At 71.3% G+C, this 44,509-nt stretch carries 43 protein-coding genes; 20 read left to right on the forward strand and 23 right to left on the reverse strand.

Annotation, left to right across the window (positions count from 1 at the left end):
- Positions 1-150: sigma-70 family RNA polymerase sigma factor (locus tag ACWEFB_RS34925; protein ID WP_452292445.1), on the forward strand; the 150-nt coding region annotated here is incomplete at its 5' end.
- A gap of 112 nt (positions 151-262) precedes the next feature.
- Here ACWEFB_RS34925 and ACWEFB_RS34930 read toward each other — a convergent pair.
- The 3 genes from ACWEFB_RS34930 to ACWEFB_RS34940 form a co-directional block, all read right to left on the reverse strand.
- The gene (locus ACWEFB_RS34930; RefSeq protein ID WP_452292370.1) at positions 263-853 is read right to left on the reverse strand and encodes a GNAT family N-acetyltransferase; all 591 of its coding nucleotides are present in this window, start codon (positions 851-853) and stop codon (positions 263-265) included.
- Positions 850-2,373 carry an APC family permease gene (locus ACWEFB_RS34935; protein WP_452292372.1) on the reverse strand — a complete coding sequence of 508 codons (1,524 nt, stop codon included), beginning with the start codon at positions 2,371-2,373 and terminating at the stop codon, positions 850-852. The genes ACWEFB_RS34930 and ACWEFB_RS34935 overlap by 4 nt, the downstream gene beginning before the upstream one ends.
- Before the next feature lie 124 nt (positions 2,374-2,497).
- Entirely contained in the window at positions 2,498-3,124 is a 627-nt protein-coding gene (locus tag ACWEFB_RS34940; RefSeq protein WP_452292374.1) for a GOLPH3/VPS74 family protein, read from the reverse strand.
- Between the two features lie 172 nt (positions 3,125-3,296).
- Here ACWEFB_RS34940 and ACWEFB_RS34945 point away from each other — a divergent pair, with 172 nt between their 5' ends.
- The 3 genes from ACWEFB_RS34945 to hrpB are packed head-to-tail and all read left to right on the forward strand — an operon-like array spanning position 3,297 to position 7,018.
- Entirely contained in the window at positions 3,297-4,139 is an 843-nt protein-coding gene (locus ACWEFB_RS34945; protein ID WP_452292376.1) for a helix-turn-helix domain-containing protein, read from the forward strand.
- Between the two features lie 40 nt (positions 4,140-4,179).
- A complete protein-coding gene (locus ACWEFB_RS34950; RefSeq protein WP_452292378.1) occupies positions 4,180-4,383 on the forward strand; it encodes a DUF397 domain-containing protein in 204 nt (67 codons plus the stop codon).
- A 46-nt stretch (positions 4,384-4,429) separates the two neighbouring features.
- A complete protein-coding gene (gene hrpB, locus ACWEFB_RS34955) occupies positions 4,430-7,018 on the forward strand; it encodes an ATP-dependent helicase HrpB (protein WP_452292380.1) in 2,589 nt (862 codons plus the stop codon).
- Positions 7,019-7,042: 24 nt separating this feature from the next.
- Here hrpB and ACWEFB_RS34960 read toward each other — a convergent pair whose 3' ends face one another.
- The 3 genes from ACWEFB_RS34960 to ACWEFB_RS34970 all read right to left on the reverse strand — a co-directional run bounded on the left by ACWEFB_RS34960 (position 7,043) and on the right by ACWEFB_RS34970 (position 9,928).
- Positions 7,043-7,777, reverse strand: a complete 735-nt coding sequence (locus tag ACWEFB_RS34960; RefSeq protein ID WP_452292382.1) for a PP2C family protein-serine/threonine phosphatase — start codon at positions 7,775-7,777, stop codon at positions 7,043-7,045.
- A gap of 88 nt (positions 7,778-7,865) precedes the next feature.
- Complete coding sequence (locus tag ACWEFB_RS34965; RefSeq protein ID WP_452292384.1) at positions 7,866-8,978, reverse strand: hypothetical protein; 1,113 nt, start codon at positions 8,976-8,978, stop codon at positions 7,866-7,868.
- Positions 8,921-9,928, reverse strand: coding sequence for a transporter substrate-binding domain-containing protein (locus ACWEFB_RS34970; RefSeq protein ID WP_326559637.1), 1,008 nt, complete (start codon positions 9,926-9,928; stop codon positions 8,921-8,923). Before ACWEFB_RS34970 ends, ACWEFB_RS34965 begins: the two co-directional genes overlap by 58 nt.
- A 317-nt stretch (positions 9,929-10,245) precedes the next feature.
- Here ACWEFB_RS34970 and ACWEFB_RS34975 point away from each other — a divergent pair, with 317 nt between their 5' ends.
- From ACWEFB_RS34975 to ACWEFB_RS34985, 3 genes are all read left to right on the forward strand, one after another.
- Positions 10,246-13,308, forward strand: coding sequence for a glycoside hydrolase family 9 protein (locus tag ACWEFB_RS34975; RefSeq protein WP_452292387.1), 3,063 nt, complete (start codon positions 10,246-10,248; stop codon positions 13,306-13,308).
- A 352-nt stretch (positions 13,309-13,660) separates the two neighbouring features.
- Positions 13,661-14,599: a zinc metalloprotease gene (locus ACWEFB_RS34980; RefSeq protein WP_452292389.1), complete on the forward strand. Its 939-nt coding sequence runs from the start codon at positions 13,661-13,663 to the stop codon at positions 14,597-14,599.
- Complete coding sequence (locus tag ACWEFB_RS34985) at positions 14,596-14,934, forward strand: hypothetical protein (protein WP_452292391.1); 339 nt, start codon at positions 14,596-14,598, stop codon at positions 14,932-14,934. Before ACWEFB_RS34980 ends, ACWEFB_RS34985 begins: the two co-directional genes overlap by 4 nt.
- A gap of 36 nt (positions 14,935-14,970) precedes the next feature.
- Here ACWEFB_RS34985 and ACWEFB_RS34990 read toward each other — a convergent pair whose 3' ends face one another.
- Genes ACWEFB_RS34990 through ACWEFB_RS35005 form a run of 4 tightly spaced genes read right to left on the reverse strand, consistent with a single transcriptional unit; the run spans position 14,971 to position 18,511 of the window.
- Positions 14,971-15,228 (reverse strand): UBP-type zinc finger domain-containing protein, encoded by a 258-nt coding sequence (locus ACWEFB_RS34990; RefSeq protein ID WP_452292393.1) that lies wholly within the window; start codon positions 15,226-15,228, stop codon positions 14,971-14,973.
- Positions 15,225-16,796, reverse strand: a complete 1,572-nt coding sequence (locus tag ACWEFB_RS34995; protein ID WP_452292395.1) for a Na+/H+ antiporter — start codon at positions 16,794-16,796, stop codon at positions 15,225-15,227. Before ACWEFB_RS34995 ends, ACWEFB_RS34990 begins: the two co-directional genes overlap by 4 nt.
- 19 nt (positions 16,797-16,815) lie before the next feature.
- Positions 16,816-18,228 (reverse strand): NADP-dependent succinic semialdehyde dehydrogenase, encoded by a 1,413-nt coding sequence (locus ACWEFB_RS35000; protein ID WP_452292397.1) that lies wholly within the window; start codon positions 18,226-18,228, stop codon positions 16,816-16,818.
- 13 nt (positions 18,229-18,241) lie between these two features.
- Entirely contained in the window at positions 18,242-18,511 is a 270-nt protein-coding gene (locus ACWEFB_RS35005) for a DUF6343 family protein (RefSeq protein ID WP_452292399.1), read from the reverse strand.
- 101 nt (positions 18,512-18,612) lie between these two features.
- On the opposite strand from ACWEFB_RS35005, the gene ACWEFB_RS35010 reads away from it, so the two are divergent.
- Positions 18,613-19,035 carry a PPOX class F420-dependent oxidoreductase gene (locus tag ACWEFB_RS35010; RefSeq protein ID WP_452292401.1) on the forward strand — a complete coding sequence of 141 codons (423 nt, stop codon included), beginning with the start codon at positions 18,613-18,615 and terminating at the stop codon, positions 19,033-19,035.
- 106 nt (positions 19,036-19,141) lie between these two features.
- Positions 19,142-20,014, forward strand: coding sequence for a GDSL-type esterase/lipase family protein (locus ACWEFB_RS35015; RefSeq protein WP_452292403.1), 873 nt, complete (start codon positions 19,142-19,144; stop codon positions 20,012-20,014).
- 23 nt (positions 20,015-20,037) lie between these two features.
- On the opposite strand, the gene ACWEFB_RS35020 is transcribed toward ACWEFB_RS35015, so the two are convergent.
- Positions 20,038-20,751 carry an EcsC family protein gene (locus ACWEFB_RS35020; protein WP_452292405.1) on the reverse strand — a complete coding sequence of 238 codons (714 nt, stop codon included), beginning with the start codon at positions 20,749-20,751 and terminating at the stop codon, positions 20,038-20,040.
- A gap of 65 nt (positions 20,752-20,816) precedes the next feature.
- Entirely contained in the window at positions 20,817-20,966 is a 150-nt protein-coding gene (locus ACWEFB_RS35025) for a hypothetical protein (protein WP_326559647.1), read from the reverse strand.
- 266 nt (positions 20,967-21,232) lie between these two features.
- Between ACWEFB_RS35025 and ACWEFB_RS35030 the strand changes: the two genes are divergently transcribed.
- Positions 21,233-22,138 carry a hypothetical protein gene (locus tag ACWEFB_RS35030; protein WP_452292407.1) on the forward strand — a complete coding sequence of 302 codons (906 nt, stop codon included), beginning with the start codon at positions 21,233-21,235 and terminating at the stop codon, positions 22,136-22,138.
- Here the strand turns inward: ACWEFB_RS35030 and ACWEFB_RS35035 are convergent.
- Positions 22,119-23,138: a peptidase M23 gene (locus tag ACWEFB_RS35035; protein ID WP_452292409.1), complete on the reverse strand. Its 1,020-nt coding sequence runs from the start codon at positions 23,136-23,138 to the stop codon at positions 22,119-22,121. The genes ACWEFB_RS35030 and ACWEFB_RS35035 overlap by 20 nt on opposite strands.
- Before the next feature lie 504 nt (positions 23,139-23,642).
- On the opposite strand from ACWEFB_RS35035, the gene ACWEFB_RS35040 reads away from it, so the two are divergent.
- The 3 genes from ACWEFB_RS35040 (at position 23,643) to ACWEFB_RS35050 (ending at position 25,993) form a co-directional block, all read left to right on the forward strand.
- Positions 23,643-24,569: a proteasome assembly chaperone family protein gene (locus ACWEFB_RS35040; protein ID WP_452292411.1), complete on the forward strand. Its 927-nt coding sequence runs from the start codon at positions 23,643-23,645 to the stop codon at positions 24,567-24,569.
- A 190-nt stretch (positions 24,570-24,759) separates the two neighbouring features.
- The gene (locus ACWEFB_RS35045) at positions 24,760-25,569 is read left to right on the forward strand and encodes an exodeoxyribonuclease III (RefSeq protein WP_452292413.1); all 810 of its coding nucleotides are present in this window, start codon (positions 24,760-24,762) and stop codon (positions 25,567-25,569) included.
- Between the two features lie 94 nt (positions 25,570-25,663).
- Positions 25,664-25,993, forward strand: a complete 330-nt coding sequence (locus ACWEFB_RS35050) for an antibiotic biosynthesis monooxygenase family protein (RefSeq protein ID WP_452292415.1) — start codon at positions 25,664-25,666, stop codon at positions 25,991-25,993.
- A gap of 132 nt (positions 25,994-26,125) precedes the next feature.
- Here the strand turns inward: ACWEFB_RS35050 and ACWEFB_RS35055 are convergent, their stop codons facing one another.
- From ACWEFB_RS35055 to ACWEFB_RS35065, 3 genes are all read right to left on the reverse strand, one after another.
- On the reverse strand, positions 26,126-26,923 hold the full coding sequence (locus ACWEFB_RS35055; RefSeq protein WP_452292417.1) for a hypothetical protein: 798 nt from the start codon (positions 26,921-26,923) through the stop codon (positions 26,126-26,128).
- 129 nt (positions 26,924-27,052) lie between these two features.
- Positions 27,053-27,931, reverse strand: coding sequence for a class F sortase (locus tag ACWEFB_RS35060; protein WP_326559654.1), 879 nt, complete (start codon positions 27,929-27,931; stop codon positions 27,053-27,055).
- A gap of 11 nt (positions 27,932-27,942) precedes the next feature.
- Positions 27,943-28,464 carry a hypothetical protein gene (locus tag ACWEFB_RS35065; protein WP_326559655.1) on the reverse strand — a complete coding sequence of 174 codons (522 nt, stop codon included), beginning with the start codon at positions 28,462-28,464 and terminating at the stop codon, positions 27,943-27,945.
- Between the two features lie 129 nt (positions 28,465-28,593).
- Here ACWEFB_RS35065 and trmB point away from each other — a divergent pair, with 129 nt between their 5' ends.
- The 3 genes from trmB (at position 28,594) to ACWEFB_RS35080 (ending at position 32,769) form a co-directional block, all read left to right on the forward strand.
- Positions 28,594-29,310, forward strand: coding sequence for a tRNA (guanosine(46)-N7)-methyltransferase TrmB (gene trmB / locus ACWEFB_RS35070; RefSeq protein ID WP_452292420.1), 717 nt, complete (start codon positions 28,594-28,596; stop codon positions 29,308-29,310).
- A 102-nt stretch (positions 29,311-29,412) separates the two neighbouring features.
- Positions 29,413-31,914, forward strand: a complete 2,502-nt coding sequence (locus ACWEFB_RS35075; RefSeq protein WP_452292422.1) for a DEAD/DEAH box helicase — start codon at positions 29,413-29,415, stop codon at positions 31,912-31,914.
- Between the two features lie 162 nt (positions 31,915-32,076).
- A complete protein-coding gene (locus ACWEFB_RS35080) occupies positions 32,077-32,769 on the forward strand; it encodes a hypothetical protein (RefSeq protein WP_326559660.1) in 693 nt (230 codons plus the stop codon).
- Between the two features lie 95 nt (positions 32,770-32,864).
- Here ACWEFB_RS35080 and ACWEFB_RS35085 read toward each other — a convergent pair whose 3' ends face one another.
- From ACWEFB_RS35085 to ACWEFB_RS35105, 5 genes are all read right to left on the reverse strand, one after another.
- Positions 32,865-33,731 carry an endonuclease domain-containing protein gene (locus tag ACWEFB_RS35085; RefSeq protein ID WP_452292424.1) on the reverse strand — a complete coding sequence of 289 codons (867 nt, stop codon included), beginning with the start codon at positions 33,729-33,731 and terminating at the stop codon, positions 32,865-32,867.
- 199 nt (positions 33,732-33,930) lie between these two features.
- Complete coding sequence (locus ACWEFB_RS35090; RefSeq protein ID WP_452292426.1) at positions 33,931-34,878, reverse strand: ABC transporter substrate-binding protein; 948 nt, start codon at positions 34,876-34,878, stop codon at positions 33,931-33,933.
- Between the two features lie 95 nt (positions 34,879-34,973).
- Positions 34,974-35,786 (reverse strand): ABC transporter ATP-binding protein, encoded by an 813-nt coding sequence (locus tag ACWEFB_RS35095; protein WP_452292428.1) that lies wholly within the window; start codon positions 35,784-35,786, stop codon positions 34,974-34,976.
- Entirely contained in the window at positions 35,786-36,850 is a 1,065-nt protein-coding gene (locus ACWEFB_RS35100; RefSeq protein ID WP_452292430.1) for a FecCD family ABC transporter permease, read from the reverse strand. The genes ACWEFB_RS35095 and ACWEFB_RS35100 overlap by 1 nt, the downstream gene beginning before the upstream one ends.
- Entirely contained in the window at positions 36,847-37,893 is a 1,047-nt protein-coding gene (locus ACWEFB_RS35105; protein WP_452292432.1) for a FecCD family ABC transporter permease, read from the reverse strand. The genes ACWEFB_RS35100 and ACWEFB_RS35105 overlap by 4 nt, the downstream gene beginning before the upstream one ends.
- Before the next feature lie 115 nt (positions 37,894-38,008).
- Between ACWEFB_RS35105 and ACWEFB_RS35110 the strand changes: the two genes are divergently transcribed.
- From ACWEFB_RS35110 to ACWEFB_RS35125, 4 genes are all read left to right on the forward strand, one after another.
- Positions 38,009-38,371: a YciI family protein gene (locus ACWEFB_RS35110; RefSeq protein WP_452292434.1), complete on the forward strand. Its 363-nt coding sequence runs from the start codon at positions 38,009-38,011 to the stop codon at positions 38,369-38,371.
- Between the two features lie 89 nt (positions 38,372-38,460).
- Complete coding sequence (locus ACWEFB_RS35115) at positions 38,461-39,033, forward strand: histidine phosphatase family protein (RefSeq protein WP_452292436.1); 573 nt, start codon at positions 38,461-38,463, stop codon at positions 39,031-39,033.
- Positions 39,034-39,076: 43 nt separating this feature from the next.
- Positions 39,077-43,249, forward strand: a complete 4,173-nt coding sequence (hrpA, locus tag ACWEFB_RS35120; RefSeq protein ID WP_452292438.1) for an ATP-dependent RNA helicase HrpA — start codon at positions 39,077-39,079, stop codon at positions 43,247-43,249.
- Positions 43,250-43,323: 74 nt separating this feature from the next.
- Positions 43,324-43,920, forward strand: coding sequence for a hypothetical protein (locus tag ACWEFB_RS35125; protein ID WP_452292440.1), 597 nt, complete (start codon positions 43,324-43,326; stop codon positions 43,918-43,920).
- Here ACWEFB_RS35125 and ACWEFB_RS35130 read toward each other — a convergent pair.
- Together ACWEFB_RS35130 and ACWEFB_RS35135 are read right to left on the reverse strand one after the other, a co-directional pair.
- Positions 43,907-44,197 (reverse strand): DUF1540 domain-containing protein, encoded by a 291-nt coding sequence (locus ACWEFB_RS35130; RefSeq protein WP_363603190.1) that lies wholly within the window; start codon positions 44,195-44,197, stop codon positions 43,907-43,909. The two genes, ACWEFB_RS35125 and ACWEFB_RS35130, sit on opposite strands and share 14 nt — an antisense overlap.
- A 99-nt stretch (positions 44,198-44,296) precedes the next feature.
- On the reverse strand, positions 44,297-44,509 hold a 213-nt coding region (locus ACWEFB_RS35135; protein WP_452292443.1), incomplete at its 5' end, for a substrate-binding domain-containing protein.

Here is a 44,509-nt window from a genome sequence, read left to right on the forward strand (position 1 = left end):
CGGGAACAGAAAATCCTCACCCTCCGCTTCTACGGCAACCTCACCCAATCCCAGATCGCCGACCAGATCGGCGTCTCCCAGATGCACGTCTCCCGACTGCTCACCCGCGCACTCACCAAGCTGCGCGGACAGCTCAGCGAGACGTACTGATTCTTTGGGGGAGGTACCGGCGTTGCGCCGGACGGCAGGGGCCGGGCCAGTACTGGCCCGGCCCCTGCCGCGTCACCGATCGGTCATCCCGCCGAGTTGACCGATTGGGAGTTCACCCTCCCGCCGGCCGCCACATGGGCCAGAACGGGGTGCCGTCGGGCAGCCGGAACGGCTCGGCGACCTTGTAGCCGTGCCGGGCGTAGAGATCCCGGCTGTCGGTGCTGCTCGCGTCTAGGTACGCCGGTAGCCCCTGCTCGTCCAGCCAGGCGTGCCGGTGCCGGAGCAAAGCCGACCCGATCCCCTGCCTCTGCCGGTCCGGTGCGACGGCGAGAAAGGCCAGGTGGTGGTGCGGATCGTGCGGGTGGTTCGCCTCGAACAGGTCGTCGAGCAGCCGGAACCGGTCGGTCAGCTCGCCGCAGGCGGCGGCCAGACGCTTGTCGTAGTCGGCCGGTGGGGGCAGCGGATCACCGACCGCCGGCAGCCATACCGCGGCCGCGCGACGGTCCTCGGTGGTCTCCACGAGACCCCACTCGATCGCGTGCTCGACCAGGATGTGGAAGTCGTCCGTCAGGATCTTCGGACGGACCGCCGGATCGGGCACCAGCCAGGCGGTGGCGGCCAGCGGGTGGAACGCCTCGGCGATCAGCTCGGCCAACGCGCGGGACTCGGCCGGTTCGGCCCGCTCGATCACCGGGGCGGTCACGGCCGCGCCTCCACCGGCCGCCGCTCGGCGGCACCCGCCGGGACCGGCCCGCCGGTCGCGCTCTCCGGGCCGAGGCCGATGGTGGCGTACACCTCCGGACGGCGGGCCCGCAGGACGAGCGCCCAGATCACGCCGAGCACCGCGGCGACCGGGTAGACCGCCGGGAGCGCCCAGCGCAGCACCGAGTCGGGCGCCACACCGAGCAGGATGGCGAAGTTGTCCAGCGCGATGAACACGATGGCAGCCAGGGCCACGGTGGCCAGACCGGGGGCGATCATGCGGTGCCAGCCGCTCTCCCCGGACGGGTTACGGGCGAAGAAGGCGATGACCGCGATCGAGGTGGCGGTGATCAGCAGCAGTACGCCGAACCCGCCGCCGGTGCCGCCCCAGTAGAAGAGCTGGACCAGCGGATCCCAGCCGGCGATCGCGTACACGGCGATGACCACCAGCCCGAGTACGCTCTGCGCGATCGACGCCGCCCGTGGTGCGCCCGTACGGGGTGCGGTGCGGCCGAAGAGCGCGGGCAGGACCCGCTCCCGGCCGAGCGCGAAGGTGTACCGGGCGGTGGTGTTGTGGAACGAGATCATCGCGGCCAGGACCGAGGTCAGGAAGAGCACCTGTCCGATGCTGACGAAGGTGCCGCCGAGGTTGCCGTCGGCGAGTACGAAGATGAGCCCGACCCCCTCCGCCTGTGACGACTCGACGATCTTGTCCGGGCCGGTGGCGACCGTCATCGCCCAGGCGCTGAGCGCGTACAGGCCGGCGATGATGGCGACGGAGAGGTACGTGGCGACCGGGACGGTCCGCTTCGGATCCTTGCTCTCCTCGCTGAACACGACCGCTGATTCGAAGCCGGTGAAGCCGGTCGCCGCCAGCACCAGGATCGCCCCGACGCCGGGCACGAACAGGTTCGACGGGGCGAGCGTCTCCAGGCTGACGCTGCCTCCGGCCGGGCTGAGCAGGTCGGCCAGGTCGAAGGCGATGATGATGGCGATCTCGGTGAGCAGCAGTACGGCCAGCACCATGCCGTTGATGTCGACCCGCAGTACGCCGAGCCCGGCCACCACCGCCCAGGCGATCAGGGCGATCACCCACCACCTCGGCTCGTCGATGCCGAACATCTGGTCGAGTACGGGCGCCGCCGCCGCACCGACCGCGCCGTAGAGCCCCACCTGCAACGCGTTGTACGCGATCAGCGCCACCCAGGCCGCGCCCACCCCGGCCGGCCGGCCGAGCCCACGGGTGACGTACGCGTAGAACGCCCCGGCGTTGGCGGTGTGCCGGGCCATCGCGACGTAACCGACCGAGAAGAGGGCCAGCACCGCGCCGATCAGCAGGAAGGCCAGCGGAATGCCGGTCACACCGGTCACCGCGAACCCGGTGGTGACCACACCGGCCACCACGGTCAGCGGTGCGGCTGCCGACAGCACGAAGAAGACCACGGACGGGATGCCGAGCCGGCCACTGGCCAGCGCGGAGGAGACGTTGCTCGGTCGGGAGGTCGCTAACGGAGGGGCCATCGAATCTGCTCCGGGGGTGAGGAGGGGAGAGTGGCCGGACCGGGATTACCCGGGCGGTCAGGGTCGACCGTCGGCTCCGGCCGATCGGTCCCGCCGGTCGGAGCGGCCGGTCAGCTTCGACCGGTCAGAGGCGACCGGACAGCACGGCGGCCCCCACAGCCGCCTCGGTGTGCCGGGCCAGGTCGCCGAGGGGTGGCGGCAGCCCGTCTATCAGCTGGTTGAGCCGGTACTGCGCACCGGGTTCGGTGCCCCACAGCACCTCGCGCAGCAGGTTTGTCGCGGCCAGCAGGGCGAGCAGCAGCACGTCCGCCACCGGCAGTGGTTCGCCGCGACTGAGCGACGCCCGCAGCCGGGTGACCGGCCAGGCGGCGGCGTTCATGTCGGCGGGCTGGTAGACAACAGTGGTACGCAGCAGGCGCCGGGTCTCCACCCGCCGTACCGTGCCGGCGCGGGCGAGCCGCTCGCCGACCGACTCGGTCGCGCTGTTGCCCAGAAACCCCAACCAGGTACGCACCAGCCGGTGCTCCGGCTCCCCCACCAACTGGTCGAGCACGGTGTGCGCCAGGGCGTCGTCCGGTGGTCGACGGTCGACGACGGTGACCGTGCCCGCGGAGATGACGATGCGCCGGGCGAGCAGGAGTTCGCCGAGCAGCCCGGCCGCGAGCCCGAGCCCGGTGGCGGACGGGTGCAGTCGGGGTTTGCCCTTGGCGTCGTCATGGGCGATCAGGAAGAACTCGTCCGCGAGAAGCAAGACTCTCCCCTTCGTCCGGCGCGTGTGGACTGTCCACACGGGAGGGACATGCTGTTGATCGACGCCGGAGAAAAGGATGCACCGGGGGACGGATGCAATGCAACTCCCGGATTCAATCGGTTTCAAGACCGGACGCCGGGCCCACGGGTCCGGTCGTGGGAAACTCGGCGCCGTGACCGCCAGCCCAACCGTCCGCCGCCGCCGCATCGCCCGTGAGCTCCGTCAGCTACGTGAGCGGGGCGGGATGACACTCGACCAGGCCGCCCGCCAACTGGACATGTCCAAGAGCAACCTGTCCCGGATCGAGAACGCGCAGATCGGCATCAAGCCCCGCGACGTACGCGCCGCGCTCGCCCTCTACCAGGTGACCGGGGAGGAGGCCGAAGCCCTGATCGAGGTCGCCCGGGGCGCCCAGGAGCGCGGCTGGTGGCAGAGCTACAGCGACGTACTGCCCGACTGGTTCGAGTTTTACGTCGGTCTGGAGGCGGAGGCCGCCAACCTGCGGACGTACGAGGCCGAATCGGTACCGGGGTTGTTGCAGACGGAGGAGTACGCCCGCGCGATCTACCTACTCACCGCGGGCGACAGCGGTGTGGAGCGGAAGGTCGCCGCCCGGTTGCAACGCCAGGCGGTGCTGCACCGCGATCCGTCGGTGCAGTTGTCGGTCGTACTCAACGAGGCGGTCCTCCTCCGGGCGGTCGGCGGGGCGCACGTGATGGCCCGCCAACTGGAACACATGATCAAGGTCGCGAAGTTACCCAACGTTACAATCCAGGTACTTCCCTTCGCGGCCGGCGGACACCCGGCGATGACCACGCCGTACGTCATCCTGGGCTTCGCCGAGGCCGCCGACGGGTCCGTGGTTTACCTGGAAAACCTCACGATGGGGCTGGCTCTGGAGGAAGCCGATCATGTGCTCGGGTATACCCTGCTGCACGAGAAGCTGTGCCGGATGGCGCTGACTCCGGCGGAGTCGATGACCCTGATTCGGGAGGCTTCTCTTAACTATCCGTGATCATTCCGGTGGCTCATCGGGCGGAAGACAAGAGGTACCAATGACGGGGATCGACCTGGCCCGGGCCGACTGGCGTACGAGCCGCCGCAGCAGTGGCAACGGCAACTGCGTGGAGGTGGCCCTCCTCGACGCCACGGTGGCGGTACGGGACAGCAAGGACCGGCCGGGGCCCGTACTGCTGTTCGGCCGCGAGGGGTGGACGGCCTTCGTCAACGGCACCCGCGCGCTGCCCGACACCGACTGACCCGGCGCGCCGACGCCCGTACCGGCCCCGGTGCGACACTGGCCCGGTGCTACCCGAGACGATCACCGAGGACCTGCCCGTCCGCCACGTCCTGCCGGAGCTGCTCGCCGCGCTCCGGGGCGAGGGCGCGGCGGTGCTGGTCGCGCCGCCCGGCACCGGCAAGACCACGCTGGTGCCGCTGGCGCTGATCGACGAGGTCGAGGGCCGGATCGTGGTCGCCCAACCCCGACGGATCGCCGCCCGGGCGGCTGCCCGCCGAATGTCGGCGCTCCTCGGCGAGCAGGTCGGCGGCACGGTCGGCTACGCCGTACGCGGTGAGCGGCGCGTCGGTGCGCGTACCCGGATCGAGGTGGTCACCACCGGTCTGCTGGTGCAGCGCCTCCAGCACGACCCGGAACTGGCCGGCGTCGGCGCGGTGCTGCTCGACGAGGCACACGAGCGGCACCTCGACTCCGATCTCGCGCTCGCCTTCGCGGTCGAGGTACGCGCCACCCTCCGCCCCGAACTGCGGCTGCTGGCGATGTCGGCGACCGCCGAGGCGGAACGGCTGGCCGGCGTGCTCGGCAGCACCGGTGAGGGGCCGGTCCCGGTGGTCGAGACCCCGGCGGCGCTGCACCCGGTCGAGGTGGTGTGGGCGCCGCCGCTGCGCCCGGTGGATCCGCCGCACGGGCTGCGGGTGGATCCGCGGATGCTGGACCACGTGGCGGCCACGGTGCGCCGGGCCCTGCACGAGGCCGACGGCGACCTGCTGGTCTTCCTGCCCGGCGCGGGCGAGATCGGCGGGGTCAGCAACCGCCTGTCCGGCGTACGGGGCGAGGTCGACGTGGTGCCGCTGCACGGCCGGCAGTCGGGGCGGGACCAGGACGCCGCGTTGCGCCCCGGCACCCGTCGCCGGGTGGTGCTCGCCACCAACGTGGCCGAGACCAGCCTGACCGTGCCCGGCGTACGGGTGGTCGTCGACGCCGGGCTGAGCCGGGTGGCCCGTACGGACCTGGCTCGCGGGCTGGGTGCCCTGGTCACGGTGGCGGTGTCCCGGTCGGCGGCCACCCAGCGGGCGGGCCGGGCCGGGCGTGAGGCACCGGGGTGGGTCTACCGGTGCTGGTCGGAGGCGAGCCACGACCGGCTCCCGGCCCAACCGGAACCGGAGATCGCCACCGCCGACCTGACCGCGTTCGCACTGCAACTGTCCTGCTGGGGCCAACCCGACGGCACCGACCTGGCCCTGCCCGACCCGCCGCCGGCCGCGGCCATGCAGGTCGCCCGGACCACACTCGTCGCACTCGGCGCGGTGGAGGGCGACGGGCGGGTGACCACGCGGGGCCGGGCCATCGCGGCGGTCGGCGCGCACCCGCGTCTGGCCCGCGCGCTGCTGGACGGCACCGAGACCCTCGGCGCGCAGCGGGCCGCGGAGGTGGTGGCGCTGCTCTCCGAGGACTCGGTGGCCGGTCGCGACGACGATCTGGCCGTGGTGTGGCGGCGGTTGCGCGGCAACACCGACCAGGCCGCCACCGCCCGCTGGCGGGCCGAGGTCACCAGGCTGCGCGGTTCCGCAGACTCCCAGTCCGCCGACGACGGTTCCGGCCCCGAGAACGGGACCGGCAACCGGAGCGGAAATGCCGCCGGAGCCGGGAGCGGCACCGCTGGTGGGAAGCGGCTGCCCGATGACCTGGCCGCCGGGCTGCTGGTCGGGCTCGCGTACCCCGAACGGCTGGCCCGGGTCCGCAAGTCGGGCGGGATGACGTACCTGATGGCCGGCGGAACCGCCGCGGACCTGGCGGCGGGCTCGGCGCTGACCGGGTCGGCGTGGCTGGCGATCGCGGTCGCGGACCGCGCGCCGGGCCGGCGGGGCGCGCAGATCCGGCTGGCCGCCGTGATCGACGAGGCGACCGCCCGGGAGGCGGGTGGCCCGCTGCTCGTGCAGGAGCGGGAGGTGGTCTGGGCCGGCAACGACGTCCAGGCCCGGGACGTACGCCGGCTCGGGGCGCTGGTGCTGGCCGAGCAACCGCTCAAGCCGGACCAGGCGGAACTGACCAACGCCCTGCTCGACGGCGTACGCAAGGTCGGGCTCGCCCTGCTGAACTGGACCCCCGAGGCGGAGTCGACCCGGCTGCGGCTGGCCTTCTGCCGGGAGGCGTTCGGCGATTCGTGGCCGGCGGTGGACGACGAATCGCTGCTGGCCGCGATGCCGCAGTGGCTCGCCCCGGAGCTGGCCGGTGCGCGGCGGCGGGCCGACCTGCACCGGATCAACGTCTCCTCGGCGTTGCGCCGGCTCGTCCCCTGGGCGCAGGCCGCCCGACTGGACGAGCTGGCCCCGGAACGGCTGACCGTGCCGAGCGGTTCGCGGATCAGGGTGGACTACACCGACCCGACCGCGCCGGTACTGGCGGTCAAGTTGCAGGAGACCTTCGGCTGGGCGGACGTGCCCCGGCTCGCCGACGGACGGGTGCCGGTACGGCTGAGCATGCTCTCCCCGGCCGGTCGGCCGGTCGCCGTCACCAGCGACCTGGCCTCGTTCTGGGAGACCGGCTATCCACGCGTACGCAGCGAGTTGCGCGGGCGCTACCCCCGCCACCCGTGGCCGGACGACCCGAGCAGGGCAAAGCCGAGCGGGCGGGTCAAGCCCCCTCGGCAGTGACGGCGGCGCCCGGAGCGGGCCGGGTCACGCGCCCGAATCGTCGACGATGTCGGCGATCACCACGGTGATGTTGTCCGGCCCACCGGCCCGCAGGGCCAGGTCGATCAGCCGACGCGCGCAGGCGTCCCGGTCCGGAAACGACCGCAGGACATCGGCGAGCGAGTCGGAGCGGACCACGTTGGACAGCCCGTCGGAGCAGAGCAGCCACCGATCGCCCTCGCGCGGCGGCTGGGTGGAGTACGCCGGATTGGCCGGCTCACCCTGCAACGCCTGGGTGACCACCGCCCGACGCGGGTGGCTGCGCGCCTGCTCGGCGTCGATCACGCCCTCATCAACCAGCAACTGCACGAAGGTGTCGTCCCTGGTGACCTGGGTGAACACGTCGTCGCGCAGCAGGTACGCCCGCGAGTCGCCGATGTGGGCCAGCGCGAGGGTGGTGCCGGTCGCGGAGAAGAGCAGGGCGGTGAGGGTGGTGCCCATGCCGTGCCGGGTCGGCTCCTCCTCCACGGCGGCGCGGATCCGGAGGCTGGCCTCGCCGAGCACACCCCGTAGCACCGCCACCAGGTCCTCGTCCGGGGTCGGCCGGTCCACCGGTGCGATCGCCTCGATGGCGATCCGGCTGGCCAGGTCACCGGCGGCCATGCCGCCCATCCCGTCGGCGACGGCGATGAGCCAGTCGCCCGTGTGCACGGAATCCTGGTTGCCGCTACGGATCAGGCCACGATCGGTCACTGCGGCGGCGCGCAGCTTGAGGGTCATGGCAGGCAGCCTGCCAGGAGAGGGGCCACAATGTCTCTAGTAGATCACCGGAGCCGGCCCACAAAAGCGGTGATTTAACTTTAGGTAGTCATCGCGTCACGGGAATCGCCGTATCGGGAGCGTCGTCGAACGGTCGACCGGAGCAGCGCGGGTCGGGGTCGGCGGGTGGGCGGCGCGGGATCGCCCACTCCAGTGCCGTCTCCTCCGCGTGCCAGCCGTGCACCCGTACGGTGCTGTAGGGGACCTGTTCGAGTTCGGGACAGAGCGTCTGCGACCGTACCCTGTCGTTGCGGACGAAACGCACCGAACCCAGTTCGTCGAGCAGGGTGGTCGTCCGGTCGTCCACGGCGATCACCCGACCGATCAGCACCTCCACCGGCTCGGTTGACGACCCGGCGGCCGGTGGTTCGGGTGCCACCGGCAAGGGCGTCGAGATGATCTCGACCGCCACCATCGGCAGGATCGGCACCCGCAGGAAGATCGCCCCCAGCAGGAACGGCGCGATGAGGGCCGCCACGACCAGCACCCACCGGATGAGCACGGGCGCGACCGGACGCGGGATCGGACCGGTCAGGAAGACGGTCAGCAGTGGCGGCAGGGTCAGCAGGGACACCGTCACCCACTCCTGCGCCCGTACGGCCGCCAGCGCCGCCGGTGCCACCCATGCCCCGGCGAGCACCGCCGCGACCAGCGGGAGCACCAGGCAGAACAGGTACCGGCGGAGGCGGTCCTCGCGATGCCGTTGCCGGGTGCGCAGGCCGAGGATGGCCAGGGCCAGCATCAGCAGGCTGGGCAGGAACCGGAACTGCCAGGTGAGCAGGGCCAGCAGCACGGCCGCCATGATCACCCAACCGGGCAGCCGGGCGGTGGCGCGGGCCAGCAGGGAACGCTCGGGGTCGAACCGGTCCGGGGCGCTGACCCAGAGCAGGGTGCCCAGCGCGGCCACCACCAGCACCACCAGCGGCAGCACCCAGATCAGGGTGATCAGCAGCGCGCTGACCAGGCCGAGCGGGCTGACGTACTGGACCAGGACCAGCATGGTCGACAGGTCCTGCCGGCTCAGGTGCCAGAGCCGCAGCACGAGCAGGAGCAGCGGGAACGCCGGGACCACGGTGAGCACCCAGTGCTGGGCCTGGCGGGCGCTTACCGTACGGTCGCCGGCACCGCCCTCGGTCGGATCGCCGCCGTCTCCCAGGGCCACCGCCGTACCTCCACCTCTTCCACGTCCGGCTGCTGTGCGACCGCGACCGGTTGGGGCAGGTTCACCGGCTGCTCGGGGCGCAGGTGCCGGTCGAACGCGTCCTCCCACCGGCGGTCCCGCGGATCGGTCAACGAGTCGTGGAGCGAGAGGTTCACCAGGTCCCGCAGCGCCTCGTTGGCACCGGTGTTGACGCCGTACATCTCCGACGGGTCGAGTCCGATGTCGTGGTGGCGCAACTGTTCCGGGTACCTGGCGACGAAGCCGGCCAGGATCGCGGCGTCGGTGGTGACGGCCTCCACCTGTTTGGCGAGCAGCGCGTCGACGCACTCGCTGACCCGCTTCTTGCTGATCAGCTCGACCCCGGCCTTCGCGGCCGACGACTCGGAGGTGGCGGTGGAGAGGCTGCACACCTTCTTGCCGCGCAGGTCGATCAGGGTGTCGACGGGACCGGCGTAGTCCAACCGGGTGATCACGGACTGCTCGGTGGCCAGGTACGGCGCGGAGAACGTGACCCCGTTGAGCCGTTCCCGTTCCTCGGTGATGCTGTACGAGGCGATCACCAGGTCGACGATGACAAACTGGCCGTCGTCCGTACGCGCCTGCATCTTGGCCCGGTCCTCGCTCTCGATGGCGAGGAACCGTACGGCACTGGGCCGGAACCCGAGGTCGGCCGCGATCATCCAGGCGATGTCGATGTCGAAGCCGGAGTAGGCACCGGTCTTCGGGTCGACCTGGGCGATGCCCGGCTGGTCGTCCTTGACCCCGATCAGCAGTTCACGTTTGCCGATCACCCCGGCCTCGCGGAGCAGGTCCTGTTCGGCCGGCGGGCCGGTGAGCAGCACGGTGGTGATGACGGCCGCCACCGCCACCACGAGACTCAGGAGCACCGCCACCAGCCGTACGCCACGGGTCACCGACCCACGACGGGAACCCTTGTCCTCCTGGGTCACCCTGCTCCCCCGATCGCCCCGGCCCGAACCATCCATTTTGGCCTATCCGCTACGTTCCCGACAGTCGTGGCGTCGCGCGCCCACTGTCGGCTAACCGATCGTGTTTGACAAGGTCGAGCCGTCGGTACGGGCCGGACCGAAAGCCGGTCCATCCAGGGTCACCAATTGACAGTCCAGAAACGGCCTGGCAACATCGCTGTTGTCTGGGAGCGCTCCCAGTCATAGCTTTCGATACGTTCGCCGCGGGACCGGCCGAGTCAGCGGGATCGACCGGGTCGGCGTCACCGCGGGCACGCACCCCACCGGAAGGAAGCTCCGTGACCCGACCCCGACGCCTGCGGCGGGCCGTCGCGCTCCTCGCCGCGACCGCCCTCGCCGTCACCGGCACCGGCCTGACCGGCGGCGCAGCCCACGCCGCCCCCACCGAGCACATCGTCAACGGCACCTTCGACAGCGGCACCGCCCCGTGGTGGGCGACCGACAACCTCACTCTCGCCGTGGTCGACGGCCGGCTCTGCGCACAGGTGCCGGGCGGCCTGGCCAACCCGTGGGACGCCAGCCTCGGGCACAACAGCATTCCGCTGGTCGACGGGGCCGCGTACGCGCTGTCGCTGCACGCCACCGCCAGCGCCCCGACCACCGTCAAGGCGAACGTGCAGCTCAACGAGGCGCCGTACACCACGGTGCTGGCCCGGGACCTGGCGCTCACCCCGGCCGGACAGACCTTCGGGTACGACTTCACCGGCACCCTCGACTCCACCAACGGCACCCTCACCTTCCAACTCGGCGGCAGCGCCCAGCCGTACACGTTCTGCCTCGACGACGTGTCGCTGAGCAGCGAGGCGGGCACCGATCCGCCGGACGACCCGGCCGGGCCGGAGCAGCTCACCAACGGCGACTTCGCCAACGGCAGCGACGGCTGGTACTCGTACGGAACCACCAGCACCGGGGTGCAGGACGGGAAGCTCTGCTCGGCGGTGCCCGGCGGGCTAACCAACCCCTGGGACGGCGGGGTCGGGCAGAACGACGTGCCGCTGGTCGCCGGGGCGGAGTACACCCTCGCCTTCGACGCCTCCGCGACACCCGGCGCCACGGTCCGCGCGGCGGTGCAGCTCGGCGCGGAACCGTACACCTCGTTCTTCGCCGCGGACCTGCCGCTGACCGCGACCCCGCAGCGGATCACGCGGACCTTCACCGCCACCATGGACACCGAGCTGGGCCAGGTCGCGTTCCAGGTCGGCGGCAACGCCGCCGGCTACACCCTCTGCCTGGACAACGTCTCACTGCGCGGCGGTGAAGAAGAGCCGCCGTACGTGCCGGAGACCGGCCCACGGGTACGCGTGAACCAGGTCGGTTACCTGCCCGGCGGCCCAAAGAACGCCACCGTGGTCAGTACGGCCACCGAACCCCTGCCCTGGCAGCTCAAGTCCGCCGCCGGAGCGGTGGTCGCCCAGGGGCTGGCCACCCCGCGCGGGTTGGACGCCGCCTCCGGCCAGCAGGTGCAGACGATCGACTTCTCCGCCCACCGGACCGCCGGCACCGGTTACACGCTCACCGCCGACGGCGAGACCAGCCACCCGTTCGACATCACCGGCGACCTCTACCGGCAGCTCCGCTCCGACTCGCTCCAGTTCTTCTACATCCAGCGCAGCGGGATCGCGATCGACGGTGACCTGGTCGGCGACGAGTACGCCCGCCCCGCCGGTCACCTCGGCGTGGCCCCGAACCGGGGTGACACCGACGTGCCCTGCCAGCCCGGCGCCTGCGACTACCGCCTCGACGGCCGGGGCGGCTGGTACGACGCCGGCGACCACGGCAAGTACGTGGTCAACGGCGGCATCGCCACCTACCAGCTCCTGAACGCGTTCGAACGGACCAAGACCGCACCCACCGGGGGCGCCGGTGCCGGGCTCGGCGACAGCACGCTGCGGGTTCCCGAGCGCGACAACGGGGTGCCGGACATCCTCGACGAGGCGCGCTGGGAGCTGGAGTTCCTGCTCCGGATGCAGGTCCCGGCCGGCAAGCCGAAGGCGGGCATGGCCCACCACAAGCTGCACGACCAGAACTGGACCGGGCTGCCGCTGGCCCCCGAGGCCGACCCGCAGTTGCGCGAACTGCACCCGCCGTCGACCGCCGCGACGCTCAACCTGGCCGCGACCGCAGCCCAGTGCGCCCGGCTCTACGTCACCTACGACGCGGCGTTCGCGGCCAGGTGCGCCACCGCCGCCCAGACCGCCTACGCGGCGGCCAAGGCCAATCCCGCCGTGTACGCCAGCCCGACCGACGGCAACGGCGGCGGCACCTACAGCGACAACGACGTCAGCGACGAGTTCTACTGGGCCGCCGCGGAGCTGTACCTGAGCACCGGCGCGGCGAACTACCTCGCCGACCTCACCGCGTCCCCGCACCACACCGGCAACGTCTTCGACGCCAACGGTTTCGGCTGGGGCAGCACGGCGGCACTCGGCCGGCTCGACCTGGCCACCGTGCCGAGCGGGCTGGCACCGCAGGAACGCGACCGGATCCGGGCCTCGGTGCTCACCGCCGCCGACGGCTACCTCACCACCCTCGCCGGCCAGGCGTACGGGCTGCCGATGCCGGGTGGGCCGGGCAGCTACTTCTGGGGCGCGAACAGCAACATCATCAACAACGCCGTGGTGCTCGCGACGGCCTACGACCTGAGCCGGGACGTGCGCTACCGCGACGGCGCGGTGCAGGGGATGGACTACATCTTCGGCCGCAACGCGCTGAACCAGTCGTACGTGACCGGCTGGGGCGAGCAGGCGTCCCGCAACCAGCACAGCCGGATCTTCGGCAACCAGTACGACCCGTCCCTGCCGAACCCGCCCGCCGGCTCGATCGCCGGTGGTGCGAACGCCAGCCTGGACGACCCGTTCGCGGAGAAGCTCCTGGCCGGCTGCGCCCCGATGTTCTGCTACGTGGACGACATCGCCTCGTACGCGACCAACGAGGTGGCGATCAACTGGAACTCGGCCCTGGCCTGGATCGCCTCGTTCCTGGCCGACCAGGGCGCCGCCGCCGCACCCCCGGCGGCGAACTGCCGGGTCGGCTACGTCAACTACGGCGCCTGGCAGGGCGGTGGCGGCTTCACCGCCCAGGTGACCATCACCAACACCGGCACCACCCCGATCAACGGCTGGACCGCGAACTTCGCCTTCACCGGTGACCAGCGGCTACGCGAGGCGTGGATGACCCGGGCGACCCAGTCCGGGGCCACCGTCACCGCACAGAACGAGACCTACAACGGTCGCATCGCCCCCGGCGGTACGGCCACCTTCGGTCTGAACGCCACCACCCCGACCGCCGGCCCCAACCCACCCCCCGGCCTCTTCACCCTCAACGGCGTCGCCTGCACCTAGTCCACGCCCCGACCGTGGCCGACCGCCATCCCCGGCAAGATGGCGGTCGGCCCCTCGTGCGGCCCGACCCAATCGACCAGATCACGGCTGCCAGTCGGCGGCTCGGGTGCGGTGACATACCGAGGGAACGCGGTTGCGTCGCCTGGGCGGACACTCTCGTTTAGGACGTACATCGTCTTTGATGTGAGTACATCGAAGATGATGTACGAGTTCGCCGAGTCATACGTCCCAGACGGAGGGACATGGACGTCGGTCGCCCTGGCTCGCGCCGCGCCGAGCGGGCGACGTGATCGTTCGGGGGAAAGTGCGGGGATCTTGGAGTCAGGGCGCCGTACGGGTCCACAATCGGGGGATGACGGAGGTGACGGGCGGGGCGGTGGTGCGGAGTCGGTGCGCGACGATGCCGATGCACCGGCGGCTGCTGGACACCCGCGAGGGGTACGCGACCGCCGCCGCCGAGATCGAGAACTTCACCTTCCACGAGTGCCGGCGCGGACGCTCCCGCCTCGACCAGGTGGTACGGATCCCGGTGGTGGCACACGTGGTGTGGCACGACGAGGCGCAGAACGTCAGCGACGAGCAGGTACGCAGCCAGCTCGACGTACTCAACGCGGACTTCCGGCAGCGCAACGAGGACTGGACCGGCGTACCCGAGGTGTGGCGGTCGGCGGTGGCGGACGCCCGGGTGGAGTTCTTCCTCGCCGAGACCGATCCGACCGGCGCGCCGACCACCGGCATCACCCGTACCCGGACCGGGGTGACCGGGTTCGCGCCGGAGGACGACGCGGTGAAGTCGGTGACCACCGGCGGTGTCGACGCCTGGCCGGCCGACCGCTACCTGAACCTGTGGATCTGCCAACTGGTCGGCGGGGTGCTCGGTTACGCCCAGTTTCCCGGCGGCCCGGCGGAGACCGACGGGGTGGTGCTGCTGCACTCCGCCACCGGCACCACCGGCACCGTCGTGGCACCGTTCGACCGGGGCAGGACCTGCACGCACGAGGTCGGACACTGGCTCAACCTGCGGCACATCTGGGGTGACGACGGGGACGGGTGCGGGGGCGACGACTTCGTTCCGGACACGCCCAACCAGGCCGGGCCGAACTACGGCCGGCCGAGTTTCCCTAGGGTGACCTGCGACAACGGCCCGGACGGGGACATGTTCATGAACTTCATGGACTACACCGACGATGGTGCGATGGTGATGTTCACCGCCGGGCAGGTCGCCCGGATGGCCGCGACCCTGGCCGGACCCCGCGCCACGCTGGCCGCCGGTGCCACACTGACAGGATGACCGAGCAACCGCCGGAGGCACTGTTCCGCCGCTGGGTGCACGTCCGCGAGGAGGACGACGCGGACGTACGCGTCTACCGTCCCGCCGACCGTCCGCTCCCGCCCGCGCGGGGCCGGGACGGGATCGAGTTCCGCCCGGACGGCACGTTCATCGACTACCTGCCGGGGCCGACCGACGCGCCGACCCGCGCACCCGGACAGTGGCGTACGGACGCCGACGACCGGCTGCGCCTGACCGGTCCCGCCGGCCGGGGCAGTACGGTCTTCCACCTGGTCGCGGTCGACGACAACACCCTGCGCCTGCGCCCGCTCGGCGGCGAACAACCGCCGAGCTGAGCGCGCGGGCGCCGGCTCAGGCGAACGGCCGTCCGGTCAGCCGACCTGGTCGTCGGCGTAGCACCAGCGCCACGACTCGCCGGGCTGGAACGACTGGATCACCGGGTGCTCGGTGGCGTGGAAGTGGGCGGTGGCGTGCCGGCGCGGCGACGAGTCGCAGCAGCTCACCCGGCCGCAGGTCAGGCAGAGGCGCAGGTGCACCCAGTCGGACCAGCCGTTCTCCAGGCAGTCCTGGCAGCCGTCGGTGCTCTGCGGTTCCGGTTTGGCCGCCTCGGCCAGATGTGCGCAGCTCATCGCTCACCCTTCCGTCGCAGCAGCGACTCTTCCAGATCCAGATCGCGGTACGCGCGCACGAGCACCTCTTCCGTGATCCGCCCCTGGTCGCGGGCGGTCCGGAACACCTCGCGCTCCGCGTCGATCATCTCCTGCCGCAGCCGACCGTACGCCTGCGAGGGCGTTTCCCGTCCGTCGCCCCCCAGCCGCTCCCAGGCGCTGTTGCTGCGATACTCGACCATCGCCCGGAGGCGCTCGACGACCGCCGGTGGCGAGCCCTCGGCCGCCGCCTCCAGTCGTTCCTTCGCCGCCCTGCCGGCCTGCTGCTGGACCGCGGCCTCGGCGAGGGCGTCCTTGGCCGGGTCGTCGGCCGGGAGCCGCAGCCGGCGGGCGACCATCGGCAGGGTGGCCCCCTGGACCCCGAGGGTCACCACGATCACCGCGAACGCGAGCCAGACGAACAGGTCCCTCGGGTAGGCCAGCTCGTCGCTGGGCAGCGGCAGGGCGAGCGCCGCACCGAGGGTGACCACCCCGCGCATCCCGGCCCAGGACAGGACGGCCGATATCCGGGCCGGCAGCGCGGTCCCGTTGCGGCGTACCTGCGGCACCAGCCGGACCAGCAGGCTGGCCGGGAAGATCCAGAGGAACCGGGTGAGGAAGACCGTGCCCAGCACGGCGACGGTGACCAGCACCATCGTCCGGATCTCGGTGTCGAGCCGGCTCAGCAGGTCCCGCAGTTGCAGCCCGACGAGCAGGAAGACCAGGCCCTCGAGCAGGAAGGTGACCAGCCGCCAGAAGGCCATCGTCTGGAGCCGGGAGGCGGCGGAGAGCAGGACCGGCAGCTTGTGTCCCAGGGCCAGCCCGACCACCACCACCGCGACCACGCCGGAGGCGTGGATCTCCTCGGCGAGGAACACCACGATGAACGGGGTGAGCAGCGACAGGGTGTTGTCCAGGATCGGATCCTTGATCCGCTTGTGCAGGTAGCCGATGACCACGACCCCGACCAGCCCGACCAGCAGCCCGCCACCGGCGGTGAGCAGCACCTGCCCGGCGACTCCCCAGGTGTCGAGCCCGCTGCCGATCGCCGCCAGGGTGGCCACCCGCAACAGGACCAGCGCGGTGGCGTCGTTGACCAGGCTCTCGCCCTCCAGGATGGTCACCACCTGCCGTGGCAGGCCGATCCGACGCGCGACCGCGGTGGCGGCGACCGCGTCGGGCGGCGCGACGACCGCGCCGAAGGCCAGGCAGATCGCCAGCGGTACGTCCGGCAGCACCGCGTGCACCACGAAGCCGACCACGAACGCGGTGAACAGCACCAGCCCGATGGCCAGCAGCAGGATCGGGCGCAGGTTGTGCCGGAACGCGGGCACCGAGGTCTGGATCGCGGCGACGTACAGCAGCGGTGGCAGGATGCCGACCAGCACCAGTTCGGGGTCGAGGCGTACCAGGGGAAAGCCGGGCACGAACGAGAGCGCCACCCCGACCACGAGCAGCACGATCGGCGCGAGCAGACCGAATCGGCGGGCCAGGGCGGCGCCCAGGGTCGCGATCGCCAGGAACAGAACGACCTCGAAGAGTGCCTCCATGCGGCACAGCCTAAGGGGGCTACTCGCTGTGCGAACCGGCGCCGCCGGTGGCCGTGCCCTCCCCCACCCAGACCGTCTTGGTGTTGCAGAACTCCCGGATGCCGTGGGCGGACAACTCGCGGCCGTAACCGGAGTTCTTCACCCCGCCGAAGGGCAGCTCCGGGAAGGAGGTGGTCATGCCGTTGATGAAGACGCTGCCCGCGTCGAGATCCCGGGCGAAGCGTTCCTGCTCGTCCTTGTCGCGGGTCCAGGCGTTCGAGCCGAGCCCGAAGTTGGTCCCGTTGGCCAGCTCGATCGCCTCGTCGTACGAATCGACCCGGAACAGTCCCGCCACCGGGCCGAACACCTCCTCGGTCCACATGCGCATCGACGGGGTCAGGTCGGTGACGACGGTCGGCGGGTAGAACCACCCGTCCCCCTCGGGCCGCTGCCCGCCGCAGAGCAGCCGCGCCCCCAACCGGACCGCGTCGTTCACCTGCTCCTCCACGTCGATCCGCCCCTGTTCGGTGGCGAGCGGTCCGACGTCGGTGGTCGGGTCCATCGGGTCGCCGACCTGCAACGCGTCCATCCGGAGCGCGAACGCCTCGGCGAACGCGTCGAAGACGTCGGTGTGCACGATGAAGCGTTTGGCGGCGATGCAGGACTGGCCGTTGTTCTGGCACCGCGCGGTGGTGGCCACCTCCGCGGCCCGCTCGACGTCGGCCGAGGGCATCACCACGAACGGGTCACTCCCGCCCAGTTCCAGCACCGTCTTCTTGATCTCCTGGCCGGCGATCCGGGCGACCGACCGGCCGGCCCGTTCGCTCCCGGTGAGCGTCGCGGCGCGGACCCTCGGGTCGACCAGCACCTGCTCGACCGCCTCGTACCCGACGATCAGGGCCTGGAACGCGCCCACCGGGAACCCGGCCCGGCGGAAGAGTTCGTCCAGGTAGAGCGCGGTCTGCGGCACGTTCGACGCGTGCTTGAGCAGGCCGACGTTGCCCGCCATCAGGGCCGGTGCGGCGAATCGCATCACCTGCCACAGCGGGAAGTTCCACGGCATCACCGCCAGCACCGGGCCGAGCGGCTGGTAGCGGGTGAAGGCCCGGGTCGCGCCGACCGCCTTGGCGTCGCCGGGCTCGTCGGCGAGGAGCCGCTCGGCGTTCGAGGCGTAGAACCGGCAGGCCGAGGCGCACTTGGCCACCTCGGCGCGGGCCGAGACGAAGGTCTTGCCCATCTCGACGGTCATCAGTTGGGCCAGCTCGTCGCACTCCTGGAGCAGCAGGTCGGCCGCCGCGTTCATCCACCGGCCGCGTTCGGCGAAGGTGGTGGAGTGCAGCGTACGGAACGCGTCGGCGGCCCGTCCGATCGCCGCGTCCACCTGCTCCGGCGACATCGGGTCGTACGTCTTGAGCACCTGTCCGTTTGCCGGGTTGATGGTGGCGATCGACATGTCGTACCCCTTGTTACTCGAAGAGCGAGTGGCTCGTGCCCGGCGGTTCCTCCCGGCGTCGCTGGGCCCGCCGCCGCATGATGATCACGAGGTCGACGACGGCCACGGCGGCGAGGACGAAGAGGATCACCGCGGGCACCCAGTGACCGGTGAGCACCACCAGCACCCCCAGCCCCACGGAGATCACCAGCCCGAACGAGGCCAGCACCAGCCGCAGGTTGAGCGCGCTGTACGGATGCCCGACCGTCCCCCTTGCCCCGGTGGGCTGCGATTTTCCCGCCATCTGGTCGAACTACCCGGCCGGGTCGCCGGTTAACCTGTTCGGGTGTTCCGGGCGAAGCGGTTCCGGTTGTCGCCCCCGCCCGAGCCGGGTAGAACGAGATCATGACAACTGAGCCCACGGTCCCCGCGAGTCACGCGGATCTGCTCGAACGCCCGCTCTTCACGCACCTGGCCACGGTCCGCCCCGACGGCGCCCCGCAGAGCAGCCTGATGTGGTTCGTCTGGGACGGCGAGCGGATCCGGATGACCCACACCAAGGGGCGGCAGAAGTTCCGGAACCTGGCGCACGACCCGCGCGTCGCCCTCTCCATCGCCGACCCGGAGGACGGTTACCGGTCCCTGGAGCTACGCGGGGTGGTGGAGTCGATCGACCCGGACGACGAGCAGGCGTCGTTCTACCAGTCCCTCCAGCGGCGGTACGGCGCGGAGGGCGAGATCAGCGACATTCCGAACCGGGTGGTGGTCACGATCCGGCCGACCCGGTTCGTGGCGGTCACCGGCGGCGCGGTGCAACCACAGAGCTGACACCGCGGTGCAAGCGCAGAGCTGACACCGCAGGGTGTTCCGACCATCGGGGTGTCAGCGTAGAGTTACCGGGCCTGTGCTTTCCGCTGAAGGACCGGGGGAAAGAGTGTCTCGTCGCTGGACCACCACGGCCGCCGTCACCCTGCTCGCCCTCGCCGCACTGGCCTGTGAGGGCGGTAGCGGCGGCGGGATCGGACAACCCAGTGCTCCACCCCCGGCCTCCCCCTCCGCCCGACCAGACCTACCGGTGTCGATGGCCGCGCTCGGGGACTCGATCACCACCGGCTTCGGCACCTGCCTGGTGCTGAGCAACTGCCAGCGCAACTCCTGGTCCAGCGGCGACGGTCTGCGGGTCGACAGCCACTACCGGCGACTGCTGGAGGCCAACCCGGCGAACCGCGGCAACGGGCACAACCAGGCGGCGGCCGGAGCACGGGCGCGTCAACTGCCGGAGCAGGCAACGGCGGCGGTGAACGCCAAGGCGGACTACGTCACCGTGCTGATCGGCGCCAACGACGCCTGTCGGGGCCGGATCGAGGACATGACCGAGGTGACCGACTTCCGGTCCGAGGTCGACCGGGCCCTGGCCGTACTCAAGCAGGGGCGGCCGAAGGCCCGGGTGCTGGTGGTGAGCATCCCCGACCTGTACCGGCTCTGGGAGATCGGCCACCCGGAGGCCCAGGTGGTCCGGGTCTGGAACCGGGGGATCTGCCCGGCGCTGCTGGCGAACCCGACCTCGACCGCCGACGCCGACACGAGCCGCCGGTCGCTGTTCCGGGCCCGGATCGACGCCTACAACAAGCAACTCGTCGCCGCCTGCAAGGCGTACGGCTCACGCTGCCGCAGTGACGGTGGTGCGGTGCACCGGGTGCGGTTCAGCCTGGACATGCTGAACCGGTTGGACTACTTCCACCCGGACGTGGACGGTCAGAACAAGCTCGCCGAGGTCACCTGGGGCGCGTCCGGCTTCAGTGGCTGAACCCGCCCCGGGTCCCCGCCCGGTCAGGACCCGCGCTGGGCCGGTGCGCTGATCGCACGCCGACCGTAGAGCTCGACCGTCCGCTTGGCCAGGTCGGTGGTGGCCGACGAGTTGGCCCAGGTGCCGAGGATGATCGCCGCGCCCGGTATCACCTTGGCGAAGACCCGCTTCGCCGCCCGGATCCCGGCCATCCTGGCCAGCCGTACGCTCAGCCGCAGCACCGCCTGGCGCAGTGGGGTGTTGCCACTGCCGAACAGCGCCCCGGCACGTTCCCGACCGGCCGCCACCCCCAGCGCCAGCCGCGCGGTCTCGGCGGCCTTGTGCACCTTCTGCAGCACCAGCAGGTCGGTCGCCCGGTCCGGGTGCTCCGGGTCCACGCCGTACGCGGCGGCGATGTGCAGGACCATCCGGGCCTGGGTCCAGGCCAGGACCCCGATGTCGAGCACCGCTCCGGGCAGTCCGGCGGCTCCGGAGACCGCGCCGGAGAGGCGGGCGCGGGCTACGAACCGTTTTGTCGCGAGTTGCGCCAACCCGTCCCGGTCGAGTCCGGGTTGGGCGGCGCGGGTGGACTCGACCCAGGCCTTCGCCTCCGGGCCGAGCCGGCGTACCGCCTCCAGGGCGAGGTGCTCCGGGGCGTACTGCGGGTCGTCGCGCATCCGTTCCCACAGCCCGGCCGGTGGGGCGGCGGTCGGTTCCCCGGCGTCCGCCGGGGCGACGGTGGGGTCAGAGTCGGTCACGGAACACTCCGGGGGTTCGCTGCACGGACATCAGACGGGAAGGGGTACGGACGCGGCCTGCCCGGTCAGCGGCGACGTCCGTTGAACCGGGCCATGAGCTGGCGCAATCGTTGCTGGTTGCTCGGCTTGGCCATCTCCCGCCGGCCCCGGTCGACCAACTGCCGACCTCGGGGAGACTGGAGAAAGATCTTGACTCGTTGTACCAGTGATGACATCTCGTACCCCTCTCGTTGTCCCTCAGTTGTACCCACCCCGGTCGAGCGCCACACCGGGTCCGCCCGACAACCCGTCCAAAGTGGGCGCCACGCGCGCCGGACAGGCATCGATCGGAGGGGCCACCGTACGGGCGGTCCGGCTGGGGTAGCGTCGTCGGGCGTTGGACGGTCCGGGACGTACGGAGGACAACTTGGCCGGGACAGGCGACGAGCGTCCGGTACCACTACGGATCGGTGGGTGGCTTCCGCCCAGCGGTCGGCGACCGGTGCGGCCGGAGGACGCCGCGGCGACGGCACTGCTCCCGGTGGTGACCGTGACGGGTCCCGAGCCCTCGGATCCGGTCCCGGCGACCGGGGACGCCGGCCGGAGGCGGGGTGCCCGACGCGGTACGGCCCGGGGCGGGCGTTGGCGGGTCACCGCGCTCGTCGCGGTCGCCACGGTGGCGGCGGCGGTCGGCGTACCCGTCCTGCTCTCCCGTGGTGCCGACGAGTCCGGGCCGGACCGGCAGGTGCAGCCGCCCCCACTCGCCCTGACCAGAGGAGCCGACCCGGAGAACCCCCTGGCCACCACCCCGGTCCCCGGCTCGCCCAGCGGTGGCGGCCGTACGCCCGCGGCGAGCCGCAGCGCGACCCGTACGGCGATCGTCGCACCGACCGGCACCCCCGCGGTCCCGCCGGCGCCCCTCGCCGGTGCGGCGGTAGCACCCCCGGCGGCACCGCCCCCGCCTGCGCCGAACAAGCCGGACCAGTTGGCGCCGCCACCGCCACCGGCGGTGTTCACCGTGTCGGTCGAGGCCGAGGGCTCGTCGGCGGAACGCCGGGGCCGGACCGACACCCGGACACGCAGCGGCGCGTCCGGCGGCGCGGTGGTCACCGGCATCGGCGACGGGTCCGGCAACACGGTCCGGTTCTCCCGGATCGCGGTGCCCGCCGCCGGCCGGTACACCATCACCCTGTACTACGTCAGCAGCCAGCGACGGTCCGGCACGGTCACCGTGAACGGTCAGCAGCGCGAGGTGTCGTTCACGGACACCGGTTCGGACAGTGCCCCGATCGGCGAGGTGTCGATCACGCTGTCCCTGCGGGCCGGTGACAACTCGGTCGAACTCGGCAACCGGCGCAGCCGGACCGCCGACCTGGACCGGATCGTGGTCACCGGTTCGGCGGGATGATCGCGTCGACCACCTCGGTCGCCGCACCCTCGTGCTGGGCGTAGTAGCCCGGGAACGCCGACACCTGTACGGCCTGCGCCGCGTCGGTCAACGCCATCTGCTGCCAGCCGGGGATCCGCCGCAGCGCGTTGAAGAACTGCGCCGTCGCGTACGCCGGGTCCATCAGTTTGTCGACCGGTCCCCAACCGCTGCTGGTCCGCTGCTGGAACAGGCCGACCGAGTCGTGGTCCCAGCCGGTGCCCTGGTGCGAGTGGTTCAGCGACTCGGGCAGGGCGTTGTTGGCCAGATTGAGCAGGTTGCTCTCCTGCATCGCGGTCGCCACCCCGATCACCAGGGCCCGACGCGGCATGCCCATGTCATGCCCGGTACGCACGATCGCCTTGGCGTTGTCCATCTGCACCCCGGTCAGGCCGGCGACCGGGCCCGGGTCGACCGGCGGGGCGGGCGCGGGGGCGGCCGGGGCCCGTGTCGGTGCCGCCGCCGGTACGTCCGGATCGGCCGTCGCCGCCGGCGTGGCCTCCGTACGTTTCTCCGACCGGGACGCGGCCTGTTCCGCCTGTGCCCGCTGGACCAGTGCGGACCGCGCGGCGCTCGGCTCGCTCTCGGCGGGTGTGTTCCCGGTCACGATCCGACCCTGGGTGAAGGCGAGCAGACCGAGGGCGCAGAGCAGACCGACGGCCACCGTACGGGGCACGGGGCGGATCTGCTTGAGCGAGCGCCCTCGCCGGACCAGGGCCCGCAGGTCCGATGCCCGCAGTTGTGAGGCTTTGGTGATCACGTTCAGTGACTTCCGCTGGAGTCCCGCGACTGCCGTCGCCAGTCCCTCGGTCCCGGTCGCGGTGACGCTCCGGACTCCGGTCGTCAACCGGTCGAGCCGGCCGCGGATGTCGCCTTCCCGGCCGGACGAGCTGGTGGCCGGCTCGTCGGAGGCCGCATCGGCCGAACGGTCAGTGGTGCCTACGGCGTCTTCCTTGGGTTCAAGTCTGTCGTCGTCACGCATCCGACGAGGCTAGGCACGGAAAACCCCAATTACACAGGGTGACTGAGTGGCTCTCGCCACACTTGCCGGTCGGGCAACCGGGCAGCGGGTGACGGGTCAGGAGCCGAACCGCCATCTCTGGCGAGGCGGTCATACCTCCGATAGCGCGACCGTCGGATCATCCCGGCATTTACCTTCGAACCGCCCCGCGCCGCCGACCTGCCCGCCGCCCTCAACTGTTCGGTGGACATTCACCGGAACGACAGGCGTTCCCGGTATCGGCCGTTCGGACAACCGCGCTGGCAGGAGGCCCTGTTCCCGGTGTAGACCGGGGAGCGTACGGCCCGTTTTTCCAGCCGGGCGGCGACAACCCGACGCCACGACCCCTGCCCAGACGCTCGCTCGCGAGTCATGCTCAAGGGGGGTGACGGAGTCGCCGAACGGAATGGACCAAGATGGCGGAAGCGTTGCGTACACCGAGGTGTCGTCTGTCGTAGGCGCATCCCGTTGAGGAGGTCCTTACCGGTGCTCGATCCGCACGAGCTCTACCAGCTCACCGATGACCTGCCCGAGCTGGGTCAGCCGGTGTTGATCCAGGCGCTGACCGGCTTCACCGACGCCGGAAACGCGACCCGGCTCGCCCGGGAACAGCTCCTGTCGACGCTGGAAGGTCGGCCGATCGCCACCTTCGACATCGACCAGCTGCTCGACTACCGATCCCGGCGACCCACGATGATCTTCGTCGAGGACCACTGGGAGTCGTACGAGGATCCCAAACTCGAACTCCACCTGCTGCACGACGACGCCGGGACGCCGCTGCTCCTGCTCACCGGCCCGGAACCGGACATGCAGTGGGAACGGTTCACCGCCGCCGTGATCGCGGTGGCCAACCGGCTCGGCGTACGCCTGACCGTCGGGCTGAACTCGATCCCGATGGCGGTCCCGCACACCCGGCCGACCGGAGTCACCGCGCACGCCACCCGGCCGGAGCTGATCAGCGGGCACGAGCCGTGGTTGCAGCGGGTGCAGGTGCCGGGCAGCGCCGGGCACCTGCTCGAATTCCGGCTCGGCCAGCAGGGTCGCGACGCGATCGGCTTCGCGGTGCACGTGCCGCACTACGTGGCGCAGACCGAGTACCCGGCCGCGGCCGAACTGCTGCTCAGTTCGATTTCCCGGTCGACCGGGCTGCTCCTGCCCACCGAGAGTCTCCGTACCGCCGCCGAGCTGGTCCGGACCGACATCGACCGGCAGGTGGCCCAGACCGACGAGGCCGGCGCACTGGTGCACGCCCTCGAGGAGCAGTACGACGCGTTCACCCGTGGTCGCGGCGGCGCCAACCTGCTCTCCGCGCAGACCGGACCGCTGCCGACCGCCGACGAACTCGGCGCGGAACTGGAACGGTTCCTCGCCGAACAGCAGGGTCCCCGGCCGGGCGACACCCCCGGCACCTGACGAAACCGACGCCGGTCGGCCCCCGCCGGGCCGATCGGCGCCGAGCGGACCGTCGCACTCCGGCCGGTGGCGAACCTCGCCCCCGGCCGGAAGCCGTTCCGCTGCCGGCGACGGCGCGGCACGCGGCTCGGGTTCCGGCAACGGCGCGGCAAGGTCTGCGACCCGGCCCGGCGTACGGCAGGCTGTGCACATGCGCCTGGCTACCTGGAACGTCAACTCGGTCAAGGCCCGGCTCCCCCGGTTGCTGACCTGGCTGGCCGACACCGAACCGGACGTCGTCTGCCTCCAGGAGACAAAATGCCCGGACGGTGCCTTCCCGGCCGCCGAGGTCGGCGAACTCGGCTACTCGACCGCGAGTCACAGTGACGGCCGGTGGAACGGGGTGGCGATCCTCTCCCGCGTCGGACTCGACGACGTGGTGGTGGGCTTCCCCGGCGAGCCCGGCTTCCCCGAACCGGAGGCCCGCGCCCTCGCGGCCACCTGCGGCGGCGTACGGGTCTGGTCGATCTACGTACCGAACGGGCGCACCCCGGACTCGCCGCACTACACGTACAAGCTGGCCTGGCTGGCCGCGCTGCGCGAGGCACTGGCCGCCGAGCTGCGCCCGGACCGGCCGCTGACCGTGTGCGGGGACTACAACGTCGCCCCGACCGACGCCGACGTGTGGGACCCGGCGCTCTTCGTCGGGTCGACCCACGTCACCCCGGCCGAGCGGCAGGCCCTCGCCGACCTGCGCGAACTCGGGCTGCACGACGTGGTCCCGACTCCGATGAAGGGGCCGCACCCGTACACGTACTGGGACTACCGGGCCGGGATGTTCCACCAGAACAAGGGCATGCGGATCGACCTGGTGTACGCGACCGAGACGTTCGCCGACGCCGTCTCCTCGGCGTACGTGGATCGGGAGGCCCGCAAGGGCACCGGCCCCTCCGACCACGCCCCGATCGTGGTCGACACCGAACCGACGGCCGGTTCCGGGCCTCCGGTCGCCGTCCTGTGACCGACGCCCGGTCGCGCAGCTCGCCGGAGTGACACGCGGCCGGTCGAGCAGCCTGGCGGGAGACGGCCGGCTGCGCAGCCCCTAGGCTGGTGCCATGGCAGTCGTGAAGATCAACGCTATCGAGGTCCCTCCGGGTTCGGGCGAGGAACTGGAGCGGCGCTTCGCCGCCCGCAAGGGCGCGGTGGACAACCAGCCCGGTTTCCTCGGCTTCGAGCTGCTCCGCCCGGTCGGCGGGGAGACCCGCTACTTCGTCTACACGAAGTGGGAGAGCGAAGAGGCGTACCAGGCGTGGGCCGCCGGCCCGTCCCAGGCAGCGCACGGCCAGGGCGGCACCCCCGCCGGGGAGCGCCCCAAGCCGGTCTCCACCGGCGCCAACCTGCTGGAGTTCGAGGTCGTACAGCTCGCCGGACCGCCGGCCGCGTAGCTGCCCCGGGTGCGCGTGCCGCCAGCGAAACTAACGCCGCCGGTTCGTACATCGTCTTTTGTGTACGTACATCAAAGACGATGTACGAGATCGACGCATTGTGCGTCCGCCTGAGGTGCGCCGAGAGGGACATCAGGGGGCTGGCAGTGGCTGTCCGTCCTGCCAGGTGTTATCCGGGGGCGTCGGCGCCGGACATCTTGCCGGCAGCGTCACCTGTCCCGGCAGGTGGCTGAACGTCGTCATCGTGAACCACTCGTCCAACTGCGGGTCGAAGAGATTCTGGAAGCCGAACTGCAGCACCTGCCACCACTGGCTCGGATTCCCCTGGTCGACGTAGACGTCACCGAGCGCGATCGGGAACCGGAAGAACTCCCCCGGCTTGGTCGAACCCCCGACGACACCGACCCGCCAATGATCGACGTACCGGTCCTTGGCTCCCTGCAGGACCTCCGGTCCCACGAAGCGGGCGGTCCGCAGTGCCGCGTTGAGAATCTCGCGGTTGAAGATCCCCGGAATCCTGTCGCACGGGCGAGGTGGGTCCAGTGGAATGTTCGGCCACTTGTACGTGAGCGTGTAGAGCGTGTTCCGGTAGATCAGGTTGGTGAACCAGATCGGGTGCTCCGGTCCACCGGCGATCATCTGACTGTCGCCGCCCTTGCCCTGCCAGGTGAAGGGAACGTCGATACCGAGGTCGGGTACGAGGTATCGGCCGGCTCCCCGAAAATCCGCCGGCAACTGAGGGGGATGCGGCCGCTCCGGGTCGGTCGTCCGGGTCGGCACGCTCGCGGTGACGTCGTCCGGAGCCGTACCGGGCACCGCGCTACCACCGGTCAACTCGCCGAGCGAGCGGACCGGCGGCGAGGTGCTAGCGCCCAGCGCCAGCACCAGGACGGATCCCGTGGCGCCTACCAGGGTGGCCAGCTTCCACATGTCTGCCCCGTCTCTCAGCGGATGATCCCGCCCCTGATCCTCCTCACCCACCAGGCGAATCCGGTTCACATCACCGTCCGGATCCACCGGTCGGGTGAACGGCGGTCGCGGGACACAGCGGTTGCGGGGTCAGGGGTCGCGGGAGTCGACCAGGGAGGCGAAGGCGACGATGTTGTCCGCGTAGCCGATCCCACCGCCGACCCACTCGCCGCCGCAGGTGATCAGGCGCAACACCGGCCGCTCGTACGAGCCGTAGAGCCGCTCCTCCGGAAGCTTGGCCTTGTCGAAGTGCTCGACCGAGTTGACCTCGAAGATGGCCACCGACCGATCCTCCCGGGTCACCTTGATCTTCGCTCCCGGGCGGAGTTTGACCAGGTCGTGAAAGACCGACGGGCCCTGCTTGGTGTCCGCGTGACCGACGATGATGGCCGGGCCGAACTGTCCCGGTGTGGGGCCGCGCTCGTACCAGCCGGTCTCGTTGTGCTTCTCCAGCGCCGGTACGGCGATCGAACCGTCGTCGGCGAGCCCGACCCGGTGCACCGGTGCCCGTACGTCGATCGAGTCGATCTCCAGCTTGATCGGCGGGCTCGGCTCCAGCACCGGGAAGTCCAGCGGCGGCGGCTTGTCCGAGCGGCTCATCAGCGTGGCCCAGAGGCTGCCGCCGGACTGCCCGAGCCCGGCTCCGGTGGCGAAGACCCCGAGCAGCACGAGCACCACCGCGAGCGGGCCGATCCAGCGGCGGCGACCGGGGCGCTCCGAGCGACCGGCGCGGGGGCGGGGGGCCGGCTGGTACCTGCCGCGCGCCGACCCACCCCAGAAGTTCGTCCGGTTCGGGGCGGGGGGCTCCTGCTCCTGCGGCGGTCGGGACGGGCCGACGGTCGCACGGGGGCGCCCGAGCTTCGAGCGGGTGTGATCCGTCGTCAGCAGCGACCACTGCACCGACGACCGGGACGGGTTTCCCGGTCGGGGCGCGTTGGCCGGCGGGCCGGCTGAGGACTGGCGGGGCATCGGCGTACCGGTCAGGGAGCGTGCCGGCCGCGGGCCGGCACCGTTGCGCCACGGCGGCGCAGCGCGACCAGGCCGAGTACGGCACCGAGCAGGGTAACCGTGATCCCGCCGACGAGCAGCAGGTCACCGGCGTCCGGGCCGGCCGAGCCGCCGAAACCGGTCGCCGGACCGCGCTTGGGCCGGTCCGCCGCCACCACGTTCAGCATGGTCGAGGCGTTGCGGCCGTCCGGGCAGTTGAGTTTGACCCGAAACGTGCCCGCGTCGGTGCCCTCCGGCACCAATGCCGCCGCGGTCAGCAGGCCGTCCTGCGGCTGGGCGGTGACGGTGCCGAAGGCCGCCGACTCGACCGTCGCCGGCACGGTGTTCTCGCTGCAACTGGCCCGGATGCCGACCAGGTAGCCGGCCTCGACGGTGCTCGGGCTGAGCTGGACGTAGATGTCACCGGCCTGCGCCGGGGACGGGACGAGCAGGACGCCTGCGAGCGCGAGGGTGGCGGCGAGCAGCGCGCCAGCGCGTCGATGTGGAGTCGCCATGACACCTCCCGGCACCGTCGGGCAGCACCGGGCGGGCGACACCTGGCCTGCCGTACGGAAGAAATTCTCTCATTCGGTGACCACGAGCACACGCGTTCGATCTCGCTGATCGCGTAGGCTCACGTTCCTGTGACCTCCACCGACCACTCCCGGAGCGATACCGTGCCCGCACGGCATGGCGCCGGGATCCGCACCTTCCATCCCCGCCGGGGTCGCCTCAGCGGGCGGCACCTCGACGCACTGGACCGGCTCTGGCCCAGTTACGGCCTGATGGTCCCGGACCCACCCGAGGTGCAGGTGGATCTGTCCACCCTCTTCGGTCGCCGGGCCCCGGTGGTGCTGGAGATCGGCTCCGGAATGGGCGACGCCACCGTGGCGATGGCCGCCGCCGACTCTGGCCGAGACTATCTCGCGGTCGAGGTGCACACGCCGGGAATTGCCAACCTGATGGCGGTCACCGAACGCCGCGCGCTGACCAACGTACGTGTCGCCCGGGGCGACGCGATCGAGCTGCTGCACTGCCTGCCCGAGGCGAGCCTGGACGCGATCCACGTGTTCTTCCCCGACCCGTGGCCCAAGGCCCGGCACCACAAGCGCCGGCTGATCCAGCCCGCCCACGTCGGGCTGCTGGGCTCCCGGCTGGTGCCCGGCGGGACCCTGCACTGCGCCACCGACTGGCCCGAGTACGCCCAGCAGATGCGCCAGACGCTCACCGACGACCCCGCCCTGGTCAACGCGTACGCCGGGTACGCGCCCCGGCCGGAGCACCGACCGGTGACCAAGTTCGAGCGGCGCGCCCTGGCCGCCGGCCGCCCCATCTCGGACCTGATCTTCCACCGCCGCTGAGCCCGCCGCCGCACCCGCCGCCGATCCCGCCGTTGAGCATCCAGAGGGTGGACAGGAGGCGGATTGGCGTTGGCGGGGTGATCCAGGCACGATTGACCGGCCATGACGCTCACCGATCAGCTGCCGGGCAGCCCCGACCCAGACCTGCTCTTCGACGCCTTCGCCAACTGGGCCAAGGATCAGGGGCTCACCCTCTACCCCCACCAGGAAGAGGCGCTGATCGAGATCGTCTCGGGCGCCAACGTCATCCTGAGCACCCCGACCGGCTCCGGTAAGAGCCTGGTGGCGACCGGTGCCCATTTCGCCGCGCTCGCCGGCGACCGGGTCAGCTTCTACACCGCCCCGATCAAGGCGCTGGTGTCGGAGAAGTTCTTCGCGCTCTGCGACGTCTTCGGCGCGGAGAACGTCGGCATGCTCACCGGCGACGCCAGCGTGAACGAGGACGCCCCGATCATCTGCTGCACCGCGGAGATCCTGGCCAACATCGCCCTGCGCGACGGCGACCAGGCCGACGTCGGCTTGGTGATCATGGACGAGTTCCACTTCTACGCCGAGCCGGACCGGGGCTGGGCCTGGCAGGTGCCGCTGATCGAGCTGCCCCAGGCGCAGTTCGTGCTGATGTCGGCCACGCTGGGCGATGTCAGCCGGTTCACCGACGACCTGAGCCGGCGTACCGGGCGGGACACCGCCGTGGTCAAGAACGCCGAGCGGCCGGTGCCGCTGCTGTTCTCGTACGTCACCACGCCGATGCACGAGACGCTCGAGGAGCTGCTCACCACCCACCAGGCGCCGGTCTACGTCGTGCACTTCACCCAGGCGGCGGCCCTGGAACGGGCCCAGGCGCTGATGAGCATCAACATCTCCACCCGGGCCGAGAAGGACGCCATCGCCGAGGCGATCGGCAACTTCCGGTTCACCGCCGGCTTCGGCCGTACGCTGTCCCGGCTGGTCAGGCACGGGATCGGCGTACATCACGCGGGCATGCTGCCGAAGTACCGCCGGCTGGTGGAGACCCTGGCCCAGGCCGGACTCCTCAAGGTCATCTGCGGTACGGACACCCTCGGCGTCGGCATCAACGTGCCGATCCGGACCGTGCTGTTCACCGCCCTGTCGAAGTACGACGGCGTACGGACCAGGCTGCTCAAGGCGCGCGAGTTCCACCAGATCGCCGGGCGGGCCGGACGGGCCGGTTTCGACACCATGGGTCGGGTGGTGGTGCAGGCCCCCGAGCACGTGATCGAGAACGAGAAGGCCCTCGCCAAGGCGGGCGACGATCCGAAGAAGCGGCGCAAGGTGGTCCGGAAGAAGCCGCCGGAGGGCTCGATCGGGTGGGGCCAGCCGACGTACGAGCGGCTGATCGACGCCGAGCCGGAGACCCTCACCTCCAGCTTCCACGTCAGCCACTCGATGCTGCTCAACGTGATCAGCCGGCCGGGCGACGCGTTCGCCGCGATGCGGCACCTGCTCACCGACAACCACGAGGACAAGGCCGCCCAGCGCAAGCACATCCACCGGGCGATCGCGATCTACCGGGCGCTGCTCGCCGGTGGGGTGGTCGAGCAGCTCGACGAGCCGGACGCGTCCGGTCGCCGGGTACGCCTCACCGTCGACCTGCAGTTCGACTTCGCGCTCAACCAGCCGCTCTCGCCGTTCGCGCTGGCCGCGATCGAGCTGCTGGACACCGAGTCGCCGACGTACCCGCTCGACGCCCTGTCGGTCATCGAGGCGACCCTGGACGACCCGCGCCAGATCCTCTCCGCGCAGCAGTTCAAGGCGCGCGGCGAGGCGGTCCAGCAGATGAAGGCCGACGGGATCGAGTACGAGGCCCGGATGGAGCTGCTCAACGAGGTCACCCATCCGAAACCGCTGGCCGAGCTGCTCGACGCCGCGTACGAGATGTACCGGCAGGGCCACCCGTGGGTCGCCGACCACGAGCTGGCCCCGAAGTCCGTGGTCCGGGACATGTACGAGCGCGCGATGACCTTCGTCGAGTACGTCGCCTTCTACGGGCTGTCCCGCTCCGAGGGACTGGTACTGCGCTACCTGGCCGACGCGTACAAGGCGGTCAAGCAGACCGTGCCCGAGGACGCCAAGACCGAGGAGCTGATCGACCTCATCGAGTGGCTGGGTGAGCTGGTCCGCCAGGTCGACTCCAGCCTGATCGACGAGTGGGAACGGCTGCGCAACCCGACCGAGGAGGGCGTGGAGGCGGTGGTCGACCTGCGCCCGCCGGCCGTCACCGGCAACCTGCGCGCGTTCCGGGTGCTGGTACGCAACGCGATGTTCCGCCGGGTCGAACTGGCCGCCCTGCGCCGCTACGACGAGCTGGGCGAGTTGGACAACGAGGCGGGTTGGACCGGGGACGACTGGGCCGACGCGCTGGAGCCCTACTTCGAGGCGTACGACGAGATCGGCACCGGTCCGGCCGCGCGCGGTCCGGCGTTGCTCCTGCTCGACCAGCAGCGGGACAAGTGGACGGTCCGGCAGATCTTCGACGACCCGAACGGCGACCACGACTGGGGTATCAGCGCGGAGGTCGACCTGGCCGCGTCCGACGAGGCCGGCGCGGCGGTGGTCCGGGTGACCGAGGTCGGCCAGCTCTAGCCGCCCGCCCGGACCCGCGCCGGACCGCCCTCACGGTGCGGAATCTCGGCCGTACCAGACAGCAATATTCGCTGTCCGGTACGGCCGTTTTCGGCTGGGCGGAACGGCCCCGATCAATTAGAATGGGTGTACTAATCCGGCACCTGACCTGGGAGGACTGCCGTGACTGCGCCCGCCTCCAGTGCACCAACCGCAACCACCGCGCCCGCCGCCGCCACCCAGCCCGCCGCTCCCGTTCTTCCCTACGCGACCCTGCTCGCCTTCTCCCGCTACGTCGACCGCACCGGCCCGGCGAAGGCGAACTTCGTCGGCGGGCTGCGCAAGCAGCGGGCCAGCCGCTCCGGCTTCAACCCCCACGGCCAGTTCGTCAAGGCCCTCAAGTCCGACCTGGCGTTCCACACCGGCGGCACCCACATCAACCAGGTCCCCGACCTGGTCAAGCCGCGCTGGCGCCCGCTCTACCAGGCGCTGGTCCCGGGCACGCTGGCGTACCTCAACTCGCTCGGCGACCCACGGTCGGTCGAACTGGCCCAGACCCACGACGCGCTCGGCCTGCTCGGCGGGCTACCCGTCAAGATCAACCCACACCTCGGGCTACGGTTCGCGGACGGCCACGCCGAGGCGGTGCGGTTGCACTTCGACGAGGCGCCGCCGAGCGACGAACTGGTGCTGGCCAGCCTGCACCTGATGGCCCGACACATGGACCAGGTGCTCCCGCACGCCGAGCCGGTGCTGGTCGACGTCCGCCGGGGCGTCACCCACCGCCGCAGCCCCTCCGTCCGGGCCGAACAGGTCGAAAGCTGGCTCGCCGGCGAGGCCGCCGCCTTCAGCGCCATCTGGTCCACCGCCGCCTGACCCTCGCTCCCGCACCACCACCAAAATCATCACTCGGGTAGAGAAAGAGTGGCTGTCCCGCCCCGGATAGCCACTCTTTCTCTACATCTGCCGGTTCACCCATCGAGGCGGCGGGCGGCGAGTGCGGTACGGATCTCGGTGACGATGGACTCGAAGTCCTCGCGGAGGCGCTTGGCGCTCACGTGGATGACGATCCAGCCGTCACGTCCGAGTTGGTTGAGGCGCTGTCGATCACGGTGGAACTGGGAAGGGTCGTCGTGCCACAGGCCGTCGTACTCCACGGCCACCTTGCGATCCGGCCAGGCGAGATCAACACGGGCGATGAACTGTCCGGCCCGGGCGATCACGTACTGGGTGATCGGTGCGGGCAGTCCGGCCAGCACGAGGCGGACCCGTAGCCGGCTCTCCTGTGGCGACTCGGCGCCGCCGTCCACGAGGTCCGCCGCTCGGCTCAACTTGCGCCATCCCCTGTCACCGGCGTGCGCCAACGCATAGTCGCGCAGCCGCTCGACGGTGACCGCGCCGGCCGCGACCAGCGAATCGAGGACGACAACCGCCTCGACCGTCTCCGCCCAGCAGGCAACATCCCAACAGGTCCGCTCGATGCCGGTGACCGCAATTCCGTCTATCCGGTGGGCTTCCCGCTCGTCCCAGGACGCGACATGGATGCGCATTTCCTGCATCGGCCCGAACCGCGACTCGGGCCGAACAAGCACCTCGACCGGCGTGTCAGCGGCCGGGGAAACCCCGCCGTAAAGCACCGCCGCAGAGCGGCCGGCAAGCAGGCAACCGGGCGGGAAGAGCCAGTAGGCAGCCGCCCGACAACGCGTACGGTGCGAAATCTCCATCCTGGAATCGGCGTACACATTGCGCAGCAGTTGACGCCAAGCACCACTGCGCAACTCGTTCTTCGTCAGTAGTCCCTGACTAACAGCGTCCCGCCCATAGAAAACCTGTCCCACCAGTTCCCGAGGACGCCGAGGCATTCGACCCATCCCCCCACCCTCCCCCACCCACCCCCTCCCCACCACCCCCTGTGGATAACCCCAACCAGGGGCCCACTCTTGTAGAGAAAGAGTGGCTATCCGGGGCGGGATAACCACTCTTTCTCTACAAGAGGGCGGATCTTGGGGGGTGGGGCGCGCGGAGCGCGCGGGGGGGTCAGGCGGTGGGGAGGAGGTACTTTTGCAGGTCGTCGAGGATCTTGCCGGCGGCGGTGACGCCGATGCCGGTCATCCAGGTCTCGTCGGAGACGGTGTACGCCTTGCCCGCCTTCACCGCGGAGAGGTTGCGCCACAGGTTGCCGCCGGTCACCTCGGTCTGCCGCACGACGGCCTTCTCACCGAACGCGCAGACGAAGATGACGTCGCCGTCGACCTCGCTGATCCGCTCGGGGCTGACCGAGTCGAACCGCTTGTCCTCCTTGTTCGCCAGCAACTGCCGCTCGGTACGGCCGAGGCCGACGTCACCGAGGACGATGCCGGAGAAGGAGTCGGGTCCGTACACCCGGATCTCGGTGGCCCGGAACCGGACGATGGAGATCTTCTTCGCGGCCGGATCGCCGATCTTGGTGCCGACCTCCTTGGCCCGCTTCTCGTAGCCGGCCATCAGGTCCTTGGCTTCCTGCTCCTTGCCGAGCGCCTGACCGTCGAGGAGGAAGTTCGCCTTCCAGGTGATGCCGACCTTGTCGGTGAAGACGGTCGGTGCGATCGCGCTCAACTCGTCGTAGAACTTCTCCTGGCGGAACTTGCTGCCCATGATCAGGTCGGGCTTCAGGGCGGTGATCGCTTCGAGGTCGGGCTCGGTGGTCAGGCCGACGAGCTTGATCGAGGCGACCTTGTCACCGAGGTAGGTGGGCAGCCCGTCGGACTCACTGGCGATGGTGGTGCCGACCGGGACGATGCCGAGCGACAGCGCACTGTCGATCTTGTCGCTGTCGAGCACCACGACCCGCTGGGGGTGGACCGGGACCTCGGTGGTGCCCATCGCGTGCACAACCTGGTGCGTCTGCGCCTCGGTCGCGCCGGCCACCGGGTCGCTCTTGGCGCATCCGGTCAGGCCGACACCGAGGGCGACGACCGCGGCAAGGGTGGCGGCGGGACGGCGCATGGGTGTTCCTTTCGGTTCAACTTCGACGGGTACGGCGGGTCGCCGCATCCCTCTCGTGACCGGGTACGGCGTTCGGCCGTACCCGTTCGGGCGGGTCAGGCGGGCACGGCGGTTGCCGTACTCGCCGGTGACGGGGTGGTGAGCGCCGGTACGACCAGCGGCGCGCCGCTCACCGGGCAGGGCACGACGACACATTCGAGCCCGAAGACGTCCCGGACCAGGTCGGCGGTGAGGATGTCCCGGGGTGGTCCGGCGGCGACAACCTCACCCGCGCGCATGGCGACCAGGTGGTCGGCGTACCTGGCCGCCTGGTTGAGGTCGTGCAGGACGGCGACCACGGTCCGGCCGCGCTCGGCCCGCAGGCGGTGCAGCAGGTCCAGGATCTCCACCTGGTGCGCCAGGTCGAGGAAGGTGGTCGGCTCGTCGAGCAGGAGCGCGTCGGTCTGCTGGGCCAGGGTCATCGCGATCCAGACCCGCTGCCGCTGACCACCGGAGAGGGTGTCCACCGCGCGGTCGGCCAGCGTGTCGACGGCGGCGAGCGTCATCGCCTCGCGTACGGCCTCGGCGTCCTGCGGTGACCACTGCCGCCACCAGCTCTGGTGCGGTTGCCTGCCCCGTCCGACCAGGTCGGCGACGGTCACCCCCTCGGGGACCAGCGGGCTCTGCGGCAGTACGCCGAGCCGCCGGGCCACCTCGCGGGTGGGCAGTTCCCGGATGGCCGTGCCGTCCAGCAGGACGGTGCCGGCGCGCGGGGTGAGCAGCCGGGCCATGGTGCGCAGCAGGGTGGACTTGCCGCAGGCGTTGGGGCCGACGATGACGGTGAAGGCGCCGGCCGGCAGGTCGAGGTCGAGCCGGTCGAGCACGGTCCGCTCGTCGTAGCCGGCAACGAGTTCACGGGTGGACAGCATCACGAATTCCTCCGGCGTCCGCGCACGAGCAGGAACAGCAGGTACGGCCCGCCGATGGCCGCGGTGAGTACGCCGGCGGGCAGTTGCGTCGGCGCGAACAGGCGCCGCCCGGCGAGGTCGGCGAGCACCACCAGCAGGGCCCCGACCAGCGCGGCGCAGACCAGTGGGGGCCGTTCGGTGCGGGCCAGCCGCCGGGCCACCTGGGGTGCGACGAGGGCGACGAAGTCGACCGCGCCGACCTGTGCGGTGACCATCGCGGCGACGAGTACGCCGACGCCGGCCAGGCCGACCCGCCGGGCGGTCGGGCGCAGCCCGAGTCCCCGTGCGGTGTCGTCGTCGAGCGCGCTGGTGTGCAGCGCCCACCCGGCCCAGAACAGCACCGGCAGCAGCAGGACGAGGGTGACCGCGATCCAGGTCGCCTCGGTCCAGCCCTTGCCGGCGAGGGTGCCGACGAGCCAGATCTGGGCCCGTTGCCCGTCGATCGGGTCGGCGGAGATCATGACGACCTCGGTGACGGCGCGCAGCGCCATCGCGACCGCGACCCCGGCCAGGACAAAACGCTGGGCGGCCAGGCCGTGCCGGGCGCCGAGGGCGAACACCGCCGCGGCTGCGATCAGGCCACCGGCGAGCGCGCTCGGGGCGAGGATCGCGGCGGAGGCGCCGGTGGTCAGCGCGATGGTGGCGACCAGGCCGGCGCCCTGGGTGATGCCGATGATGTCGGGGCTGGCGAGCGGGTTGCGGGCGACGCTCTGGATCAGGGTGCCGGCGATGCCGAAGGCCGCGCCGACGGCCACCGCGAGCACCACCCGGGGCAGCCTGAGCCGGTTCACGACCACGTCGTACGGGGTGCCGGTGCCGTTCGGGTCGCCGAGGTTGCCCAGCGAGTGCAGTACGTCGACCGGTGCGACGTACGGCGTGCCGAGCGAGAGGCTCAGCACCATGGCCCCGGCGAGCAGGAGTACGAGCACCACCGCGACCAGGATCGACCGGCGCCGGACGAGCACGTTGATCCGCCCGAGGCGCAGCAGGGAACGGCCGGGCAGCAGTTCGGTGGAGGCGCTCACGCGGTCACCACCCGGGCCCGGCGGACCAGCAGGGCGAGCAGCGGAGCGCCGATCAGGGCGGTGACGATGCCGGCGGGCACCTCACCGGGCGGGGCGATCAGCCGGCCGATGATGTCGGCGGCGAGCAGCAGTGCCGGGCCGAGCAGCACCGAGACGGCGAGGGTCCAGCGCTGGTCGGCGCCGACCAGCGCGCGGGCAAGGTGCGGCACGGCGAGGCCGACGAAGGCGATCGGCCCGGCGGCGGCAACTCCGGCGCCGGTGAGCAGCACCGCCGCGGCTCCGCCGCCGATCCGGATCAGTCCGACCCGGTTGCCCAGGCCACGGGCGACGTCGTCGCCGAGGGCGAGTGCGTCCAGCCCTCGGGTGACCATCGCGGCGAGCAGCAGGCCGGCGATGACAAACGGGGCGACCTGGGCGGCGACGTCGACCCCGCGACCGCCGAGCCCGCCGACGACCCAGAACCGGTACTCCTCGAAGGTACGGGCGTCGACGGTGAGCAGGCCGATGGTGACCGCCCCGAGGCTGGCGTCGAGGGCGGCGCCGACCAGGGCGAGCGTGACCGGGTTCGCACCGTCGCGGGTACGGCTGGCGACGCCGAAGACGAGCAGCCCGGCGAGGAGCGCCCCGACGATGCCGAACCAGACGTACCCGTTGAGGGTGCCGACGCCGAACACGGAGATGGCGGTGACCACGCCGAGCGACGCACCCGCGCTGATGCCGAGGATGCGCGGCTCGGCGAGCGGGTTGCGGGTGAGTGCCTGGAGCAGCACCCCGGCGACGGCGAGGGCCACGCCGACGGCCAGCCCGAGCACCGTACGGGGGATGCGCAGGTCGTGCACGATGCTGCTGGCCTCTCCCCCGTCCGGGGCGACCAGCGCGTGCCAGACCTCGGCCGGCGCGAGCGGCTTGCTGCCCAGCGCCAGGCTCGCCAGGACCAGCAGGCCGAGCAGGATCAGCGCTCCGAGGACGACCGTGATCCGGCTCAGGCCGGACCGACGGGTCGGCGTCGCCGCCACCCGCGGTCGTTCCGCGACGTCATGCACCCGCTCTCACCTCCCCTGCTTAGGATCGGCTTACCTTAGGATCTCGCCGGTCCCCGGCCTAGTAAGAGATGACCGATCTCACCGTCGGCCGCCCCGCGCGCCCTAGCCTGGAGGCATGCACTTCGAGCACCACACGGTGGTCCTGGTACGTCGCCCGACGGCTCCGCCGGAGCTGCCCGCGGCGGCGCTGCTCCGGCTGTGGGACGCCCACCGGGCCCACCAGGAGGGGCTGGTCGGGCAGGGGCACGTGATCGCCGCCGGCCCGCTGGTGGGGCCCGACGGTACGGACGCCGGTGAGCTGTGCGTGTTCGTGGGCGAGCCGGAGCTGGCCGGGCGGCTCTACGACAACGACCCGGCCGTACGCGCCGGTCAGCTCTCGGTCGAGGTGCTCATCTGGGGTACGCCGCCGGGCAACGTGAGGTTCGCCAACGTGCCGTTGCCGTCCTCGCTGCTCGATCCCGGTCCGTCGCCGACCTGACCCGACGCCGACCGTTGACGGTGCCGTCTCTCGGGCGCCGATGCCCGACTTACCGGATGCCGGTGCGGTCGGTCCGGCAGGCTGGCGGCATGGGGGTCGACATCATCTTCGAGACGCACGCGATGACCACCGACGACGAGGCCGGACGGGCGACCGGTTGGCTGCCCGGTGAGCTGTCCGCGGACGGGCGGCGGTGGGCCAGGCAGCTCGGCGAACGCCGCCGGGGCGACAGGCTCAATGTGATCTTCTGTTCCGACCTCGATCGGGCGGTGGCCACCGTCGAGCTGGCGTTCCTCGGCGTCCGGATCCCGGTGCACCGGGACACCCGGCTGCGCGAGTGTGATTTCGGCGACCTCAACGGGGCGCCGCTGACCGAGGTGCTGTCCCGGCAGGCCGAGCACCTCGACCAGCCGTTCCCCAACGGGCAGGGCTTCCGGCAGGTGGTCGACCAGGCGTACGGCTTCCTGCGCGACCTGGCCGGCGCCTGGGACGGCCGCCGGGTGCTGGTGGTGGCCCATCCGACGAACCGGTGGGCCCTGGAACACCTGATCAACGGGCGGCCGTTGACGGACCCGGTGGCGGCGCCGGAGCACCGCCCGGAAGGCTGGGCGTACGCGCTGCCGTCGGGCTGGGCGGGACAGCGGGCGGACGACGGGGGATAACCAGGAGCACTCGTCGGCGACGCTGCCTATCCTTGGCAGCGACATGCAGACACCATCCGCCCGCGCGCTGCCCGACCCGATCCGCGAGGTGCAGGCCAGCCTGCCCGAACTGATCTTCCGCGACCAACGCCGGCTCCAGCGCCGGCTGGACGGCGTACGCCGGATCCGGGACCCGCTCAAGCGGGAGCTGGCCGGCGAGGAACTCGTCGCGGAGCTGGCCGGGGCGCAGGAGCGGCTGGCCCGGCGGCGGGCCGCCGTACCGGTGATCACGTATCCGGCCGGGCTGCCGGTGAGCGAGAAGCGCGAGGACATCGCGGCGGCGATCCGGGACCACCAGGTGGTGATCGTCGCGGGCGAGACCGGCTCCGGCAAGACCACCCAGATCCCGAAGATCTGCCTGGAGCTGGGGCGCGGCGTACAGGGGCTCATCGGGCACACCCAGCCGCGCCGGCTGGCGGCCCGCACGGTGGCCGACCGGATCGCCGAGGAACTCGGCACCGAGCTGGGCGGCACGGTCGGTTACAAGGTGCGTTTCACCGACCAGGTGAGCGACCGGAGCCTGATCAAGCTGATGACCGACGGCATCCTGCTGGCCGAGTTGCAGCAGGACCGGATGCTGCACCAGTACGACACGCTGATCATCGACGAGGCACACGAGCGCAGCCTCAACATCGACTTCATCCTCGGTTACCTCCGGCAGCTCCTCCCCCGCCGACCCGACCTGAAGGTGATCATCACCTCCGCCACCATCGACCCGCACCGCTTCGCCCGGCACTTCGGCGGCCTGACGGGCGCCGCCGGCACCGGAAGCGGGGAAGGTAGCGGGGATGGGGACAGCAGTGCGGACGGGGACGGCAGCGGCGGGCCGCCGGTGGTGGAGGTGTCCGGTCGGACGTACCCGGTCGAGGTCCGTTACCGGCCGCTGGTCGAGGTCACCGAGGAGACCGAGGACGGCGACAACGTACGCGACCAGGTCCAGGCGATCGGGGACGCGGTCGAGGAGCTGGCCGCCGAGGGGCCGGGCGACATCCTGGTCTTCCTCAGCGGTGAGCGGGAGATCCGGGACACCGCCGACGCGTTGAGCCGGCTGGTCCAGGGCAAGCCCCGGCTGCGCGGCACCGAGATCCTGCCGCTCTACGCCCGGCTGTCCACCGCCGAGCAGCACCGGGTCTTCCAGTCGCATTCGAACCGCCGGGTGGTGCTCGCCACCAACGTCGCCGAGACCTCGCTGACGGTCCCCGGCATCAAGTACGTGATCGACCCCGGTACGGCCAGGATCTCCCGCTACAGCCACCGACTCAAGGTGCAGCGGTTGCCGATCGAGGCGGTGTCACAGGCGTCGGCGAACCAGCGCAAGGGTCGCTGTGGTCGTACCTCGGACGGGATCTGTATCCGGCTCTACGACGAGTCGGACTTCCTCAGCCGGCCCGAGTTCACCGAGCCGGAGATCCTGCGGACGAACCTCGCCTCGGTCATCCTCCAGATGACCGCGATCGGGCTCGGTGACATCGCCGCGTTCCCGTTCATCGACCCGCCGGACCGGCGCAACATCGCCGACGGGGTGAACCTGCTGCACGAGTTGGGCGCACTGGACCCCGCCCAGACCGACCTGAACCGTCGGCTCACCCCGCTCGGTCGCAAGCTGGCCCAGCTCCCGGTCGACCCACGGTTGGCCAGGATGGTGCTGGAGGGCGAGACCAACGGCTGCGCCGAGGACGTGATGGTGATCGCCGCCGCGCTCTCCATCCAGGACCCTCGGGAACGGCCGGTCGAGAAGCAGGCCCAGGCCGACCAGTCGCACGCCCGCTTCGCCGACCCGGAGTCGGACTTCATCACCCTGCTCAACCTCTGGCGGTACCTGCGCGAACAGCAGCGGGAGCTGTCCTCCAGCGCGTTCCGCCGGATGTGCCGGGCCGAGTTCCTCAACTACCTTCGGGTACGCGAGTGGCAGGACATCTTCAGCCAGCTCCGCCAGGTCACCCGTACGCTCGACGGCGGCAACCCGCGCGGCCAGCGACCGGGCCGCGACCGCCGGGGTCGGGGCGACGCCGAACCGGGCGCGGCGGCCCGGGGTCAGGTCGAGCCGGCGCCGGACGGGGACGGCACCGAGGTCACCGTCGACCCCCGGCGGATCCACCAGTCGCTGCTGGCCGGGCTCCTCTCCCACGTCGGGGTCAAGGACCTCCAGGGTTCGGCGAAGGGCGCGGCGGCCGGGTCGGGCGGCGGCGGGCGCGGCAGCGAGTATCTCGGCGCCCGGGGCGCCAAGTTCGCCATCTTCCCCGGCTCCGCGCTGGCCCGCCGTCCCCCGCTCTGGGTGATGGCGGCGGAGCTCGTGGAGACCTCCCGGCTCTGGGGTCGGGTAGCGGCCAAGGTGGAACCGGAGTGGGTCGAGGCGCTGGCCCAGCACCTGGTGAAGCGCACGTACAGCGAGCCGCACTGGGAGAAGAAGCAGGCTGCGGTGGTGGCCCAGGAGAAGGTCACCCTGTACGGCATTCCGCTGGTCACCAACCGCAAGGTGAACTTCGGTCGGATCGACCCGGAGCTGTCCCGCGAACTGTTCATCCGGCACGCCCTGGTGGAGGGCGACTGGCAGACCCCGCACCGGTTCTTCCACGCCAACCGGGAGTTGCTCGACGAGGTCGAGGAGTTGGAGAACCGGGTCCGGCGGCGGGACATCCTGGTCGACGACGAGACCCTGTTCGACTTCTACCAGCAGCGCATTCCGGCCGAGGTGGTCTCCGGCCGGCACTTCGACAGCTGGTGGAAGCGGACCCGGCGGGAGCAGCCCGAGCTGCTCACCTTCGACCGGAACATGCTGATCAACAGCGGTCGCGGCGGGGTCGAGGAGGCGGACTACCCGGACGAGTGGCACTCCGGCGGGCTGGCGCTGCCGCTGACGTACCGGTTCGAGCCGGGGACGAACGCCGACGGGGTCACCGTCGACATTCCGCTGCCGATGCTCAACCAGGTGCCGGCGGAGAGCTTCGACTGGCAGGTGCCGGGGCTGCGGGAGGAGGTGGTGATCGCGCTGATCCGGTCGCTGCCCAAGGCCGTACGCCGTAACTTCGTCCCGGTGCCCGACTATGCGCGGGCCGTGCTCGCCGCGATCAAACCCGGAGCGGAGCCCCTGGTCGACGCGCTCACCCGCGAGCTTCGCCGGATGACCGGGGTGACCGTCCCCCGGGAGTCGTGGGACCTGGAGAAGCTGCCCGCGCACCTGCGCCTCAACTTCCGGGTGTTGGACGACGAGAACAAGGCGGTCGCGCAGGGCCGGGACCTGACCGCGCTGCAACGGCAGCTCAAGACCGAGGTACGCCAGACCGTCGCCGCCGCCGCACCGGAACTCGAACGGCACGGTCTGCGGGAGTGGAGCATCGGCACCCTGCCCCGCACGATCGAGCAGGTCCGGGCCGGCTATCGGGTGACCGCCCATCCGGCGCTGGTGGACGAGGGCGAAACCGTCGGCGTACGGGTCTTCGACTCTGCGGCCGAGGCGCAGCAGGCGATGTGGGCGGGCACCCGTCGGCTGTTGCGGCTCACCGTCGCGTCCCCGGTGAAGTTCCTCCAGGGGCGGCTGAGCAACGAGGCGAAGCTGGCCCTGAGCCGCAACCCGCACCGCAACGTACTGGACCTGCTCGACGACGCGTCCGGCGCGGCGATCGACAAGCTGATCGCGGACGCGGGCGGACCGGCCTGGGACGCCGAGGGCTTCGCCGCGCTGCGCGACAAGGTTCGCGCCGACCTGGTCGACACCGTGGTCGAGGTGGTCGGCCGGGTCCAGCGGGTGTTGAGTGCGGCGTACGCGGTGGAGCAGCGCCTGGGTCGCACCACGAGCCTGACCCTGGTGGCGGCACTGGCCGACATCCGGGCGCAGCTCTCCGCCCTGGTGCACCGGGGCTTCGTCACCGAGACCGGGTACGCCCGCCTGGCCGACCTGCCCCGCTACCTCACCGCGATCGAGCGGCGGCTCGACCGGCTGCCACAGGACCCGGTACGCGACCGCAACCAGCTCGCCCGGATCACCCAGGTCCAGCAGGAGTACGACCAGATGCTGGCCAACCTGCCCCCGGCCCGCCGAAACGACGACGCCGTACGGCAGATCCGGTGGCTGATCGAGGAGTTGCGGGTGAACGTGTTCGCCCAGGCGCTCGGCACCCCGTACCCGGTTTCGGAGCAGCGGATCTACCGGGCGATGGACCTGGCCGAGGGCCGCTGACGGCGGATCGAGATCCGGTCGCGATCGGACGGAGACGTCGGGACCACACCCTGGTTCACAGGGGGGTGGCGCGGATGGCACTGGTCCGGGCGGTACTCGACCCGCTGCTGTTCGGGCTGGTGGGGTTGATGTTCGCGCTACCGTTCGCGGTGGTGGCGGTCGAGAACGAGGATCACAACGTCCGTCTCAGCGAGGCATGGTCCGGCGTCGGCCTCACCACCGGCGCGAAGGGCGCGTACCGGGTCGTGTTCATCGACTCCGACAACACCGTGTACGACCTGCGGGGTCAGGACATCCTCCGCGCCCAGGTGCACATGACCGACCCGGACGAGGCTCGGTTCCTGCCCGCACAGCCCGCCTTCGGGCTGGCCGCGTTCGGCGTACTGGTGGGTGTGCTGGCCGGGCTGTTGCGCCGGGCCGCCACCCGGATGCTGGTGACGGCCGTCGCCGCGTTCGTCACGGCGGGCGGACTGTCGGTCGGGCTGTGGCTGGTGCTGTCCCGGATGGAACGGGAGAACGGCAGCTACCCGCCGTACCTCAGCTACGAACCCGGCGCCGGGTTCTGGCTGGCGGCCGGGCTGCTCACCCTGCTCGGCCTGGGTAACGCGACCGCGCTCTACCGGCTCCGTACGGGCAGCCGGCGTCGCTTGGCGTGGCTCAGGCCATCGTGAAGGTCTGGCAGTCGGCGGCGTCGAGTCCCGGTGCGACCGTGATCGCCGAGGCGTGACACTCGAGGCCCTGGTTGTGCCGGCACTCGGTCCGCTTGCACGCGCCGACCTGCGCGCTCGCCTCGTCGGTGCCGCCCTTGTCCGTGCTGTCGATGAACGTGTCGCACTGGGAGTTGCCGAGGCCGATCGTGATGGCGAAGGCGTGGCATCCGTCGTGGTTGTAGCCGCAGTCGCTGACCGAACAGTCCTGTACGCGCGGCATTTCCAACATCTGGGTCATGGCTTTTCCTCTCCCTATTTCCCCACACGCTAGAGCGGGCCACTGCGCGAGGCAGCCGGTTCGGCGAATCAAAGGCTCGACGTATTCCCGGCTCCCCTATTAATAAGGCTTGCCTTTCCTTAGGCCCTGAATAGCAGCCGGGGGCGGCGGGGCGGTGGTCTCCCGGCGGATGAGTTCGGCCGGAATCTGTTCGGCGTGGTTCGGTTCCGGTGGTTGCAGGGCGAGGGTCATGGCGCGGGCGCCCATGTCGGCGAGGGGGAGGCGGACGGTGGTGAGGGTGGGGGTGACGTCGCGGGCGATGGGCATGTCGTC

It is taken from the genome of Micromonospora sp. NPDC004704, from assembly GCF_053601675.1.

What these genes read in the sequence shown, in the direction of transcription:
- ACWEFB_RS35000 (WP_452292397.1), bottom strand. Translation starts at nt 18,228, where the DNA reads ATGTCGATCGCCACCATCAACCCGGCAAACGGACAGGTGCTCAAGACG.
- ACWEFB_RS35110 (WP_452292434.1), top strand. Translation starts at nt 38,009, where the DNA reads ATGCACTTCGAGCACCACACGGTGGTCCTGGTACGTCGCCCGACGGCT.
- ACWEFB_RS35055 (WP_452292417.1), bottom strand. Translation starts at nt 26,923, where the DNA reads ATGTGGAAGCTGGCCACCCTGGTAGGCGCCACGGGATCCGTCCTGGTG.
- ACWEFB_RS35095 (WP_452292428.1), bottom strand. Translation starts at nt 35,786, where the DNA reads ATGCTGTCCACCCGTGAACTCGTTGCCGGCTACGACGAGCGGACCGTG.
- ACWEFB_RS34995 (WP_452292395.1), bottom strand. Translation starts at nt 16,796, where the DNA reads ATGGAGGCACTCTTCGAGGTCGTTCTGTTCCTGGCGATCGCGACCCTG.
- hrpA (WP_452292438.1), top strand. Translation starts at nt 39,077, where the DNA reads ATGCAGACACCATCCGCCCGCGCGCTGCCCGACCCGATCCGCGAGGTG.
- ACWEFB_RS35115 (WP_452292436.1), top strand. Translation starts at nt 38,461, where the DNA reads ATGGGGGTCGACATCATCTTCGAGACGCACGCGATGACCACCGACGAC.
- ACWEFB_RS35010 (WP_452292401.1), top strand. Translation starts at nt 18,613, where the DNA reads ATGACAACTGAGCCCACGGTCCCCGCGAGTCACGCGGATCTGCTCGAA.
- ACWEFB_RS35075 (WP_452292422.1), top strand. Translation starts at nt 29,413, where the DNA reads ATGACGCTCACCGATCAGCTGCCGGGCAGCCCCGACCCAGACCTGCTC.
- ACWEFB_RS35065 (WP_326559655.1), bottom strand. Translation starts at nt 28,464, where the DNA reads ATGGCGACTCCACATCGACGCGCTGGCGCGCTGCTCGCCGCCACCCTC.
- ACWEFB_RS34935 (WP_452292372.1), bottom strand. Translation starts at nt 2,373, where the DNA reads ATGGCCCCTCCGTTAGCGACCTCCCGACCGAGCAACGTCTCCTCCGCG.
- ACWEFB_RS34950 (WP_452292378.1), top strand. Translation starts at nt 4,180, where the DNA reads ATGACGGGGATCGACCTGGCCCGGGCCGACTGGCGTACGAGCCGCCGC.
- ACWEFB_RS35025 (WP_326559647.1), bottom strand. Translation starts at nt 20,966, where the DNA reads ATGTCATCACTGGTACAACGAGTCAAGATCTTTCTCCAGTCTCCCCGA.
- ACWEFB_RS35050 (WP_452292415.1), top strand. Translation starts at nt 25,664, where the DNA reads ATGGCAGTCGTGAAGATCAACGCTATCGAGGTCCCTCCGGGTTCGGGC.
- ACWEFB_RS35045 (WP_452292413.1), top strand. Translation starts at nt 24,760, where the DNA reads ATGCGCCTGGCTACCTGGAACGTCAACTCGGTCAAGGCCCGGCTCCCC.
- ACWEFB_RS34960 (WP_452292382.1), bottom strand. Translation starts at nt 7,777, where the DNA reads ATGACCCTCAAGCTGCGCGCCGCCGCAGTGACCGATCGTGGCCTGATC.
- ACWEFB_RS34985 (WP_452292391.1), top strand. Translation starts at nt 14,596, where the DNA reads ATGACCGAGCAACCGCCGGAGGCACTGTTCCGCCGCTGGGTGCACGTC.
- ACWEFB_RS35005 (WP_452292399.1), bottom strand. Translation starts at nt 18,511, where the DNA reads ATGGCGGGAAAATCGCAGCCCACCGGGGCAAGGGGGACGGTCGGGCAT.
- ACWEFB_RS35090 (WP_452292426.1), bottom strand. Translation starts at nt 34,878, where the DNA reads ATGCGCCGTCCCGCCGCCACCCTTGCCGCGGTCGTCGCCCTCGGTGTC.
- ACWEFB_RS34980 (WP_452292389.1), top strand. Translation starts at nt 13,661, where the DNA reads ATGACGGAGGTGACGGGCGGGGCGGTGGTGCGGAGTCGGTGCGCGACG.
- ACWEFB_RS35130 (WP_363603190.1), bottom strand. Translation starts at nt 44,197, where the DNA reads ATGACCCAGATGTTGGAAATGCCGCGCGTACAGGACTGTTCGGTCAGC.
- ACWEFB_RS35035 (WP_452292409.1), bottom strand. Translation starts at nt 23,138, where the DNA reads ATGCGTGACGACGACAGACTTGAACCCAAGGAAGACGCCGTAGGCACC.
- ACWEFB_RS35060 (WP_326559654.1), bottom strand. Translation starts at nt 27,931, where the DNA reads ATGCCCCGCCAGTCCTCAGCCGGCCCGCCGGCCAACGCGCCCCGACCG.
- ACWEFB_RS35125 (WP_452292440.1), top strand. Translation starts at nt 43,324, where the DNA reads ATGGCACTGGTCCGGGCGGTACTCGACCCGCTGCTGTTCGGGCTGGTG.
- ACWEFB_RS34990 (WP_452292393.1), bottom strand. Translation starts at nt 15,228, where the DNA reads ATGAGCTGCGCACATCTGGCCGAGGCGGCCAAACCGGAACCGCAGAGC.